The following is a 57671-nucleotide window of genomic DNA, read 5'->3' as shown; positions in this document are numbered from 1 at the left end:
GCCAAGACCAAGGTCTATGGCGACGCTGACCCGAGCCTGACCTATCAGGTCAGCGGCCTGAAGAACGGCGACACCGCCGGTGCCGTGCTCAACGGCGGCAGCCTGAGCCGCGTGGCTGGCGAGAATGTCGGCGTGTACGGCATCAACCAGGGCGACCTGGCATTGAACAGCGGTAACTACGACCTGAGCTACCAGGGCAATAACCTGACCATCACCAAGGCGCTGCTGAATGTGATCGCCGATGCCAGGACCAAGGTCTATGGCGACGCCGATCCGGCACTGACCTACCAGGTTTCCGGGCTGAAGAACGGCGATACCGCCGGTGCCGTGCTCAACGGCGGCAGCCTGAGCCGCGTGGCTGGCGAGAATGTCGGCGTGTACGGCATCAACCAGGGCGGCCTGGCATTGAACAGCGGCAACTACGATCTGAGCTACCAGGGCAACAACCTGACTATCACCAAGGCACTGCTCAATGTGATCGCCGACGGCAAGACCAAGGTCTACGGCGACGCCGACCCGAGCCTGACCTACCAGGTCAGCGGCCTGAAGAACGGCGACACCGCCGGTGCCGTGCTCAACGGCGGCAGCCTGAGCCGCGTGGCTGGCGAGAATGTCGGCGTGTACGGCATCAACCAGGGCGACCTGGCATTGAACAGCGGTAACTACGACCTGAGCTACCAGGGCAATAACCTGACCATCACCAAGGCACTGCTCAATGTGATCGCCGATGCCAAGACCAAGGTCTATGGCGACGCTGACCCGAGCCTGACCTACCAGGTCAGCGGCCTGAAGAACGGTGATACCGCTGGCGCGGTGCTCAACGGTGGCAGCTTGAGCCGCGTGGCTGGTGAGAATGTCGGCGTGTACGGCATCAACCAGGGCGGCCTGGCATTGAACAGCGGCAACTACGATCTGAGCTACCAGGGCAACAACCTGACTATCACCAAGGCACTGCTCAATGTGATCGCCGACGGCAAGACCAAGGTCTATGGCGACGCCGACCCGAGCCTGACCTACCAGGTCAGCGGCCTGAAGAACGGCGACACCGCCGGTGCCGTGCTCAACGGCGGCAGCCTGAGCCGCGTGGCTGGCGAGAATGTCGGCGTGTACGGCATCAACCAGGGCGACCTGGCATTGAACAGCGGTAACTACGACCTGAGCTACCAGGGCAACAACCTGACCATCACCAAGGCACTGCTCAATGTGATCGCCGACGGCAAGACCAAGGTCTATGGCGACGCCGACCCGAACCTGACCTACCAGGTCAGCGGCCTGAAGAACGGTGATACCGCTGGCGCGGTGCTCAACGGTGGCAGCTTGAGCCGCGTGGCTGGTGAGAATGTCGGCGTGTACGGCATCAACCAGGGCGGCCTGGCATTGAACAGCGGCAACTACGATCTGAGCTACCAGGGCAACAACCTGACCATCACCAAGGCACTGCTCAATGTGATCGCCGACGGCAAGACCAAGGTCTATGGCGACGCCGACCCGAGCCTGACCTACCAGGTCAGCGGCCTGAAGAACGGCGACACCGCCGGTGCCGTGCTCAACGGCGGCAGCCTGAGCCGCGTGGCTGGCGAGAATGTCGGCGTGTACGGCATCAACCAGGGCGACCTGGCATTGAACAGCGGTAACTACGACCTGAGCTACCAGGGCAACAACCTGACCATCACCAAGGCACTGCTCAATGTGATCGCCGACGGCAAGACCAAGGTCTATGGCGACGCCGACCCGAGCCTGACCTACCAGGTCAGCGGCCTGAAGAACGGTGACAGCGCCGGCTCGATCCTGACCGGCGGGCTGAACCGCGACGCAGGCGAGAACGTGGGTGTGTATGGCATCAACCAGGGCGGCCTGGTGCTGACCAGTGGCAACTATGACCTGGCCTACCAGGGTAATGACCTGACCATCACCAAGGCGCTGCTCAACGTATTCGCCGATGCCAAGAGCAAGCAGGTCGGCACCGCCGACCCGGCGCTGACCTATCAGGTTTCCGGCCTGAAGAATGGCGATAGCGCCGGTCAGGTGCTCGCCGGCGGGCTCGGTCGGGTGGGCGGCGAAGCCGTAGGCCAGTACGACATCCTCCAGGGTGGGCTTGCCCTCACCAGCGGCAACTACCAGCTCAACTACCAGGGCAACCTGCTGAGCATCCTGCCGCTGCCGGTCACGCCGGGCGACCTGGGGCAACTGGCAGCGCTCTCCGACTTGCGCGAACTGCAGAAGGGGCGCGATCCGGATACCCCCGGGGATGCGGTCTACCGCACCACCACGCTGGAAAACCCGTTCCTCGAAAACCCGTTCCTGCGCGCCTACGCTCTGGGCATGGACGTCAGCGATCCTAACCTGCTGCCGGCTACCGCCGCGGGTCCGGCGGAGGACGCCAGCGCCAAGCGGGTGGGGCAGTTCACCGATCGTCCGCTCAGGGCAGAGGCCGAGAGTGGGGCGGGTTGCTCGAACCAGAGCTACCTGGCCGACTACTGGAGCTGCTTCAACAAGCCTCTGAATTTCTAACCCTTTTCGCAATGCGCACTATCGTCTCCGGGCGGTAGTGCGTCATCTGCCCGAGGTGAATGATGAAACCTTCGCAATGGACGCTTCGCTGGGTGACGCTCTGTGGCTGCGGGATGCTGGCTGCTTCCGCCGCCGCCGTGGAGTTGCCAGGGACTGTACAGCCATCCCAGCTCGATGAACGCTTCAAGCCCCGCAGCGAGCCGCAAGCCAAGCCCGAGGCGCCGCTGGTGGTGCCCAAGCAGGTCGCGCCGCAAGGCAGCGAACAGATCCGCTTCGAACTGCGCGAGATACGCATCGAAGGCAACACCCGCTATGACAAGGCGGTGCTCGAGTCCTATTACCAGCATATGCTCGGCAAGCAGGTGTCCCTGGCCGAACTGGTCGACCTGGCCAACCGCCTCACCGCCAAGTACCGCCAGGACGGGTACCTGTTGACCCAGGTAGTGGTGCCGGAGCAGAGCATCGAGGGCGGCAAGGTACGCCTGCAGGTGATCGAGGGTTACCTCGAACACGTGCAGATCAAGGGATCCGTCGATGGGCCGCGGGTGCGAGTGGAGGAACTGCTCGCGCCGCTGACCGAAAAACGTCCGCTGGATGCCGATACCCTGGAGCGCGGCCTGCTGCTGGTCGGCGACCTGCCGGGGGTCAACGTGCAGAGCGTGCTCAGCCCGGGTCAGGCGCTGGGCTCGTCGAACCTCGACGTGGCCTTGCAACAGCAGCGATACGAAGGCTTCGTCAGCCTCGACAACCGCGGCTCGCACTACACCGACCCGACCACCCTGGCCTTCGGCGCCACCGAGTTCTCCCGCCTGGGCTTCTACGAGCAGATCGACGTGCTCGGCGCGATCTCGCCGTTCAGCGATGCCACCCGCTACATCCAGTTGCGCGGCACGTTGCCGCTGGGTGGCATGTTCGCCGGCGATACCCTGCAGATCATGGGTTCCTATTCGAAGGTCAACCCGGACATTCCGGACTCGGTATTCCCCTTCGACAGCGTCAGCAAGAGCACCGAAGGCAGCATTTCCTACAACCATCCCTTCATCCGCTCGCGCTCGCAGAACCTGAGCGGCGGCCTGGCGTTGCAGTGGAAGGATACCGAGACCCGCCTGCGCGACTTCGCCAGCGACGCCTCGAACCCCGGTCGTGACCATGTGCGGGTGTTCCAGCAACGCCTGACCTATGACTGGGTCGACCGCTGGATGGGCATCAACCTGGCGGAGGTGCGCAACAACATCGGCCTGGACATGTGGGGCGCGACCAAGAAGGACGATGAACGTCGTTCCCGCGAAGTGGCCGACGGACGTTTCGTCTATCTCAACGGCAACATCGGGCGTCTGCAAGGGCTCGGTGGACCCTGGTCGGTGTATGGCGAATTGCAATGGCAGTACAGCTTCGACCCGTTGCTGCCGAGCGAGCGCTTCGGCGTCGGCGGCAGCGGGATCGGTCGCGGCTTCGCCCCGGGCAACATCACCGGTGACCGTGGCTTCGCCCTGAAGCTCGAACCGCGCTATGGCCAGGCGGTGGGCTATAGCTGGCTGCGCAGCTACCAGGCCTACGCTTTCTACGACTGGGGCAAGACCTACAACCTCGACGTGGACGATGACGAGCAGCAGAAGCTCGGCTCGATCGGTGCCGGGGTGCGCTTCAACCTCACCGACCAGTTGTCGTTCAACCCGGAGATTGCCCGCCAGGTCATCGGCGAGCCAGCCGACCAGCGCGATGGGAAGCGCGAGACGCGGGTCCTGTTCAACGTGGTGGCGCGCTTCTGAACCCTGCCGGCCTCCGTTCCGGAGGCTGCTGACGGAGCCCCTCTCCGGTTCTGCGGAGAGGGAGGTCCGTGCTCAATTCCGAGTGTTTTTCTCAAACTTTCGATTTCTTCGATTTTTCATATCGATGCCGTCAATCCGTGCCAAGGCCGGTCGGAGAGGCGTATTCTTGCTGTAACTCCTGTACTAGAGCGGTTCTTCGCACTATTTCAAACGTCGATGAATACTATTGGCGCGCTTCGTTTTCCAATCGAGTTTCCCGAACAGAGAATGGCCCCACGTAACGAATACCTGGAGCCACTGCCATGAAACGCCCGCTGATCCTCGCCATCGCCCTTGCTACCCTGACCGCCAATGCCGCCTTCGCTGCACCGCGGGTCGAATCCATCGCCCTGCGCGGTGCCCAACAACTGATCGCCTCCGACGGTTCCGACCGTACCCTCGAACGCCTGCGCAAGACCCAGGCGCCGCGCGTCCAGGAAGAACGCCGGGTCGCCGAAAGCGGCAGCGAGCAGACCATCGATCGCTTGCACCGCGACATGACCAGCCGCGAGGCGCGCCTGGCCGAGAACGGCAGCGAACAGACCGTCGACCGTCTGCACAAGGACATGGGGCGCGTCGATCTGCGCCTGGCCGACAACGGTAGCGAGCGCACCGTCGACCGCCTGCATCGGGAGATGCGGCGCCCCGCCTGACACCGGGGATAACGCCGCAAGGTGCGAGAAAAGCCCGGCTCGATGCCGGGCTTTCTTATTGCCGAGAAGGTGCGGTGTTCCATGGGGAGGACGGATAACGCCCCAGGCGTTATCGCCGATACGCCGCTGTCGGGGCAGCGGCGCGCGACGGCATTGGCCTCAGTGCAGGCGGTCGCGTTGCGCCAGGCTAGGGAACAGCTTCATCCACGCTCCGGTGACCACCAGGGTGCCGATCCCGCCAAGGACCACTGCCGGTACCGTGCCGAACCAGTGTGCGGTGAGCCCGGACTCGAACTCGCCGAGCTGGTTCGAGGCGCCGATGAACAGGCCGTTCACCGCGCTGACCCGGCCGCGCATCTCGTCGGGGGTTTCGAGCTGCACGAAGGCGCCGCGGATGACCATGCTGACCATATCCGCGGCGCCGAGTACCACCAGCACGCCGAGGGACAGCCAGAACGATTTCGACAGGCCGAAGGCGATGGTTGCCAGGCCGAAGATGCCCACGGAGAGGAACATGATCCGCCCGACGTTGCGTTCGATGCTGAAGTGCGCCAGCCAGAACGACATTGCCAGGGCGCCCACCGCTGGAGCCGAGCGCAGCAGGCCGAGGCCCCAGGGCCCGGTGAGCAGGATGTCCTTGGCGAACACCGGGAGCAGGGCGGTGGCGCCGCCGAGGAGCACGGCGAACAGATCGAGGGAGATCGCCCCGAAGATGTCCGGTCGGCTGCGGATGAAACGGATGCCGGCGAGCAGCGAGTCGAGGGTGGCCTTGCCCTGGGTGAGCGGCTGGTTGCGTACCGGCAGGCTGAGCGTCAGGACGCACGCGAGGACGTAGAGAGTCGCGGTCGGCACGTAGACCCAGGAGGCACCGAACGCATAGAGCAGGCCGCCGAGGGCCGGGGCGGCAATGGTCGCCGCCTGCATCGCCGAAGCCGAAGCGGCCACCGCGCGCGGGAACAGCCCGGCCGGTACCAGGTTCGGCAGCAGCGCCTGGGTGGTCGGCATTTCGAAGGCGCGGGCGGTACCGAGGGCGAAGGCGAGGACGAAGATCATGTTGCGGGTGATCTCTCCCGAAGCCGCGCCGAGCACCAGTGCCACCGCCACCAGGGCCTGGCCGGCCTGGCAGAGGGCGGCGATCCTGCGTCGGTCGTAGCGGTCGGCAACATGCCCGGTGTGGAGCATGAACAGTACCCGCGGGAGGAATTCGACCAGGCCTACCAGGCCCAGGTCGAGGACATTGCCGGTCAGTTCGTAGATGTGCCAGCCGATGGCCACGGTGAGCATCTGGAAGCCGCTGGCGGTGCAGACGCGGGCCAGCCAGAAGGCGAGGAAGGGACGATGGCGGAGCAGGGAGCTGGGTTGGCTGGACATGCTGGGGTCGGGCGTTTCGAGAGGAGGGCGGAGAGTAACATGTGGTTACCTCTTGGCTGTTGCCATTGCCGAAATCGAAGATTCAGAGAAGCGCACGAAAAGGTTGGAGCCGGCCTGGCAGGCGACCAAAGTCGAGTGTCCATGGGGCCTTCCAGCGGTAGACGGGACTTTTCCTCGGGTGCGACTTGTCGCTAAAATTAACTCCTGAGTCAGGTTTTTCCGCCTGCGTGCTCCACCTCGTCCGTCCGGACGAGCTGTTCAAGCCTGAATAACGACATGGGTGGGAACCGTACCACCCAGAGGAACTTGCATGTCCAACCGTGATATATCCCGGCGCGCCTTTCTCCAGGGCGGGTTGATCGCCGGCGTGGGTGTCACCCTGGCGCCGCTCGGCAGCCAGGCGTTCGCTGCCTTGTTCGAGAACCAGGTGACCGTTTCCGCCCAGCGCTGGATGGCGGGCAACGGTCAGGTCCGTTTCCGTAACGACGCCTTGTCCAAGGTCTGCGGCAACAAGGTGTTCGCCCGCGATATCCGCGCCAGGGACATGCCCGGCTGGCCGCAGCAGCAAGGCCACGCCATGTTGCTGAAGACCGTTCGCGCCGACCGCATCTACGAAGGCCACGACCTTTCCTGGCTGGGCGCCGAGTTGCAGCCGGACCGTATCGTCACCGCCGCCGACCTGGAGAAGGACGGCATCGTCTTCCCCGAGGCGCATTCGCCCGATCCGCTCCTGCCGCCGGGCAAGGTGCCGATGTTCATCGGCCATCCGGTGGCGATCCTGATCTGGAACGACTTCGAGCGCTTCCGCCGGGCCAAGCTCAAGCTCAAGTTCAACGACAAGGCGATCCGCTATGGCGCCCAGGCCCCGCTGTACCAGGGCGATCCCTACGGCAGCTATCGCTTCGTCCGGGTCGGCGGCAAGACGCCCTACGAGGACGACGAGTTCTCCAGCCTGAAGGACTCGATGCTGTTCCCCACCATCCTCAACCGCAAACCGGTATGGACCAGCGAGCCGAAGCTGCACGGCGACCTCACCGAGCAGGGGCTGTTCCATGCCAAGCGCATGGCCGAGCAACTGGAAAACCCGCCGCAGGACTGGCTGGTCTTCGACGAGCGCTACAAGACCCCATCGATCGAGCCGGCGGCACTGGAGCCGGACAACGGCAACGGCTGGTACGACGCGGCGAGCAAGACCTTGCACTTCGTGGTCGCCACCCAGTGCCCGTTCGAAGTCGCCTACGAAAGCGTGCACATGATCAAGCCGTCGCGCTTCGCCCTGGAGAAGTTCAACATCCATCCGGGCTATACCGTCGGCTACGGCTCCAAGGACAACAACATCTTCGTCTTCTATGCCGCGCTCGCCGCGCTGTATGGCGAGGGTGTGCCGGTGCGCCTGGCCAACGACCGCTACGAGCAGTTCCAGAGCGGCATCAAGCGCCACCCGTTCGACATCCGCTACCAACTGGCGGTAGACAGGAACGACCTCGGCTTCCGCATCTTCCGCGCCGACATGAGCGCCGACGGCGGCGGGCGCGCCAACTACAGCGCCTCGGTGGCGGCGGTGGGCGCCACCGCCGCGCAGTCGATCTACTACATGCCGCAGAACGACCTGGCGGTCACCGCCTATCATTCGCGCGGCGTGGAGGCCGGCTCGATGCGCGGCTACGGTACCCTGCAGACCATGGCCGCGACCGAGATGATGGTCGACGAGATCGCTGGCCGGCTGGGCGTCGACGCCATCGACCTGCGTCGTCGCAACGCCCTGCGCTCGGGCATGAAGAACACCCAGGGCGCGGTCCCGGCCGGTGCCCTGCGCCTGCACGAGATCCTCGACAAGGCCGCTGCCCACGAGGTCTGGAAGGACCGCGACGCACGCAAGAAGCGCTTCGACGCGGAGGACCCGGACAACTGGTATGGGGTCGGCTTCGCCATTTGCCAGAAGGACTTCGGCACCGGCGCCGAGGCGCCGATGGCGAGCATCGAGTTCAGCGCCGACGGGCGCATCAGCCTGCGCCACATCGGCACCGAGATCGGTACCGGGATGTCCACCTCGCAGGCCTTCGTGGTCGGCGACTTCCTCGGCCGTCCGGCGGACGAGGTGAAGACCGCCGAGACCGAATGGCCCGAGCTGCGGCTCACCACCAAGGGCAATCCCTACCTGATGAGCCAGGCCGAGCAGGACGCCGCGCTACGCGATCCGCGCTGGGTCGGCAAGCTGGCCTCGCCGTCGTCGGCGACCAACTCGGCGTTCTATTTCAGCCACGCCACCCGCGAAGCCGCGCGCGTGCTGTTCAACCACGGCCTGTGGCCGGCGGCCCTGGAGCTGTGGCGCAGCGGTCCGTTCGGCGGCCAGGCCAATCCCTATGTGGTGCGCCGCGAAAACGCGGTATGGGTCGACGGCCAGTTGACCGGCAACGGCCTGGCGCCGATTCCCTTCGCCGAGCTGGCGAAGAAGGCCCACGAGATGGGCCTGGTCACCGGCGTCAGCGTCCACGGCTTCAACCGCTGGAGCTGGGCCGAGGCGGACTTCGTCATCGATGGCGTGCGCGAGCGCCTGCCGCTCGACGCCATGGCGGTGAAGTACGGCGACGGCGCGCCGGGAGTGAAGAAGGCGATGATGAACAGCGCCGGCTTCCACCTGCTCGACCGGCAGAATCCGGCTTATCCGGCGACCCAGCTGAACAACGCGATGGTCACCTACTACAGTCCGGTGGCGACCCTGGTCGAGCTGAAGGTGAACAAGGGCAGCGGCGAGGTGCAGGTGCTCGACCACCATTCCTGGATCGAGTGCGGCCGGGTGCTGGTGCCGGAGCTGGTCAAGGGCCAGCTGGAGGGCGGCATCGCCATGGGTATCGGCCATGCGCTGCTGGAGGAAATGCCGCTCTACGAGGGCGGCCCTGCGGAAGGGGACTGGAACTTCAACCGCTACCGGTTGCCGCGGGCGAAGGACGTGGCGGTTTGGAACCAGACGGCGGAGATCCTCCCGCCGCTGTCGCCGACCGATCCGGCCAAAGGCATCGCCGAGGTGGTGATGATCCCGGTGGTCGGCGCCATCGCCAACGCCGTGGCGCACGCCACCGGCAAGCGCGTCCGCGACCTGCCCATCACTCCCGCCCGCATCAAGGAGGCCCTCCATGGCTAACCGCAAGCTCCAGATGACCCTCAACGGTCAAACCGTCGGTCCGGTGGAGGTCGCCGAAGACCTGCCGATGATCGACTACCTGCACGAATACCAGAACCTCACCGGCTCGCGCCTGGGCTGTGGCCAGGGCATCTGCCATGCCTGCGTGGTGATCGTCGACAATCCGGACGGCACCAGCGAGGAAGTGCGCACCTGCATCACCGGCGCGCACTACTTCGACGGCAAGAAGGTTCGCACCATCGAGGGCCATGCCCAGCGCGACGAGAATGGCGACATCCGCGAGCTGAACCCGATCCAGCAGAAGTTCGTCGACCAGTTCGCCTTCCAGTGCAGCTATTGCGCGCCGGGCTTCGTCAACGCCGCCACCGTGCTGGTGGAAAAAGCCCAGCGCCAGCCGATCAAGCGCAGCGAGCTGGAGCAGGCGATCGAGGACAGCCTCGGCCATCACATCTGCCGTTGCACCGGCTACGTGCGCTACTACAGCGCCACCCGCGACGTGCTCGACGAACTCGGCCTGGTCAAGGAGGCTTGAGGATGAAGCTGACCCTTTCCGGCCTCGCCCTGGCGCTGGCCGCGCTGTCGCCGTTCCTGGCCTCCGCCGCCAGCGCCGACGCGGCGCTGGTCAAGCGCGGCGAATACCTCGCCCGCGCCGCCGACTGCATGGCCTGCCATACCGCCGAGGGCGGCGCGCCGTTCGCCGGCGGGCTGCCGATCCAGTCGCCGTTCGGCACCATCTACGGCACCAACATCACCCCGGACAAGGAACACGGCATCGGCGCCTACAGCGCCGACGAGTTCTTCGCCGCTCTTACCGAGGGCAAGCGCAAGGACGGCGCCTACCTCTATCCGGCGATGCCCTACACCTCCTATCACCTGATCGAGCGCGAGGATGCCGACGCCATCTACGCCTACCTGATGGCCCAGGAGCCGATCGCCCGGCCGGCGCCGCAGACCAGCCTGAGCTTCCCGTTCAACGTGCGCATGGGCCTGGCCGGCTGGAACCTGCTCTACGGCAAGAGCGTGCGCTTGCAGCCGGAGGAAGGGCGCAGCGAGGCCTGGAAGCGCGGGCAGTACATGGTCGAGGTGCTCGGCCACTGCGGCGAGTGCCATACCCCGCGCAACCTGGCCGGCGCCCTGGAGCAGGACAAGCGCCTGAGCGGCGGCCTGCTCAACGGCTACCTGGCGCCCAGCCTGCTGCCCGGCGCCCTTGCCGCGCGCGGTTGGACCCAGCCGGACCTGGCGAGCTTCCTCAAGCACGGCATGAGCGCCCAGGGCAGCATGTTCAACGAGATGTTCCCGGTGGTGCACCACAGCACCCAGCACCTCGACGACAGCGACCTGGCAGCCATGGCCACCTACCTGCTCGGCGACCAGCCGCCGCCGGCCAAGGTGGTCCAGGCGCTGCCCGAGGCGCAGCTGAACGACAGCGGCAAGCGCGGTCGCCAGCAGTACCTCAACGTCTGCGCCGGCTGCCACGGCGGCGAAGGCGAGGGCAAGCCGCATATCGCGGTGGCGATGAACGGCAACACTACCCTGCGCCTGCAAGACCCGCGTAATCTGTTGCGAGTGATCGAAGACGGCATCGTCGAACAGCAGTTCACCGGCTTCGAACGCATGCAACCGATGCCCGGTTTCGCCGGGAAACTCGACGACGAGCAACTCACGGACCTGCTCAACTACCTGCGCCAGACCTGGGGCGGATTGCCCGGTGACCTCGGTCCCCAACAGGTCGCGCAATTGAAGATGGAGAGCGCTTCGGCGCATACCGTCAAGGTGAAGTGAATCGTGCAACACCTCGATCTACAGGTGGTCCGCAAGGCGCTGAAGTGGTCCGTGGGCGGCGAACGGGTGTGGTTCTGTACCGTGCTCACGACCTATGGCTCGGCGCCCCGCGCGCCGGGATCGCTGCTGGCGGTGAACGCCAGCGGTGAATGGATCGGCTCGCTGTCCGGCGGCTGCGTCGAGGATGATTTCCTCGAACGGGTCGCCGCCGGCGGTTTCCCCGATCCCGCGGTGATCGTGCGCTACGGCGAGGGCGACGACCCGAACTCGAACATCCGCCTGCCCTGCGGCGGCATCCTCGACGTACTGGTGGAAAACCTGGCGCCGGACTGCGATGTCCAGGCCCATCTGCGCGAGCTGGAGTCGGCGTTGCTTGGTCAGCGCCGCCTGCTGCGCGAGGTCGAGCTGGGCAGCGGCGCGCGCAGCCTGCGCGACGATTCCAGCCACGGCCCTCGGGCTGAACGCGACGGCGAGTGCGTGCGCTTGCGCGTCGGCGCTGCCCAGCGCCTGCTGCTGGCCGGCTATTCCAGCGTCGCCCATGCCTGCGCCGAGTTCGGCAAGGGCCTGGGCTTCGAGGTGATCCTCTGCGACCCGCGCGAAGAAGCCTTGCGCGGCGTGGTGCTGGAGGGCATCGAGATCCGTCGCGAGCTGCCCTCGCTGTTCATCGCCGACGGCGGTTGCCACGCCGATACGGCGGTGGTGGCGTTGACCCACGATCCGAAGATCGACGACCTGGCGATGCTCGAGGCGGTGCGTACCGAAGCCTTCTATATCGGCGTGATGGGATCGCGGGCGACCTCGGAGAAACGCTTCGAGCGCCTGCGGCGCATCGGCGGCCTGGGCGATGCCGAACTGGCGCGGATCCACGCGCCGATCGGCCTCAACCTCGGCAGCAAGACGCCGGCGGAAATCGCCCTGGCGGTGCTGGCGGACATTCTTCGCATCCGCAACGGCATTCCCCGCGAGCGGCTCTGATGGTCGCCGCCGACGAGGTGCTGTGCCTGGTCCTGGCGGCCGGGCAGGGGCGCCGCTTCGGCAGCGACAAGCGCCTGGCGCGCCTGGCTGATGGCACGACCCTGCTGGCGGCCAGCGTGGCGCGGGCGCGCGAGGCGTTCGCCGAGGTGCGGGTGGTGGTGCGTGCCGGAGACACCCCGGCGAGCCTGGGCCTGCCGGCGCAGCAGCGGCTTGTCCACAGCCTCGATGCATCGTTGGGCATGGGCCACAGCCTGGCCGCCGGCGTCGCGGCGGCGAGGAACAGCACGGCCCGGGCCATCGCCGTCCTGCTCGGCGACATGCCCTGGATCGCCGCCGATACCCTCGAGCGTCTGGCCGCGATGGCCACTCCCGAAGCCATCGTGTTTCCCCTGTACGACGGTCAGCGCGGCCATCCGGTGCTGTTCGGCCGCGCTTTCTGGGACGCGCTTGCGCAACTGGACGGCGACCAGGGCGCGCGCCGTGTGCTGCAGGCCCATCGTCCGGCCTGGTGCGAGGTGCCGTGCGACGATCCGGGCGTACTCCGCGACGTGGACACCCCGGCGGCGCTCGGCTGACTATTTTCCCGCTTTCAGGATCACGAACTTCGGATTCGCCGCGACCTGCTCGACCCCGCGGAACAGCCGCTTGAGCTTGGCGTGGTAGCCCAGGTGGCGGTTGCCGACGATCCACAGTTCGCCGCCCGCCGCCAGGGCATCGCGAGCCTGGAGAAACATGCGCCAGGCGAGGAAGTCGCCGACCACCTGCTGCTGGTGGAACGGCGGGTTGCACAGGACCAGGTCCAGCGAGCCCGCCGCCTGGCCGGCCAGGCCATCGTCGGCGCGGAACGTCGCCGGCCGCTCGCCCAGCGCCGCTCGCCAGTTTTCCCGCGCCGACTGCACGGCCATGTACGACTCATCCACCAGGGTCAGCTCGGCCTGCGGGTTGAGCAGCGCGTAGGCGATGCCGAGCACCCCGTTGCCGCAGCCCAGGTCGGCGGCGCGTAGCGCGCCGAGGCTGCGTGGCAGGTGCGGGAGGAAGGCGCGGGTGCCGATGTCGAGACCCTCCCGGCAGAATACGTTGGCGTGGTTGAGCAGCGTCAGCGGCGGCTGCTCCAGGCGATAGCGGGTCGGATAGGGCGAGCGCGGTTGCGGGCGCTCCGCTGCCTCGGCGATCAGCAGGCGGGCCTTCTTCACCGCCAGCGAAGCGTGCATCGGGCCGATGTAGCGTTCCAGCAGGTCGCCGGCGGCGCGCGGCAAGTGCTTGACCATCCCCGCGGCGACGACCTGCGCGCCCGGTGCCAGTTGGCCGTGCAGGCGGATCAGTTGCTCCTCCAGCAACGCGAGGGTCTTCGGCACCTTGACCAGTACGTGATCGAAGGGCCCCACGGCGGTTTCGCTGGCCGGGACGAAGCGCACCGAGCCCAGGTCGAGGCCGTTGCGCGCGAGGTTCTTGCGCAGGGCGAGGAAGCCCAGGTGCGAATCGCCGCTGCTGGTGACCTGGACGTGCGGCGCCAGGCTCGCGGCGAGGGCGCCGAAGGCGTCGTTGAGGACCAGCACCCGGCATTGCGCCGTCACGCCCCGTTCGTGCAACTGGTTGAGCAGGTATTCGTCGGCGGCGTCGAACGCCTGGAGGGGCTCGCCGTCCTGCTCGGGCTGGCGGACCAGGTCGAGCTGGGCGAAGGGGGGGGCGAATAGAGGCATCGGGTTCCCGGCGGGGCGAATCCCGCTCGTCAATTAACAATCTGTCGAAACTGAGAGCTGGTTGGAGTTCTCCAGCTTGTGCGGCACACGGATATGCCGAAAAATTCTTTACCCGGCTCTGGTTAGTCGTTTCCTTACCGACGAGTCATCCAGCCGGGCACGCCAATAATAACCGGGCTAGGGCTTCGATAGCGCCTGTCATGACCCGGTAGCGCCTGGACGGGCGCCTTCGCCACTTCGAGCGGTGACCGTCACCCAACCCGTTTCCCGAACGAGACCCGTGCGAGCCGTCGCGGGGCTCGTCGTTGCCATCGCACAGGTACATCGATGTTCAAGCCGTTTGTCGGTGTGGCGTTCGCCGCACTGTTCGCCGTTTCCGCCGTCGCCCATGCCGAGGACGCCGGCCCGATCGTGATCAAGTTCTCCCATGTGGTCTCCGACGACACGCCCAAGGGCAAGGGGGCGCTGTTGTTCAAGAAGCTTGCCGAGGAGCGTCTGCCGGGCAAGGTCAAGGTCGAGGTCTACCCCAACTCGACGCTGTTCGGCGACGCCGACGAGATCGAGGCCCTGCGCGCCAACAAGGTGCAGATGCTGGCCACCTCGCTGTCCAAGTTCGAGCCCTATACCAAGCAACTCCAGGTGTTCGACCTGCCGTTCCTGTTCGATGATCTGGAGGCCCTGAAGCGTTTCCAGAAGCGCGACAAGAGCCGCGAACTGCTGCGCTCCATGGCCAAGCACGGTATCTATGGCCTGGCCTACTGGAACAACGGCATGAAGCAACTTTCCGCCACTCGCGAGCTGCACCGGCCGGACGATGCCAAGGGCCTGGTCTTCCGTATCCAGCCGTCGTCGGTGCTGGAAGCGCAGTTCGCCATGCTCGGCGCCACCGCCAAGCAGTTGTCCTACGCCGAGACCCTCAAGGCCATGCAGGCCGGCAGCGTGCAGGGCACCGAGAACACCTGGTCGAACCTCGCCGGACAGAAGATCGACAGCGTGCAGCCGTACATCACCGAGACCAATCACGGCGCGCTCAGCTACATGCTGATCACCAGTTCGGCGTTCTGGACCGGCATTCCCTACCAGACCCGCACCGAACTGGAGAGCATCGTCGACGAGGTCACCCTGGTGGTGAACAAGGAAGCCGAAGCGCTCAACCAGAAGGAGCGCGAGCACCTGCTGGCAGCCGGCAAGAGCCGCCTGGTCAGCCTCAGCGCGGAAGAGCACGAGGCCTGGCGCAACGCCATGAAGCCGCTGTGGAAGAACTACGAGGCGCAGATCGGTAGTGACGTGTTGCGCGCGGCCCAGGTGGTCAACCGCAAGCGCTGATCGGCCGCTGGCTATTCCCGTCAGCGGGGATAGCCACAAGCCTTGCGGGTGTTTCTGCCGGGTGCTTTGCGGGACACTAGGGGAGTATCGGTATCCGGAGCGGACCATGACCGCCAGCGAAGAGAAATTCACCCGCCAGACGCTGCTCGACGTGCAGCCTCTGACTCCCAACCTGTTCACCCTGCGTACCAGCCGCGACGCGGGATTCCGGTTCCGCGCCGGGCAATTCGCCCGGCTCGGCGTGTACAAGCCCAGCGGCAGTATCGTCTGGCGCGCCTACTCGATGGTTTCGGCGCCTCATGACGAATTCCTCGACTTCTTTTCCATCGTCGTCCCGGACGGCGAGTTCACCAGCGAACTCAGCCGCCTGCGCGAGGGCGACCAGTTGCTGGTCGATCGCCAGGCCTTCGGCTTCCTCACCCTCGACCGCTTCGTGGATGGTCGTGACCTTTGGCTGCTGGCCACCGGTACCGGTGTGGCGCCGTTCGTCTCGATCCTGCAGGACTTCGAGGTCTGGGAGCGCTTCGAAAGCATCAAGCTGGTCTACAGCGTGCGTGAGAGCAAGGAGCTGGCCTACCGCGAGCTGATCGCCGGCCTCGCCGAGCGCGAATACCTGGCCGAGCATGCCCACAAGCTGCAGTTCATCCCGGTGGTGACCCGCGAGCAGGTACCCGGTTGCCTGAACGGACGTATCACCACGCTGATCGAGAACGGCGATCTGGAGCGTGCCGCCGACCTGGAACTGACCCCGGAGCATTCGCGGGTGATGCTCTGCGGCAACCCGCAGATGATCGAGGACACCCGCGCCGTGCTGAAGGCTCGCGGCATGAACCTCAGTCTGACCCGGCGCCCGGGGCAGGTGGCGGTGGAGAACTACTGGTAGGTGCGTGCCCGCGCAGTAGCGGCGGATAACGCTGCCGCCCGGCGTGTTGTCCGGCAATGAAAAAGGGCCCGTTCGGGCCCTTTTTCATTGTTCCGCCGACGCGATCACGACTTGTTCTGCTGGGCTTTCAGCAGATCGCGGATCTCGGTCAGCAGGGTTTCCTCGGCACTCGGCACTGGCGGTTCGGACGGCGCGACGGCTTCTTCGCGCTTGAGGCGGTTGATCGCCTTGACCCCCATGAAGATGGCGAAGGCCACGATGACGAAGTCGAGTATGGTCTGAATGAACTTGCCATAGGCCAGCACCACCGCCGGCACGTCGCCTTCGGCGGCCTTCAATGTTATCGCCAGGTCGGAGAAGTCGACTCCGCCGATCAGCAGTCCGATCGGCGGCATGATCACATCGCCCACGAAGGACGAGACGATCTTGCCGAAGGCCGCGCCGATGATGATACCGACAGCCATATCCACGACATTGCCCTTGACGGCAAAGGCTTTGAATTCACTCAGAAGACCCATGGGTTCACTCCCTGTATTTCGCTAATAGGTAAAGGCAGTCTAATGCAGCCTTCGGCAAGTTGCTCAGGCTGGAAGATTGGTGTGTTGGTTCCCCCCGGCAACGCGAAAATTCGCAAGGCATACGTTTGCGTCGGGTCTTGTGGGGAGAAACGAAGTTTAGAGGAAAAACATTACACTCATGTCGATTTTCAGGAATTCGCCAAGAAAGAAGACAAAGCAACTTCGGCAACTTTGAACTGCGCCATGCAGATGCCGGAAGTTGAAGTTGGAGTGGCGAGGTTCTCCGACCTAACTTCGCAGGCAAATAACGAAGGTGAACTCGTTTACCGGCGAGCGGACTGGGAGTGCCTGGTGCACCAGCGCGGGCTTTCTTCGGCTGGCGGTCTTTTTTATTTCTTTTTGCGATTCATGGGCGCATTGATATTCCTAATCGGCGCGGTGAGGTTTTTCAATTTAGCGTCGCCGGCGGCGCTCCTTACCTTGGTCGGGCGCAACAAGACGCCTGACAAGCCATTAGGAGCTCTTCCATGAACCCTTCCCTGAACGCCTTCCGTCCCGGCCGCCTGCTGGTGGCGGCAAGCCTGACCGCCAGCCTCCTGTCGCTGTCCGTGCAGGCCGCGACCCTGACCCGTGACAACGGTGCGCCAGTGGGCGACAACCAGAACTCGCAGACCGCCGGGCCCAACGGTTCGGTGCTGCTGCAGGACGTGCAACTGCTGCAGAAGCTGCAACGTTTCGACCGCGAGCGTATTCCCGAACGCGTGGTGCATGCCCGCGGCACCGGCGCCCATGGCGAGTTCGTCGCCAGTGCCGATATCAGCGACCTGAGCATGGCCAAGGTCTTCCGCAAGGGCGAGAAGACCCCGGTATTCGTGCGCTTCTCCGCGGTGGTGCACGGCAACCACTCCCCGGAAACCCTGCGCGATCCGCGCGGTTTCGCCACCAAGTTCTATACCGCAGACGGCAATTGGGACCTGGTGGGCAACAACTTCCCGACCTTCTTCATCCGCGATGCGATCAAGTTCCCGGACATGGTCCATGCCTTCAAGCCGGACCCGCGCAGCAACCTCGACGACGACTCGCGACGCTTCGATTTCTTCTCCCACGTGCCGGAGGCGACCCGCACCCTGACCCTGCTGTATTCCAACGAGGGCACCCCGGCCAGCTACCGGGAAATGGACGGCAACAGCGTGCATGCCTACAAGCTGGTCAACGCCAGGGGCGAAGTGCACTACGTGAAGTTCCACTGGAAGAGCCTGCAGGGCCAGAAGAACCTCGATCCGAAACAGGTGGCTGAAGTCCAGGGGCGCGACTACAGCCACATGACCAATGACCTGGTGAGCGCGATCCGGAAGGGCGACTTCCCGAAATGGGACCTGTACATCCAGGTGCTCAAGCCCGAGGACCTGGCGAAATTCGACTTCGACCCGCTGGACGCGACCAAGATCTGGCCGGGCATTCCCGAGCGCAAGATCGGCCAGATGGTGCTGAACCGCAACGTCGACAACTTCTTCCAGGAAACCGAACAGGTCGCCATGGCGCCGTCGAACCTGGTGCCGGGCATCGAGCCCTCCGAGGATCGCCTGCTCCAGGGACGGCTGTTCGCCTACGCCGATACCCAGATGTACCGGGTCGGCGCCAACGGCCTGGGCCTGCCGGTCAACCGCCCGCGCAGCGAGGTCAATACCGTCAACCAGGACGGCGCGCTGAACGCCGGACACAGTACCAGCGGGGTGAACTACCAGCCGAGCCGGCTCGATCCGCGCGAGGAGCAGGCCAGCGCCCGATACGTGCGGACCCCGCTGAGCGGCACCACCCAGCAGGCGAAGATCCAGCGCGAGCAGAACTTCAAGCAGACCGGCGAGCTGTTCCGCTCCTACGGCAAGAAGGACCAGGCCGACCTGATCGCCAGTCTCGGCGGGGCGTTGGCGATCACCGACGACGAGAGCAAGTACATCATGCTTTCCTACTTCTACAAGGCTGACAGCGACTACGGCACGGGCCTGGCCAAGGTGGCCGGGGCCGATCTGCAGCGCGTCCGGCAACTGGCGGCGAAGCTCCAGGATTGATCGCAACCGGGGCGGCCATCCAGGCCGCCCTTCCTCTATCGGTTTGGTGGGAGATGACGACGATGCGAGGTTGGATTCTGGCAGGCTTGCTGCTCGCGGCGCTGGCCGCGCAAGCTGGCGAGGTGCATGGGGTCGAGGTCGAAGCGCGGTTGCGCGACTACTTCTTCGATGCCGCCCGACGCGGTGACCAGGCCATGCTGAAGGAGTTCGTCGAGGCCGGCTTCGACCTCGATGTGCAGGATGCCAAGGGCTATACCGCGCTGATCCTGGCCGCCTACCACGGCCATGGCGGAGCGGTGGAACAATTGCTGGAGGCCGGGGCCGACCCCTGCGTCCAGGATGCGCGCGGCAACACCGCCCTGATGGGCGCCATCTTCAAGGGCGAGGTCCGCATCGCCCGGCGCCTGATCGGCGCGCAATGCAGCCCCGACCAGCGCAACGGCGCAGGGCAGACCGCGGCCATGTACGCGGCGCTGTTCGAGCGCGAGGAGCTGCTCCAGGCGCTGTCGGCGCGCGGTGCCGACCTTGGCGCCCGCGATGCGCTGGGCAACAGCGTGGAAAGCCTGCGACGCGGCGAACTGAACGGCACTGCGGCGGCGAGGTGATCGGGGGCAATGTTCGGAGGAGGCCTGCTGGGCTAGTCTGGAGGTGTCGTATACAACGTCAGAGGAGGTCCGTCATGCCGCTCGAGCAACATCCGCTTTCCCGGGAGTTTCCGGATTTTCATGCCGAACTGAAGCAACTTCATGGCAACGACGCCCACTTCACTCGCCTGGCGGCGGACTATGAGAGCCTCGACAAGCGCATCTACGAGGTCGAGGGCGGTCGCGAACCCCTCGACGACCTGGCGCTGCAGGGGTTGAAGCAGCAACGGGTGCAACTCAAGGACGAAATCGCCGAGAGGCTGAGGAAGGCCAACGGAAAAGGCCATTGATTCATTCACGACAACGGCATGAAAAAGGGCGCCTCCGGCGCCCTTTTTCATGTGGGCATGCTCAGAAGGCGCCGCCGAAACGGAAACTCTGTCCGACCGCGACGAAACCCAGGCCCACCAGGGTGATCGCGGCGATGTGCCAGCCCAGCTTCGGCAGGCTCTCGGCGTCCAGGTTCGGGATCAGGCGCAGGCGCGCATGCACGCCCAGGGCGGCGGTCGCCGCCAGGAGCAGCAGCTTGAGCTGCAGGGCACGGGCCACCGGCGTGGCGCCGAACCAGTGGTCGAACGGCAGCCACAGGCTGGCCAGCCACAGGCCGCTGACCACCTGCAGCAGCAGGGCGGGGATGCCGATCCGCTCGTAGACCTGCTCGAAGGCACGGATCGCCTGGGGATCGCGGCGGCGCAGGGCGCCGGGGAGGATGCCGAGGGCCAGGACCAGGTGGCCGCCGACCCAGATCGCGGCACCCAGCAGGTGCAGGAACAGCAGTGTGCGCATGGAAGTCTCCTTGTCCGGCCATCAGTGTTGCGCGAAGCGCGGTCGATCGAGGCTGATCGGAATCAAGCCAGCGGCTATCATCTGCGCTTTGCCCGCGAGAGGAGTTCCCATGGCCAAGGCCAAGCGCATGTACGGCTGCACCGAGTGTGGCGCGACCTTCCCGAAATGGGCCGGCCAGTGCGCGGACTGCGGGGCCTGGAACACCCTGGTGGAGACCGTCGTCGAGGCCGCGCCGAGCGGCTCCGGCCGCGGCGGCTGGGCCGGCCAGCAGGCCAACCTGAAGACCCTGGCGGAGGTCAGCGTCGAGGAAATGCCGCGCTTCACGACCGGCTCCACCGAACTGGACCGGGTTCTCGGCGGCGGCCTGGTGGACGGTTCGGTGGTGCTGATCGGCGGCGATCCCGGCATCGGCAAGTCGACCATTCTCCTGCAGACCCTTTGCAACCTGGCCAGCCGCGTCCCGGCGCTGTACGTCACCGGCGAGGAATCCCAGCAGCAGGTGGCGATGCGCGCGCGGCGCCTGTCGTTGCCGGAAGACAAGCTCAAGGTGATGACCGAGACCAGCATCGAGACCATCATCGCCACCGCGCGCCAGGAGCAGCCGCGGGTGATGGTGATCGACTCGATCCAGACCATCTTCACCGAGCAGTTGCAATCGGCGCCGGGCGGCGTCGCCCAGGTCCGCGAGAGCGCCGCGATGCTGGTGCGCTATGCCAAGCAGAGCGGCACGGCGATCTTCCTGGTCGGCCACGTGACCAAGGAAGGCGCCCTGGCCGGCCCGCGGGTGCTCGAACACATGGTCGACACCGTACTGTATTTCGAGGGCGAATCAGACGGCCGCCTGCGCCTGCTGCGGGCGGTGAAGAACCGCTTCGGCGCGGTCAACGAACTGGGAGTGTTCGGCATGACCGACAAAGGCCTGAAGGAAGTGAGCAACCCTTCGGCGATCTTCCTCACGCGGGCCCAGGAAGCGGTGCCCGGCAGCGTGGTGATGGCCACCTGGGAAGGCTCGCGGCCGATGCTGGTGGAGGTCCAGGCGCTGGTCGACACCAGTCACCTGGCGAATCCGCGGCGGGTGACCCTGGGCCTCGACCAGAACCGCCTGGCGATGCTGCTGGCGGTGCTGCACCGGCACGGCGGTATCCCGACCTACGACCAGGACGTGTTCCTCAACGTGGTGGGTGGGGTCAAGGTGCTGGAAACCGCCTCCGACCTGGCGTTGATGGCGGCGGTGATGTCCAGCCTGCGCAACCGCCCGCTGCCGCACGACCTGCTGGTGTTCGGCGAGGTCGGGCTGTCCGGCGAGGTGCGTCCGGTGCCGAGCGGCCAGGAGCGCCTGAAGGAAGCCGGCAAGCATGGTTTCAAGCGTGCCATCGTACCCCTCGGCAACGCGCCGAAGGAGGCGCCGGCGGGATTGCAGGTGATCGCCGTGACGCGCCTCGAGCAGGCCCTGGACGCCCTCTTCGAGTGACCCGCCTCAGTCGTCGTGGGCGCTGACCAGCAGGGCCAGCTCGCGCTCGAGGAGTTCCTCGTCGCCCAGGTTCAGTTCCACCAGGCGGCGCAGGTGGCTGATGGAGTCGAGGTCGATGTGCTGGCATTCGAAGCCGAGCAGGCCGTCGCGAGCCCAGGCCAGGCTGATCTCCATGCGGATCAGTACATCCAGGCCCAGGTACAGGCGGGCCTCGAAGGGCCGTTGCGGGTCGCCGTTCCAGTCCTGCGGCTGGCCGACCAGGATGCCGTGCAGGGAGACGTCGTGGAGCAAGACCTCCCAGCGCCGTTCGCCCTGGAGGATCTCGCTGTCGGCGTCGAAGGCGATCCGGTGGAAACGTCGACGTTCGTCGTGCTGGTCACTCATGTCGCGATCCCTCGGTGCGCGCTGCTGGATACCACTATAGCCAAGCCATGCCGGCGGGGAAGTGGCGGAATTCGATCGGCGGTGCCGTCCGTCCCCGCCTGTGCGGCTGGATCGGCGGCATGTGTCCGAGTTTGACAGTTCGTCAAGTCTCGCCAAAGCTGCTAAAGCGTTTTTCTCCAAAATACAACTGCGGAGCGCAGACATGGACAAGCGACTTTTGAGCAAGGGGTTGGTTCTGGGGCTGCTGAGCCTGGGCAGCATGACGGCACACGCCGACGCGGCAGGCGGTAATGGCTGTGGTTGGGGCAACATGGTGTTCGAGGGCCAGCGCGGCCTGTTCCCGCACCTGCTGGCCACCACCACCAACGGTACCTCGGGCAACGCCACCTTCGGCATGACCTCCGGGACCAACGGTTGCAACACCAATGCACGCCTGGGCTACGGCGGCCGCTCGATCTTCGCCATGAACGGGATGCTCGACAACATCGCCGAGGACATGGCCAAGGGCCAGGGCGAAGCGCTCGACGCCTATGCCGTGCTGCTCGGCGTGGAAGCCAAGGACCGGGCGCACTTCGCCCAGGTCACCCAGCAGCATTTCGGCGAGATCTTCGCGAGCAAGGATGCGACGGGCGAACAGGTCCTGAGCAACACCCTGGCGGTGATGAGTCGCGACGGCACCCTGGCGCGCTACGCCAAGCAACCGGCCTGAGACCTCAGGCCCAGGAAAGAGCCCGCTACGGCGGGCTTTTTCGTGTGCGCGGCCTGCCCGCCGGAGGTTGCCGCCTTCGTTGCCACGGCAGACGAACGGCTTGGGCATGCGGCGTTTTCCCAGGGCGCTTCCTACGGAGAGGGCAAGGTCGCGCCGAAGCGTTTTCGCCTGGCCGGCCCTTGTCGGCCATGGACTTTTCCGGCGGATTCCTGCGACATTGCGCCTACCGCCATCGCGCGGTAACCGCTCTAGACTAAGGTCGTATGACCCCTGGTCGGTTCGCGGCTAGAATTTTCGCTGCAGAACTGCGCCCTCCATCTGTCGGAAGCCAAACACTATGAACAATAACAATAGCCTGCTACGTCACCTCGCCTGGCTGGTGGTGGCGATCGTGGGCGCCGCGGCCCTGGGCGTCGTCGCCCTGCGTCGTGGCGAAGCGATCAACGCCTTGTGGATCGTGGTGGCGGCGGTGGCCATCTACCTGGTCGCCTACCGTTACTACAGCCTGTTCATCGCCAGCAAGGTGATGCAACTGGACCCCAACCGCGCCACTCCCGCGGTACTCAACAACGATGGCCTGGACTACGTCCCGACCAACAAGCACATCCTCTTCGGCCACCACTTCGCCGCCATCGCCGGCGCCGGTCCGCTGGTCGGTCCGGTCCTTGCCGCGCAGATGGGCTACCTGCCCGGCACCCTCTGGCTGATCGCCGGCGTAGTCCTCGCCGGCGCGGTGCAGGACTTCATGGTCCTGTTCATCTCCAGCCGTCGCAACGGCCGCTCGCTGGGCGAGCTGGTGCGCGAGGAAATGGGCCAGGTGGCCGGGACTATCGCGCTGTTCGGCGCCTTCCTGATCATGATCATCATCCTCGCGGTGCTCGCGCTGATCGTGGTGAAGGCTCTGGCCGACAGCCCCTGGGGCATGTTCACCGTCCTCGCGACCATTCCCATCGCGCTGTTCATGGGCGTCTACATGCGCTTCATCCGCCCCGGCCGGATCGGCGAGATCTCGATCATCGGGGTGTTCCTCCTGCTCGGTTCGATCTGGCTCGGCGGGCAGGTCGCGGCCAGTCCGGAATGGGCGCCGCATTTCACCTTCAGTGGAATCCAGATCACCTGGATGCTGATCGGCTACGGCGCCGTCGCCTCGGTACTGCCGGTGTGGCTGCTGCTGGCGCCGCGCGACTACCTGTCGACCTTCCTCAAGATCGGCACCATCATCGGCCTGGCGATCGGCATCCTGATCGTCATGCCGGAACTGAAGATGCCGGCCCTGACCCAGTTCACCGACGGCACCGGCCCGGTCTGGAAAGGCAGCCTGTTCCCGTTCCTGTTCATCACCATCGCCTGCGGCGCGGTGTCCGGCTTCCACGCGCTGATCTCCTCGGGGACCACGCCGAAGCTGCTCAACCGCGAGCCCGACGCCCGCTACATCGGCTACGGCGGCATGCTGATGGAGTCCTTCGTGGCGATCATGGCGATGGTCGCCGCCTCGGTGATCGAGCCGGGCATCTACTTCGCCATGAACAGCCCGCCGGCGGTGGTCGGCGCCGACGTCAACGCGGTGGCCGCGACCGTCAGCAGCTGGGGCTTCGCCATCACGCCGGAGCAACTCACCCAGACCGCCCAGGACATCGGCGAGACCACCATCCTGGCCCGTGCCGGCGGCGCGCCGACCCTGGCGGTGGGGATCGCGCACATCCTCCACCAGGTGCTGCCGGGCGAGAACACCATGGCCTTCTGGTACCACTTCGCGATCCTCTTCGAGGCCTTGTTCATCCTCACCGCGGTGGACGCCGGCACCCGTGCCGGGCGCTTCATGCTGCAGGACCTGCTGGGCAACTTCGTGCCGGCGCTGAAGAAGACCGAGTCGTGGACCGCCAACATCATCGGCACCGGCGGCTGCGTGGCGCTGTGGGGCTGGCTGCTGTACCAGGGCGTGGTCGACCCGCTGGGCGGGATCAATACCCTGTGGCCGCTGTTCGGCATTTCCAACCAGATGCTCGCCGGCATCGCGCTGATGCTCGCCACCGTGGTCCTGATCAAGATGAAGCGCCAGCAGTATGTCTGGGTCACCATCCTGCCGGCGGCCTGGTTGCTGATCTGCACCACCACCGCGGGCCTGATCAAGATCTTCGACAGCAACCCGGCGGTCGGCTTCGTCGCTCTTGGCGAGAAGTACGCCACCGCGCTGGATGCCGGCCAGGTGCTGGCGCCGGCCAAGGATATCGGCCAGATGCAGCACGTGGTGCTGAACGCCTACATCAACGCCGGTCTGACCGTGCTGTTCCTGCTGGTGGTCTTCAGCGTACTGTTCTACGCCATCAAGGTCGGCATCGCGGCCTGGGGCAAGAGCGAGCGGACCGACAAGGAAACCCCGTTCGAGCCCATCCCCGACGCCTGACCGGCCGCGCTCCCCGGTTCGCCAGGGAGCCTTAACGAGGAACTCGCCATGTTCAACGACCTCAGCCGCATGGGCAAATACCTGGGCCAGGCCGCCCGGATGCTGGTCGGCATGCCCGACTACGACACCTATGTCGAGCACATGCGCAACAAGCACCCGGACAAGCCGGTGATGACCTACGAGGAGTTCTTCCGCGAGCGCCAGGAGGCGCGCTACGGTGGCGGCAAGGGTCGGCCGATCCGCTGCTGCTGAATCCCCATCCTTCCGCGGGCCACGTCTGACGTGGCCCGCGTCTTTTCTGGAAGTTGCGCATGTCCGAAGTAGCCAACGACAACCACGCCCCGATCCCCGTCACCGTGCTCACCGGCTTCCTCGGCGCCGGCAAGACCACCCTGCTCAAGTACCTGCTGCAGGCCGAGCACGGCATGAAGATCGCGGTGATCGAGAACGAGTACAGCGAGACGCCGATCGACGGCCAGTTGCTCGGCGTCGAGCCGGTGCAGGTGATGACGCTGTCCAATGGCTGCGTCTGCTGCTCGATCAACACCGACCTGGAAAAGGCCCTGTTCCTCCTGCTGGAGCGCCGCGACAACGGCGAAATCGACTTCGACCGCCTGGTGATCGAGTGCACCGGCCTGGCCGATCCGGCGCCGGTGGCGCAGACCTTCTTCGCCGACGAGGAACTCTGCCAGCGCTACGTGCTGGACGGCATCATCACCCTGGTGGACGCCGCCAACGCCGAGCGTCACCTGCAGGAAACCATCGCCCAGGCCCAGGTCGGCTTCGCCGACCGCATCCTGGTGAGCAAGACCGACCTGGTCGACGCCGCCACCTTCGAGGCCCTGGGCCAGCGCCTGCAACGGATCAACCGGAGGGCGCTGGTGCATGTGGTCGAGCACGGCCGCATCGACCTGGCGCACCTGCTCGACGTACGTGGCTTCAACCTCAACGCCGACCTCGGTCCTGGCATCGGCCTGCGCCCGCTGCGAGCGGTGGCAGCCAAGGACAGCCGCGATCGCATCGGCACCCTGGTACTGCGCAGCGACACGCCGCTCGATCTCGAAAGGCTGAGCGAGTTCATGGACGACCTGTTGCAGTGGCATGGCAATTCCCTGCTGCGCTACAAGGGCGTGCTGAACATCGCCGACGAGCCGCGTCGCCTGGTGTTCCAGGGCGTGCTGCGACTCTACGGCTTCGACTGGGATAGCGAGTGGCGGGACGACGAGGCGCGCGAGAGCGTGATCGTGTTCATCGGCGACAACCTGCCGGAGGACAGTATCCGCGAGGGCTTCGAACGCATCGTCGAAGGCCGCTGAGGCGCATCGACGCCAAAGGAGCGTGGAAATGGACAGGAACGCATTGATCGGCGCCTGGCGGGACTGCATCCGTGGCGCGGACAAATCCTGGGTGCTGTTCGCCCAGGGCACTTGCGTGATCCTCACGCAGCCGGAGCCGGACCTCGCGGCCCAGGCGCGGGCATTGCTGGCCGAGTGGGGAGCGGTACAGGTCGGCACGCCGGCGGGCGACTTCGGTGTGATCACCCTGGACAACGGCCGCGGCTGGGTGGTGACCGGGCATCACCCGGACATCCTTACCTTCGTCCCTCGCGAGGAACTGGAGGAGGACGCCGGCGAGCTGCTCGTCGGCATGCACGGCCGCTCCCGGCGGGGCGAGGATGCCGAGGCCTTGGCGGTGATCCATGTCGAGGACCGGCGATAACGCTACCCGGCGCCTCCTCCCTCGGAGGAAATGAAAAAGCCCGGCATTTGCCGGGCTCTTTCGTCTTGCCTTGTCGCTTAGTTGCCGTAGACCGGGAACTTGGCGCAGATCGCCTTGACCTTCTCGCGTACGCCGTCGACCACGGACTCGTCGCCCATGTTCTCGAGGATGTCGCAGATCCAGCCGGCCAGCTCGCGGCACTCGGCTTCCTTGAAGCCGCGGGTGGTCACGGCCGGGGTACCGATGCGCAGGCCGGAGGTGACGAACGGCGAGCGCGGGTCGTTCGGGACCGAGTTCTTGTTCACGGTGATGAACGCGCGGCCGAGGGCGGCGTCGGCGTCTTTGCCGGTGATGTCCTGCTTGATCAGGGAGAGCAGGAACAGGTGGTTCTGGGTGCCGCCGGAAACCACGTCGAAACCGCGGTCGAGGAAGACCTGGGCCATGCTCTGGGCGTTCTTCAGGACCTGCTGCTGGTAGGTCTTGAACTCCGGCTGCAGGGCTTCCTTGAAGCACACCGCCTTGGCCGCGATCACGTGCTCCAGCGGACCGCCCTGGGCGCCGGGGAATACCGCGGAGTTGAGCTTCTTCTCGATCTCCTCGTTGGCGCGCGCCAGGATCAGGCCACCGCGCGGACCGCGCAGGGTCTTGTGGGTGGTGGTGGTGACCACGTCGGCGAACGGCACCGGGTTCGGGTAGACGCCAGCGGCGACCAGGCCGGCGACGTGGGCCATGTCGACGAACAGGTAGGCGCCGACCTTGTCGGCGATGGCGCGGAAGCGGGCGAAATCGAGGACCTGGGAATAGGCGGAGAAGCCGGCGACGATCATCTTCGGCTTGTGCTCCACGGCCAGGCGCTCGACTTCGTCGTAGTCGATCAGGCCATTGGCGTCGATGCCGTACTGCACGGCGTTGTACAGCTTGCCGGAGGAGGAGACGCTGGCGCCGTGGGTCAGGTGGCCGCCATGGGCCAGGCTCATGCCGAGGATGGTGTCGCCGGCCGACAGCAGGGCCAGGTAGACCGCGGCGTTGGCCTGGGAGCCGGCGTGCGGCTGGACGTTGGCGTAATCGGCGCCGAACAGTTGCTTGGCGCGGTCGATGGCCAGTTGCTCGACGATATCGACGTACTCGCAGCCGCCGTAGTAGCGCTTGTGCGGATAACCTTCGGCGTACTTGTTGGTCAGCACCGAACCCTGGGCTTCCATCACCGCCGGGCTGGTGTAGTTCTCGGAGGCGATCAGCTCGATGTGCTCTTCCTGGCGCTGGGCTTCCTGCTCCATCGCGGCAAAGAGTTCGGCATCGTAGCGGGCGAGGGTCAAATCACGGCTGAACATGGCGGTCCTCATAAGGATCGGTGCTGGGAAAAGGCGCGCATTCTAACCCATGCGGCGGGTGCTGGCACATGAAAGGCCATCATGTCGCGGATAAGCGGCGCTCAAGCGCGCCGCACGGCGGCTCAGCCCTCGTTGAACATGAACAGCACGTCGCTGGCGTAGAGCATGCCGAACTGCTCGGCGGGCATCGGCCGGCCGAACAGGTAGCCTTGCACCTCGTCGCAGCCGTGCTCGCGAAGGAAGTCCAGCTGGGCCTGGCTCTCCACGCCCTCGGCGATCACCATCAGGTTCAGGCTGTGGGCCATGGCAATGATCGCCCGGGCGATCTGTGCGTCCTGTTCGCCGTGGGGCAGGCCGTCGACGAAGCTGCGGTCGATCTTCAACACGTCGATGGGGAACTGCTTGAGGTAGTTCAGCGAGGAGTAGCCGGTGCCGAAGTCGTCCACCGCGATGGCCAGGCCGAGGCGCTTGAGCCCGGAGAGGATCTGCATGGCCTCGGCGACGTCACTCATCAGGATGCTTTCGGTCAGCTCCAGCTCCAGGCAGGCCGGCGGGATGCCTGTCTCGTAGAGGATCGCGGCGATCCGCTCGCCCAACTGGCCATCGGCGAACTGCCGTGCCGAGAGGTTCACCGAGACCTTCGGCACCCGCACCTTGGCCTTGTGCCAGCTGCGCAACTGCTTGCAGGCTTCCGCCAGCAGCCAGTCGCCGACCTGGGCCACCAGGCCGATCTCCTCCAGCACCGGAATGAACTCGCTCGGCGGAACCAGTCCGCGGCGCGGATGCTGCCAGCGCAGCAGGGCCTCGGCGCCAGTCAGGCGGCGGCCGTCGCCGGTGAACTGCGGCTGGTAGTGGAGGACGAACTCGCCCAGTTCAAGGGCGCGGCGCAGGTCGCTTTCCAGTTCCAGGCGCTCCAGGGCGCGAGCGTTCATCTCGGCCTGGTAGAACTGGAAGTTGTTCTTGCCCATCTCCTTGGCGTGGTACATCGCCGTGTCGGCGTTCTTCATCAGCAGGCTCAGTTCGGCGCCGTCCTGGGGCGACAAGGCCACGCCGATGCTGGCGGTGACGAAGAATTCACGGCCTTCCAGGGTGAACGGCCGGGCCAGACGGCCGAGGATCAGCTCGGCGACCTGGATCGCCCGTTTCAGGGCGATCTCGCGGTCGCCCTGGGAAGGCAGCAGCAGGGTGAATTCGTCGCCGCCCATGCGCGCCACGGTATCGTCCTGGCTGACGCAGGCGCTCAGGCGGGTCGCCACTTCCTGCAGCATGCGGTCGCCGGCGGCGTGGCCGAGGGAGTCGTTGATCGGCTTGAAGCGGTCGAGGTCGAGGAACATCAGCACCACCCACTGGCCGTTGCGCTCGGCCTGCTGCAGGGCGGTATGCAGACGGTCCTGGAACAGCGTGCGGTTGGGCAGGTGGGTGAGGGCGTCGTAGTAGGCCAGGCGGTGGATGCGCCGCTCGCTGGCCTTGCGCTCGCTGATGTCGCTGAAGAAGCAGACGAAGCTGACCAGGTCGCCTTCCTCGTCACGCACCGCGGTGATGCCGACCCAGGACGGATAGAGTTCGCCGGTCTTGCGCTTCTGCAGGATCTCGCCTTCCCAGCTGCCGCTGTGCTGCAGGCTGGCGAGCACGTGCTTGAGCTGGTTGGCTTCCTGGCGGTCGGCGGTGAGCAGGCGCGGCTGCTGGTCGAGCACGTCGGCCGGGCTGTAGCCGGTCAGGCGCGAGAAGGAATCGTTGACCTGGACGATGTAGCCGGCCGGGTCGGTGACCATGATCGCCGCCGTGGAGTGTTCGAATACCGTCGCCGCCATCCGCAGCTCGCGTTCGGCGCGGCGCTGCTGGCTGATGTCGCGGGCGATGCCGAGCAGGCCTTCGAAGCGGTCGTGCTCGTCCCACATCAGGACGATCCGCAGTTCGATGGGAATCTTGCGTCCGTCGGCGCGCAGGCAGTCGAGGGCGAACAGATGCTGGCCAGGGTTTTCCCGCAGCTCGGCGAGCTTCTGGCGGTCGCCGATGGCGTGCCGCACGCGGCGCAGCAGGCCGTTCAGGCGGCCGAGCTGGCGCGGGTTGGTGGCGGTCTGATGGAGGCCGTTGAGCAGCGCCCATTCCGGGCTGTAGCCGAACACGTGCTGTACCGAGGGGCTGACGTAGCTGGCGTTGAGTTCGGCGTCGGTGGAGAAGATCACGTCGCTGATGTTTTCCGCCAGCATGCGGTAGCGTCGGCCGTTCTCGCGCAGCGCGTTGTTCGCCTCGACGGTGAAGGTGATGTCCTTGGCCACGCCGATCAGGCGCGCCACGCGACCGCTGCGGTCGCGGCTGAAGGCCTGCTCGCGGATGTCGAACCAGTGCCAGCGGCCGTCGCGGTGGCGCCAGCGCAACTGGCTGTCGAGCAGCAGGCCGTCGCCGACCACGTGCTGCAGGTTGCGGATGCGCCAGTAGTATTCCTGGTCGTCGGGGTGCAGCAGGGTTTCCCAGAAGTTCTCGCCCATCCGCGCCAGTTCTTCCTGGTTGTAGCCCAGTTGCTGGCCCAGGTGATGGTTGCTGAAGATCACCCGGCGCGCGTGCAGGTCGTGGATGTAGAGGGTATCGGGCACCGCCTGGACCGCGTCCGACCAGAACTTCTCGCGCTCGATCAGCGACAGTTCGACTTCCTTGCGACTGGTGACGTCGGACAGGCTGAGGGTCACCGCATGCCATTCGCCGGGGTTTTCCGGCAGGCGCAGTTGCAACCACAGGTGCCGCGGCGTGCTCTTGCCGCAGCGCAGCGTGGCTTCAAGTTCGAGTACCGGCCGGCGCTCGATGAGCGCCTCGATCACCTGCAGGCGCAGGCTGTCCGGTTGTAGCGGGCCGTGGTCGAGCAAGCGCTGCCAGGCCTGTTCGGTGGAATCGATCTGTAGCAGGCGGCGACTGACATCGTTGATCTCGGTGATGCGGATCCGCTCCAGCAGCGCCTGCTGCCGCCCGGGTTCGCCGGCGAGCCAGGCGCGCAGTGCGGCGCAGCTGTCCAGGCCTTGCTCCACAAGAGCCTGGCGCAGGGCGGAGAGGTCGAGCACGCAGAGGGCCACGCCGACCCCTTCGAAGATGTCCTGGTAGCGCCGCCGGGTTTCCTCCAGGACGCCGAGGGCGTGCTGTTCCTCGGTGACGTCGCGCAACACCCAGACCTGCCCGCCCTGGAGTATCTGCTCGCGGAGGGTCCAGGCCTGGTCGGCGAGCGCCGGATAGCTGGCCAGCGGATGGCGGCTGAGGGTGAACGTCCGCGGCTCGCCGCGCACCCGCAGCGGCAGCAGCTCGCTACGGGTCTCGCCGTCGCCACCGGCGTCCGTCAGCCAGCCTGGCTCGAGGTCTGGCAGCAGGCCCAGCAGATGATGCTGGCGGGCCTGGGCCGAACTGATGCCGAAGAGGCGTTCGGCCTGGGGATTGAGGTAGCTGAGGCGGCCGTCGGCGCGGGTCACCAGCACCCGCTCGTCGATCGCCGCCAGTGCCGTGGCCGCCTGGCGCAGGCTGCGCTGCGAGGCCAGGGTCATGGCGCGCAGGCCTTGCTGCTCGCGGTGCAGGCGCAGCAGCATGTACACGGTGACGCCGACCAGCAGGAGGAAGATCGCCAGCTCGCCGCCGATTCCCGGCAGCAGGCCGAGCCGCACTCGCGTGCTGTCGTAGAGCCCGCGAAGCTGCCAGTCGCTGTTGCGCAGCGGTTCCACGCCGAGGGTCTGCATGTCGTCGAGCAGCGCCGTGCTCCCCGGGGTATGCCAGAGCACCCGCCCGGCGTATTGGTCTTCCAGGCGCCAGAGCAGGTTGCCGGTGGGCAGGTCGGGACTCCACTGGGCGAGGCTGTCGCTGGCCAGGTGCAACAGCCAGAAGCCACTGTCGCGGCGGCTGCCGGGTTCGCGCAGGGTCAGGTAGAGGGATTCGCCGTCGCGCGGGTCGAGGCAATAGTGGTAGAGGCCGGAGCCGGCGTGCTGGCGCAACTGCTCGGGCAGCGTCGTTTCCGGCGACGGGCTGTCCGTCTGCGGGGCGCTGTCCACCCATTGCAACTGGCGCACCTGCGGCAGCGCATCGCTGATGCGCGGCAACAGCCTGCCCTGTATCTCGCCACGCTCGCTGGGGGGCACGCCCGGGAGCAGGGCGAGGGCGGTGCGCGCCTTGAGTTCGAGGGTCAGGGACAGGCGGTCGTTGAGACGATCGAGCTGGGCCGCGGCTCGCTCGTGTTCGAAGCGTTCCTGCTGGCGCAGCTCCTGGCTCATCTGCCAGAGCAGCAGGCCGAGCATCAACAGGACCAGCAACAGCAGGCCAGCCTTGGCTGCCGGTCGGTCGGGTACGGTCAGTGGGTCGCCGGCGGGAGGCGGCGACGGGGTTAGCGAGGGGGTCGACACTGACCGGAATTCCTGGGGGAGGTGTGATTCGGTAGACAGTTAGGATGCCCGGAAGCAAGGCCAAGTGCCAGTATCGCCGACGAGCGTCACGGTCCTTTCCGGCTGTCGAGGCACTTTGTCGCAGGGCCGGTGAGGACTGATCTTCCCGAGTGTCGAGCAGGCCTCCGGGCGGCCGAAGTCGACGGCACGCGGATCGGTCCGTGCCATGCGGCGACGAGAGGGGCGCCGCCGCGGGTGCGAGGGTCAGGAGCGAGCCGGATTGGAGGCGCCATGGAGGAACATCTGCTCCAGGGTATGCGCGGAATTGGAGCTGGCCGCCCGTCCGCGACGTTCCGCATCGACCATGCCGTAGACCAGGGTGATGAACAGTTCGGTGAACACGGCCGCCGTGATGTCGATGCGAAACACGCCTTTCTGCTGTCCGCGCAGGAAGAAGGCGTCCAGCGCTTCCAGGTAGGACTGCCAGCGTGCGCCTTCACCGTGCGGGTCGAGGAAGTCCGGGCGGTACTGGAATACCAGGAATACCAGCAGCTCGCGGTGGGTGAGGTGTTCCTTGATCAGGCGCTGCAACGCCTCCAGAGGCTCGGCATGCTCCAGGTCGCAGGCCTGGATGATCTGGTTCAGTACGGTCTCTCCGTGGTCCTCGAGCATCTGCACCAGGTTGTCCCGCGTGCCGCAGAAGCGGTGCAGGGTGGCCTTGCTTACGCCGGCCGCCTCGGCCAGTTCCTTCAGCGTCGCTCGCGGGCGGTCGACGATAGCGACTGCCAGCGCCTTGATGAGTCGCTCGTCATGGGAAATCAGGGTCATCGATGGGTCCCGGTTGGTTTTTCTGATTGTGCGCATTGTGCAGAAAACTGGCCTCGCGTCCAAAGGAATTAGCTGTCAAAAGATCATTTGAGACAATATTGACTCAATTAGCTCGAAAAAGTACCATTCGATCCGTTTTCAATCAACGGTCGGGTGTGTCATGGCTGATTTGCGTGCAATAGGAAGGATCGGGGCGTTGGCTATGGCCATCGCGTTGGCGGGTTGTGGGCCGGCGGAAGAGCGACAGGAGGCCGCCGAAATGGTGTTGCCGGTGGAGGTCCTGACGGTGCAGGCCGAGCCCCTGGCGCTGAGTTCGGAACTGCCTGGGCGGATCGAACCGGTGCGGGTCGCCGAGGTGCGCGCGCGGGTGGCCGGCATCGTCGTGCGGAAGCGCTTCGAGGAGGGCGCCGACGTCAAGGCTGGCGACCTGCTGTTCCAGATCGATCCGGCACCGCTGAAGGCTGCGGTGTCGCGCGCCGAAGGTGAGCTGGCGCGGAACCGCGCGGTGCTGTTCGAGGCGCAGGCGCGGGTGCGTCGCTACGAGCCGCTGGTGAAGATCCAGGCGGTCAGCCAGCAGGACTTCGATACCGCCACCGCCGACCTGCGCAGCGCCGAGGCGGCGACCCGCTCGGCCCAGGCCGACCTGGAGACCGCGCGCCTGAACCTCGGCTACGCCTCGGTCACTGCGCCGATCTCCGGGCGCATCGGCCGCGCGCTGGTGACCGAGGGCGCGCTGGTCGGGCAGGGCGAGGCGACGCTGATGGCGCGCATCCAGCAGCTCGATCCGATCTATGCGGATTTCACCCAGACCGCGGCCGAGGCCCTGCGCCTGCGCGACGCCCTGAAGAAAGGCACCTTGGCCGCCGGCGACAGCCAGGCGCTGACCCTGCGCGTCGAAGGGACGCCCTACGAGCGCCAGGGCGCGTTGCAGTTCGCCGACGTGGCGGTGGATCGCGGTACCGGCCAGATCGCCCTGCGCGGCAAGTTCGCCAACCCCGACGGGGTCCTGCTGCCGGGCATGTACGTGCGCGTACGTACGCCCCAGGGCATCGACAACCAGGCGATCCTGGTGCCGCAACGGGCCGTGCACCGCTCCAGCGACGGCAGCGCCCAGGTGATGGTGGTGGGCGCCGACGAGCGCGCCGAGTCGCGCAGCGTCGGTACCGGCGTCATGCAGGGTTCGCGCTGGCAGATCACCGAGGGCCTGGAGCCGGGTGACCGGGTCATAGTCGGCGGCCTGGCTGCGGTGCAGCCGGGGGTGAAGATCGTGCCGAAGCCGGATGGTGCCCAGGCGCAAGCCCAGTCACCTGCGCCGCAACAGTAAGGGCGGGTTCGCCCCGAGGATTTTCCGATGTCCGAATTCTTCATCAAGCGGCCGAACTTCGCCTGGGTGGTGGCCCTGTTCATCTCCCTGGCCGGCCTGCTGGTCATTTCCAAATTGCCGGTAGCGCAGTACCCCAATGTCGCGCCGCCACAGATCACCATCACCGCCACCTATCCCGGCGCCTCGGCGAAGGTGCTGGTGGACTCCGTCACCAGTGTGCTCGAGGAGTCGCTGAACGGCGCCAAGGGCCTGCTCTACTTCGAGTCGACCAACAACTCCAACGGCACCGCCGAGATCGTCGTCACCTTCGAGCCGGGCACCGATCCGGACCTGGCCCAGGTGGACGTGCAGAACCGCCTGAAGAAAGCCGAGGCGCGCATGCCGCAGGCGGTGCTGACCCAGGGCCTGCAGGTCGAGCAGACCAGCGCCGGTTTCCTGCTGATCTATGCGCTCAGCTACAAGGAAGGCGCTCAGCGCAGCGACACCACCGCCCTCGGCGACTACGCCGCGCGCAATATCAACAACGAGCTGCGGCGCCTGCCGGGCGTCGGCAAGCTGCAATTCTTCTCTTCCGAGGCGGCCATGCGGGTCTGGATCGATCCGCAGAAGCTGGTGGGCTTCGGCCTCTCCATCGACGACGTGAGCAATGCCATCCGCGGGCAGAACGTGCAGGTGCCGGCCGGCGCCTTCGGCAGCGCACCGGGCAGTTCCGCGCAGGAGCTGACGGCGACCCTGGCGGTGAAGGGCACCCTGGACGATCCGCAGGAGTTCGGCCAGGTAGTGCTGCGCGCCAACCAGGACGGCTCGCTGGTCCGGCTCGCCGATGTCGCGCGCCTGGAACTCGGCAAGGAGAGCTACAACATTTCCTCGCGACTGAACGGCACGCCCACCGTGGGCGGGGCGATCCAGCTGTCGCCCGGGGCCAACGCGATCCAGACCGCTACCCTGGTGAAACAGCGTCTCGCCGAACTGTCGGCGTTCTTCCCCGAGGACATGCAGTACAGCGTGCCCTACGACACCTCGCGCTTCGTCGACGTGGCCATCGAGAAGGTGATCCACACCCTGATCGAAGCGATGGTCCTGGTGTTCCTGGTGATGTTCCTGTTCCTGCAGAACGTCCGCTACACCCTGATCCCGTCCATCGTGGTGCCGGTGTGCCTGCTGGGTACGCTGATGGTGATGTACCTGCTGGGGTTCTCGGTGAACATGATGACCATGTTCGGCATGGTCCTGGCGATCGGCATCCTGGTGGACGACGCCATCGTGGTGGTGGAGAACGTCGAGCGGATCATGGCGGAGGAGGGGATTTCCCCGGCCGAGGCCACGGTCAAGGCGATGAAGCAGGTATCCGGCGCCATCGTCGGCATCACCCTGGTGCTCTCGGCGGTGTTCCTGCCGCTGGCTTTCATGGCCGGTTCGGTGGGGGTGATCTACCAGCAGTTCTCGGTGTCGCTGGCGGTCTCGATCCTGTTCTCCGGCTTCCTCGCCCTGACCTTCACCCCGGCGCTGTGCGCCACGCTGCTCAAGCCCATTCCCGAAGGGCACCACGAGAAGCGCGGCTTCTTCGGCGCCTTCAACCGTGGCTTCGCCCGCGTCACCGAGCGCTATTCGCTGCTCAACTCGAAGCTGGTGGCGCGCGCCGGACGCTTCATGCTGGTGTACGCCGGCCTGGTGGCCATGCTCGGCTACTTCTACCTGCGCCTGCCGGAAGCCTTCGTGCCGGCGGAAGACCTCGGCTACATGGTGGTCGACGTGCAACTGCCGCCTGGTGCTTCGCGCGTGCGCACCGATGCCACCGGCGAGGAGCTCGAGCGCTTCCTCAAGTCCCGCGAGGCGGTGGCTTCGGTGTTCCTGATCTCGGGCTTCAGCTTCTCCGGCCAGGGCGACAATGCCGCGCTGGCCTTCCCGACCTTCAAGGACTGGTCCGAGCGAGGCGCCGAGCAGTCGGCCGCCGCCGAGATCGCCGCGCTGAACGAGCATTTCGCGCTGCCCGACGATGGCACGGTCATGGCCGTGTCGCCGCCACCGATCAACGGTCTGGGTAACTCCGGCGGCTTCGCATTGCGCCTGATGGACCGTAGCGGGGTCGGCCGCGAAGCGCTGCTGCAGGCTCGCGATACTCTTCTTGGCGAGATCCAGACCAACCCGAAATTCCTTTACGCGATGATGGAAGGACTGGCCGAAGCGCCGCAACTGCGCCTGTTGATCGACCGGGAGAAGGCCCGCGCCCTGGGGGTGAGCTTCGAGACCATCAGCGGCACGCTGTCCGCTGCCTTCGGCTCGGAGGTGATCAACGACTTCACCAATGCGGGGCGCCAACAGCGGGTGGTGATCCAGGCCGAACAGGGCAACCGGATGACCCCGGAAAGCGTGCTCGAGCTATACGTGCCTAACGCTGCTGGCAACCTGGTACCGCTCAGCGCCTTCGTCAGCGTGAAATGGGAAGAGGGACCGGTGCAATTGGTGCGCTATAACGGCTACCCGTCGATCCGCATCGTCGGTGACGCCGCGCCCGGCTTCAGCACCGGCGAAGCCATGGCGGAAATGGAGCGCCTGGCCGCGCAGCTGCCGGCCGGCATCGGCTACGAGTGGACCGGCCTGTCCTATCAGGAGAAGGTCTCCGCCGGGCAGGCCACCAGCCTGTTCGCCCTCGCCATCCTGGTGGTGTTCCTGTTGCTGGTGGCGCTCTACGAGAGCTGGTCGATCCCGCTGTCGGTGATGCTGATCGTGCCGATCGGCGCCATCGGCGCGGTGCTCGCGGTGATGGTCAGCGGTATGTCCAACGACGTGTATTTCAAGGTCGGCCTGATCACCATCATCGGTCTTTCGGCGAAGAACGCGATTCTCATCGTCGAGTTCGCCAAGGAACTCTGGGAGCAGGGGCATAGCCTGCGCGACGCCGCCATCGAGGCCGCGCGCCTGCGCTTCCGGCCGATCATCATGACTTCCATGGCGTTCATCCTCGGCGTGATACCCCTGGCCCTGGCCAGCGGTGCCGGCGCGGCGAGCCAGCGTGCCATCGGCACCGGAGTGATCGGCGGGATGCTCAGCGCCACCTTCCTCGGCGTGCTGTTCGTACCTATCTGTTTCGTCTGGCTGCTGTCGCTGCTGCGCAGCAAGCCGGCACCCATCGAACAGGCCGCTTCGGCCGGGGAGTGAACGAGATGCGCAAACCTGCTTTCGGCGTATCGGCGCTGCTGATCGCCCTGACCCTCGGTGCCTGCTCCATGGCGCCGACCTACGAACGTCCCGCCGCGCCGGTGGCCGACAGCTGGAGCGGCGCCGCCGCCCAGCGCCAGGGCGCGGCGATCGACACGCTGGATTGGAAGAGTTTCATCGTCGATGCCGAACTACGCCGCCTGGTGGGCGTGGCCCTGGATAACAACCGCTCGCTGCGTCAGACCCTCCTGGATATCGAGGCGGCCCGCGCGCAGTACCGAATCCAGCGCGCCGACCGGGTTCCGGGCCTGAATGCCGCTGCCACCGGCAACCGCCAGCGGCAGCCGGCCGACCTGTCCGCCGGCAATCGCTCGGAAGTGGCCAGCAGCTACCAGGTCGGGCTGGCCCTGCCGGAGTACGAACTGGACCTCTTCGGTCGGGTCAAGAGCCTGACCGACGCAGCCCTGCAACAGTACCTGGCCAGCGAGGAGGCAGCGCGCGCGGCACGGATCGCCCTGGTCGCCGAGGTCAGCCAGGCCTACCTGAGCTATGACGGCGCCCTGCGGCGCCTGGCGCTGACCCGTCAGACCCTGGTCAGCCGCGAGTATTCCTTCGCCCTGATCGACCAGCGCCGCGCGGCCGGCGCCGCCACCGCGCTGGACTACCAGGAAGCCCTTGGCCTGGTGGAGCAGGCGCGCGCCGAGCAGGAGCGCAACCTGCGGCAGAAACAGCAGGCATTCAACGCGCTGGTGTTGCTGCTGGGTAGCGACGATGCCGCGCAGGCGATTCCGCGGAGTCCGGGGCAGCGGCCGAAGCTGCTGCAGGACATCGCTCCCGGCACGCCGTCCGAGCTGATCGAGCGACGCCCGGACATCCTTGCCGCCGAACATCGTTTGCGGGCGCGCAACGCGGATATCGGCGCGGCGCGCGCGGCGTTCTTCCCGCGCATCAGCCTGACCGGCAGCTTCGGCACCTCCAGCGCGGAAATGTCCGGCCTGTTCGATGGCGGCTCGCGCTCCTGGAGCTTCCTGCCGACGCTGACGCTGCCGATCTTCGATGGCGGGCGCAACCGTGCCAACCTGAGCCTGGCCGAGGCGCGCAAGGATTCGGCGGTGGCCGCCTACGAGGGGACCATCCAGACCGCTTTCCGCGAGGTCGCCGACGCCCTGGCGGCCAGCGATACCCTGCGTCGCGAAGAGAAGGCCCTGCGCGCCCTGGCGAACAGCAGCAACGAAGCCCTGAAGCTGGCCAAGGCACGCTACGAGAGTGGCGTCGACAACCACCTGCGCTACCTCGATGCGCAGCGCAGCAGCTTCCTCAACGAGATCGCCTTCATCGACGGCAGCACCCAGCGGCAGATCGCCCTGGTCGACCTGTTCCGCGCGCTCGGCGGAGGCTGGGACGAGGGACGGAGCCTGGTGGTACATCGAGGCGGCAGGAGTTGAGCGGGTAAACGTGTGGGAAACGGTGCTAGCGGGTGGCAACTGCCGCCCGCTCAAGGGCTGGCAGGTTGTGCGGGGTTCGACGCGCCACGCAGGAACAGCTCCTCCAGCGTGGCGGACAACCCGGCACTGGCCGCGCGACCGCGGCGCTCGGCATCGACCATGCCGTAGATCAGGACGATGAAGAGTTCGCTGAAGGTCGCCGCGCTGATATCGATACGGAACACACGCTTCTGCTGGCCGCGCAGGAAGAAGGCGTCCAGGGCTTCGACATAGGACTGCCAACTGGCGTCCCCATGCCCGGCCTGGCGTCCCGGGTTCTGCTCGAACATCAGCAGCGCCAGCAGGTCGCGCTGGGCGAGGTGTTCCCGGATCAGCTCGCGTAGCGCTTCCCGCGGCTCCAGCCGCTGCAGGGCGGCGCTGTGGGTGAGGCGTTCGAGGGTACTCCTGGCATGGCTTTCCAGGCGCCGCTTGAGACCTTCGCGGGTACCGCAATGACGGTTCAGGGTTGCCCTGCTCACTCCTGCCAGTTCCGCCAGTTCTCCCATGGTGGCGCGCGGATGATTGACCATCGCGGTGGCCAAGGCCTTGAGCAGGCGCTGGTCCTGAGACGACGGGGTTGGCGCTGGGTCGAGACTGTCCCTGTGCGGGGAGTCGGGTAGCTGGGCGGATCTGGGAGCGAGTGTCATTTTTGAGGTTTTTTTTGTTCTTTTGAGACTGATTTGGATCAATTGTAGCAGGCTGGATCTCCCCACGCCTTGCTTCGCGTCAGGTCTTGAGCGGCAGCACCATGGCCGCGAGCAGTGCCAGGCCCACCCAGACCTCGCACGGGGCGATGGTCGCCGCCTCGCTCAGGCAGAACGCCTTTGACAGGACGAGGGTAGCGGAGACAGTAAGGGCGGCCAGTACGCTGCTCAGCGTCACCGTAGCGGCCTGGAATCGGACGGCGAACATCCGCCGGCAAAGCGCCCCGCCCCACGAAAACCGGGGTGGCTGGCCAGCTTTCTCTCGGTCTGTCATATACTTGGCCGAGTTTTTTTCCTTTTCTTCATGAGGTGCTCGTTTTGGCTCAGTACGTCTACACCATGCATCGGGTCGGCAAGATCGTTCCGCCCAAGCGTGAAATCCTCAAGGACATCTCCCTGTCGTTCTTCCCCGGCGCCAAGATCGGCGTGCTCGGCCTGAACGGCGCGGGCAAGTCCACCCTGCTGCGGATCATGGCCGGCGTCGACACCGAGATCGAAGGCGAGGCCCGGCCGATGCCGGGGATCAACGTCGGCTACCTGCCGCAGGAGCCCAAGCTGGACCCGCAGGCCACCGTGCGCGACATCGTCGAAGAGGCCGTCGGCCAGATCAAGCAGGCCCAGGCGCGGCTGGACGAGGTCTATGCCGCCTATGCCGAGCCGGATGCCGACTTCGACGCCCTGGCCGCCGAGCAGGCCAAGCTGGAGGCGATCCTGCAGGCATCCGACGGACACAACCTGGAACGCCAGCTGGAAGTCGCCGCCGACGCCCTGCGCCTGCCGCCGTGGGATGCCAAGGTCGAGCACCTGTCCGGCGGCGAAAAGCGCCGCGTAGCGCTGTGCCGTCTGCTGCTGTCGGCTCCCGACATGCTGCTGCTGGACGAACCGACCAACCACCTGGACGCCGACTCGGTGGCCTGGCTGGAGCATTTCCTGCACGACTTCCCCGGCACTGTGGTGGCGATCACCCACGACCGCTACTTCCTCGACAACGTCGCCGGCTGGATCCTCGAACTCGACCGTGGCCATGGCATCCCGTTCGAAGGCAACTACTCCGGCTGGCTGGAATCCAAGGCCGCCCGCCTGGCCCAGGAAGCCAAGCAGGAAGCCTCCCACGCCAAGGCCATGAAGGCCGAGCTGGAGTGGGTACGCCAGGGCGCCAAGGGCCGCCAGGCCAAGTCCAAGGCGCGCCTGCAGCGCTTCGAGGAACTGCAGTCGCAGGAATTCCAGAAGCGCAGCGAGACCAACGAGATCTACATCCCGGCCGGTCCGCGCCTGGGCGACAAGGTCATCGAACTGCACAATGTGACCAAGGGCTACGGCGACCGCGTGCTGATCGACAACCTGTCCCTGAGCATTCCCAAGGGCGCCATCGTCGGTGTGATCGGCGGCAACGGCGCGGGCAAGTCGACCCTGTTCCGCATGCTTACCGGCAAGGAGCAGCCGGACTCCGGCACCATCGAGATCGGCGAGACCGTGCAGATCGCCAGCGTCGACCAGAGCCGTGACAGCCTGGAAGGCAACAAGACCGTGTGGGAGCAGGTTTCCGACGGTTTCGAGCAGATCAAGATCGGCAACTACGAAGTCCCGTCGCGCAGCTATGTCGGTCGCTTCAACTTCAAGGGCGCCGACCAGCAGAAGTTCGTCAAGGACCTCTCCGGCGGTGAGCGTGGCCGTCTGCACCTGGCCCTGACCCTGAAGCAGGGCGGCAACGTGCTGCTGCTCGACGAACCGTCCAACGACCTCGACGTGGAAACCCTGCGTGCGCTGGAAGAGGCGCTGCTGGACTTCCCCGGCTCCGCCATCGTGATCTCCCACGACCGCTGGTTCCTCGACCGGATCGCCACCCACATCCTCTCCTACGAGGACGATGGCAAGGTGACCTTCTTCGAAGGCAACTACACCGAGTTCGAGGCGGACCGCAAGAAGCGCCTGGGCGACGCCGCGGCCCAGCCGCACCGCGTGCGCTACAAGAAACTGGCGTAAGCGCACCCTCGAGAAACCGCCCGCCGGCGTTGCCGGCCGGCGGTTTTTTCATGCCTGGAATTCAACGAGCCATGCGCTGGGGAACATGGGAACTGCGCAGGGACACCTCCATCGGCGGTACCCGGGGGAGGCTCCCACGCAGCATGCCTGAGCCTTCACCTAACTAAAGATGGGGGTGCATCGACGGCTGCGATGGTGTCAGCTCTGCTAGTGGTCTGCGCAGCCGATCCGTGCGCTCAATACCGCCTGCCCGGAGAGGCCGCGCCATATGGCGAAGCCCGGCGGAATCGAGTACCGGCATTGGCCGGGCGGACCAGCCGCTACCTTCGCTCGGCGCTGGCGCCTCGGGGTAGCGTTGCCGGTGGTGGCGGCTTGTGCGCTGTCTCCATCATCAGCAGTATGGCCGTTCGGCCTGTATCGCCGGCCTTGCGGCGGTACGACCGGGCGGGCCTTGAAGGGATGCGAGCGGTCGGGTGCGAATGCCAACAACAAACAAGCACGAATCATTGATCTCCCTGCGGGGGATCGGCAAGGGCTACCTCCTGGGGGGGCAGCCGCTGCAGATACTGAAAGACGTCTGCCTGGACATCTTTCCCGGAGAAAGCTGCGCGATCGTCGGCGCGTCGGGCTCGGGCAAGAGCACCCTGCTGAATATCCTCGGCCTGCTCGACCGCCCGGACAGCGGTGCCTACCGCTTCGCCGAGCACGACATCTTCAGCGTCGACGGGGACCGACTGGCGGCGATCCGCAACCGCCTGATCGGCTTCGTCTTCCAGAGCTTCAACCTGTTGCCGCGGCTGAACGCGCTGGACAACGTCGCGCTGCCCCTGAGCTATCGAGGGATGCCGCGCCGCGAGGCACTGGAGCGGGCCGAGGCGATGCTCGCCCGGGTCGGCCTGGCCGAGCGCGCCGGCCATCGTCCGGCGGACCTTTCCGGCGGCCAGCGGCAGCGCGTCGCCATCGCTCGCGCGCTGGTCGGCGAGCCGGCGCTGATCCTCGCCGACGAACCAACCGGCAACCTCGACGCGAGCACCGCGAAAGAAGTGCTGGAGCTGCTCCTCACCCTCAACCGCGAGCGCCAGGTGACCCTGGTGGTGGTCACCCATGATCCCAGCCTGGCCGCCCGTCTCGGGCGCCAACTGACAGTGCGGCATGGCGAGGTGCACGAGGACCTGGCGGAGGCCTGCCGGTGAGCTCCAGCCCGTCGCCCCGGCAATTGCTTCACGAGGCCCTCGCCAGTCTTCGCGGGCTGGGGCGCCGCTCGCTGCTGGCGTTGCTGGGTATCGTCATGGGCTGTTCATCGGTGATCGCGATGCTGAACATCGGCAGCAACGCGACCGACGAAGCGATGAGCATCTTCAAGGACATGGGCACCGACACCCTGGTGGTGCAGTTCCCGTTCGCCCCGCAGGCGCCGATGCCGATGCCGGCGTCGCTCGACACCGAACCGCTGCTCCGCGACGTGGCCGGTCTGGAGCACCTGGCGGCGCTGGGCCTGTACTCGGCGCCGGTGACCTTTCACGGACGCACCAGCAACGCCAGTATCGTCGGCGCCAGCGCCGGGCTCGCGGCTGCCGCCAGGCTGCGGCTGCGCGAAGGACGTTTCCTCTCGCGCTTCGACGATCACGACACCTACGTGGTGGTGGGCGCGACAATCGCCGAGGCCCTGGGGGCGCCCGGCGATCCGCTGCGCCTCGGCGAGCAACTGACGGTCAACGACTATCTGTTTCGCGTGATCGGCATTCTCCAGCCGCAGGCCAGCGCCGCTCTCTTGCCGTTCGCCGCCAACGACTCGCTGTTCGTGCCGGCGCCGGGCATGCCGCGCCTGCAGCCGGCCGCCGAGGTCAGCCATGTGGTGGCGCGGGTCTCGCCGGGAGCGGACGTCTATAGCGTCGGCGCGGCCCTGGGCGCGGCCCTGACGGCGCGGTTGCCCGGCCACGAGGCGCAGGTCCAGGTCTCGCAGCAGGTGCTCGATGGACTCAAGCGGCAGACCCGGACCTTCACCTACCTGCTGGCCGGACTGGGGATCATCTCCCTGCTCGGCGGCGGCGTCGGAGTGATGAACGTGATGCTGATGAGTGTCGCCGAACGCCGCCGGGAAATCGGCGTGCGCATGGCGCTGGGCGCGCGCCAGCGGGACATCCGCAACCTGTTCCTGATCGAGGCGGTGACCCTGACCGCCGCGGGCGCGCTGTCGGGCGCGGTGCTCGGCGTGGCGGCTGCGTATCTCTACGCCAGGTTCTCCGGCTGGACCTTCTCCCTGGCCTACGCGGCCCTGCCGCTGGGGATGGGCAGTACCCTGCTGGTGGGGCTGTTCTTCGGGCTCTATCCGGCGGTCTCGGCGGCTCGCCTGCAACCGGTCGAGGCGCTGCGCGATGAATAGGTGGGGCCTGGGCGTGCTGTGGCTGGTCGCCGCTCTTCCGGTGGCGGCCAGCGTCAACCCGGCGCTGAGTCCGGACGTACCGAGCATGGCCCGCGAGCAGGGCAGGTCGGTGCTGCTCAGCGAGCAGGTGATCGACCTCAGCCTGAGCGACGCGGTCTATCTTGGCCTGCGCAACAACCGTGGAATCCGTAGCGCCTACCTGCAACGGATCGCGCAGAAGTTCGACCTGCGCGTCGCCGCCGACGCCTTCAACCCGAAGCTGGTGGTGCGCGGCGACTATCGCGCCAACCGCGCCACCGAAGACCGCACGAGGACCAGCAATGTCTCGCCCACCGCGACCCTGCTTGGCGAATATGGCACTCGCTTCAGCCTGGCCTGGGTCAAGCAGTTCCGCACCGCCGACGAGGCCGGGCGCTACCGCAGCGATGGCCTCGACCTGACCGTCGTCCAGCCGTTGCTGCGCGATGCGGGCTGGGACGTCACCACCGCGCCGCTGCGCCTGGCACGTCTCTCCGAAGACGCCAATCGCCTGCAACTCAAGGCCAGCGTGTCGCAGACCATCAGCCAGGTCATCGGCGCCTACCGGGAGCTGCTGCGCGCCCAGGAGCAGGCGCGCATCGCTCGCGAAGCCCTGGCGCGGACCCAGGAGCTGCTCGAGGTCAACCGGGCGATGATCCGCGCCGGGCGAATGGCCGAATTCGAGATCGTGCAGACCGAGGCCGACGTCGCCAGCCAGGAGCTCAATGTCGAGGAGTCCACCAACCAGGTCGACAGCGCACGCCTGGCCCTGCTGCAACTGCTGGCGCTGGACCTGTCGACGCAAATCCGCGCCAGCGATGCGCTGGCCGCCACGCCGATCGAGGTCGACCGCCAGCAGGCGATCAGGACCGCCCTGCAGCAGCAACCGGAATACCTGCAACGCCTGATCGGCAGTCGCCAGGCCGACCTCAACCTGGTGCTGGCGAAGAACCAGCGCCTGTGGGATGTCTCGCTGGTGGGCGGCGCCAGCCAGATCCGCGACCGCTACAGCGAGGGCGGTGGCGACAATTCACGCAGCTGGGACAGCTACGCCGGGGTACAGGTGGAAATTCCCATCGGCGACCTCAGCCGCCGGCAGGCCGAGGTGCGCGCCCAGGTCGACGTAGAGAACCAGAAGATCCTGATCGAGGATGCCCGGCAGACCCTGGAGCAGAACGTCATCGATGCGGTGCGCGACCTCGGCACGCGCTGGCGCCAGTACCAGATCGCCCAGCGCGCCACCGCGTTGTCGCGGCGCAAGCTGGAGATCGAACGGGAAAAGCTGCGCGTCGGGCGTTCGAGCAACTTCCAGGTGCTGAGCTTCGAGACCGACCTGCGCAACGTCGAGAACACCCAATTGAATGCCCTGATCTCGTTTCTCAATGCGCAGACGCAGCTCGACCTGATCGTCGGCATGACCCTGGATAGCTGGGAGATTTCGCTCAATGACCACTGACCGGTTTTCCTTCCTGCGCCGGCCGGCATTGTCGCTCGCCGCCGGCCTGGCGGTTGTCGCGGCGCTGGCCTGGCTGGTCCTCGCCGGCGGCACCGCGAAACGCACGGAAGGGGAGCGCTGGGTCGCCGTACGGGCGGCCCCGCTGGTGCATCAGATCGGCCTGGTCGGACGCCTGGAACCGGGGCGCGTGGTGACCCTGGCGGCGCCCTTCGCCGGCAATGTCGAGGCGCTGCTGGTGGAGCCGGGACAGCGGGTCGCGGAAGGACAGGAGCTGCTGCGCATGGACACCCGCGAGATCGCCGTGCAGGTGCGCGAGGCACAGTCGGCGTTGCTCAAGGCCCGTCGCACCCTGCAGGACCTGCGCGACTGGGAGCGTGGCGAGGACATGGCGCGGGTCCGTCGTGCCCTGCGCAGCGCGCAGCTGGCGCAGAGCAGCACCGAGCGCAAGTTGCGCGAGACCCGCGAGCTGTTCCAGCGCGGGATCGTCCCGCGCAACGAACTCGACGATCTCGAACAACAGGCCAGCCAGCAGCGCATGGACCTGGAGGCGGCCCGGCGGGAAGTGGAGTCGACCCGCGCCAAGGGGCAGGGCGAGAATCGCCAGATCGCCGAAATGGACCTGGCCAACGCCAGCGTGAAATACGAGACGCTGCAGGCCCAGCTGGATGGCCGTACGGTGCGCGCGCCCTTTGCCGGTATCGTCGTCGCGGCGCCCGGCCTGGCTGGCGAGCAGGGCAGCCGCGAACCGGTGCAGGCCGGTAGCAAGCTGGGGCAGGGCCAGGCGTTGTTCGGCCTGGCCAGCGTCGAGCGGCTGAAGGTATCTGCGAAGGTTTCCGAACTGGATATCAACCAGTTGCGCGAAGGGCAGGCGGTGGAAATCAGTGGCGACGGCTTCGAGGGCACCACGCTGGCGGGCGTCATCGCCGCCCTCGGTGGTCAGGCTCTGCCCGGCATGGCCCAGGGAGGCAGCCCGCAGTTCGAGGTGACAGTGTCGGTAGCGCCGCTTGATCCCCGCCAGTTGCAGAAGATTCGTCTGGGAATGAGCGCCAAGCTGACGGTCACCACCTATCGCAACGAACAGGCCATCGTCGTGCCGCCGGAGGCGATACGCCACGAGGGTGACCGGCTGTTCGTGGACTTTCGCCAGGCTCCCGGCGCCAGCGTGATGGCGCAACAGGTCAAGATCGGACGCTCCACGCCGGAGGGCGTGGAGGTGTTCGAGTTGCAGCCGGGTCTCGTTCGCGTGCCGTCCTCGTCCGACCGATAGTTGGCAACCTAACTTTGGGTTGGCTGGGTGGCTTCGCGAGCTGCCAATTCTGGTAGGTACGCCCCGTCATGGTGCGTTTCTTCCCGACGCGGATGTTGACAGAGGTATCAGGATTCCTTCGCGACGACGCTTCGTCCGCCCTCCACGGCATTCACCGACCTTCCTTCGGAGGGGCAACCCCCTTCTTTCGCTAGGCTTTTCCAGAGCCGCGCTGACCGTACTCTGGCTCCCGTCGTTGACTGGTCCACTGCCCCTTCGTGGTGATTGCCAGCCCTGTCAGGCCTGCGTTCGCGGAGGTCGGCCAGGTGGGCATCTCGAGGCGCGGCGGGTTGGCAAACCCTATCGGATCTTTCCGATATCCGGTCTGTCCCGGCTCGTCGTGGGGACCGTCAGCGTCGGCACCGGATAGGACTCATGAGGTAAAGCCTCTCCCGATCCCGGTACGCACGGCCAAGGCGGGTGGTGTGGTTCGCCTGGCAGGTGGATCGGACGGGAAGGCACAAGGTGGTCGTGGGGGCGGGTCGGCGACGATCCTGCCGCATGATCAAGGCTCGGCAACCGCGAGCGTTGCCAACTCACTGGAAGGATACAAAACAATGAAATCCATCAAGTCCCTGCCGTCCTTTGCTGCTCTTGCTCTCTGCCTGAGCGTTTCGTCCATGGCCAGCGCGGCCACCATCACCCCGGTCAACTCGGCCTTCACCGCACCTGGCACCATCAGCGTGAGCTCGCCGGCGTCGCTCAATCTGCCAGTGACCTGCAACATCACCTTCAAGGGCAAGACCGCCGCCGATGGTTCCTATGCCTCGATCGACAGCGTCACCGTCAGCGGCAGCAACACCCTGTGCAGCGTGCCGCAGATGACCGGCCTGCCGTGGAAGCTGACCGTTTCCAGCACCACCGCCGGCAAGGTCGATGGCGTCGGCTTCAAGATTCTCTCCTCTACCTGTGGCCCGAGCACCGTCAACGGTTCCTGGAGCAACGCCACCAATACCCTCAGCGCCAGCAATCAGTCGCTGGCAGGCAACTGCAAGATCAACAGCCTGAGCGTGAAGCCGACCCCGGCCTTCGTAGTCAACCCGTAATCCGGGCTGCCGCTGGCGCCCTCGGCGCCAGCGGTTTCGCGCTCCCGCTGCCAGGCGTCCTTCGCGGGCCGGCAGGTCCGAGGGAGTTTCCGCCGGAAGCGGCGCAGAATCTCGTTCGCACATGGAAAACGGTCTGGGGGAGGGTGTCCGCCAGGACGCTCAAGCAGGCCGACCATCGTGCCCCGTGCACTAGCAGTCCACCAGGGGTGAAACCTTGAACAACAAAAACGATATTTCCTGCCTGTTTGCCAGAAAACCATTGCCATTGCTCTGCGCCCTGATCGTCGGCGGACTGTTCGGCACGTCCCAGGCGCAAGCCGGCGGCTTCATGGTGCCGACCACCAACACGGCGGGCTGGGGCCGTGCGATGGCAGGCGGCTCGCTGTTTCCCAACGATCCGAGCGCCGCGTTCAACAACCCGGCGGCCATGGCGTTCATCGACAAGCGGATCGCCCAGTTGACGGTCAACTACGCCGATATCGACATCAAGTACAACGGCGATGCCTACGACTACCAGGGTAATCCCATGACCGGCGGCTACCAGGACGGGCCGGGCACCCCCGAGCTGGGTACCAACGATGGCGGCCAGGCCGGATTCGGCGCGTGGCTGCCGACCGGCTTCCTGGTCGTACCGATCAACGACCGCTTCGCCTTCGGTCTGAGCCAGGTCGTTCCGATGGGAATGCGCAGCACCTGGGACCCGAACTGGAAAGGCCGCGATTTCGCGGTGGACACCAAGATCGAGACGATCGGCCTGACCGGCTCCCTGTCGTTCAAGGTCAACGACAACTTCTCCCTGGGCGCCGGGGTGATCATCCAGCGCACCTCCGGCTTCGTCAGCCAGAACCTCGATCTCTATGCCTCGGCCGCCAACTCCCCGGGCATGGGCGGGATTCCGTTCCCGGCCTCGAACTCGTCCGCGCTGATGCGGGTCAAGGTGGACAACACCTCGCCCGGCTTCTTCGCCGGCGCGGTTTGGAAGCCGACCGACCGCGACACCCTGGGCTTCGCCTACCACGCGAAGATCCGCAACAAGCTGAAGGGGCACTACAACCTCTACGACCACGACGGTGGACTGACCGAGGGCGCCATCGAGGGCGGCACCCCGGGCCTGGCCTATCCGGGCCTGGACCTGCGCATGGGCGCTTCCGCCTCGGCGCGCCTGGATATCCCCGCCTACGCCTCGCTGGATTGGGTACACCAGTTCAACGACCGTCTGAGCCTGGGCGCCAGCGCCACCTGGACCGAGTGGTCGTCGTTCCAGGACCTGACCCTCAAGTCCCACGGCAACACGATCGTCTCCATCCCCTACACCTACCGGAACACCTGGACCCTGGCGGTGGGCGGCGACTACAAGGTGACCGAACAGTGGACCATGCGCGCCGGGGTCGCCTACGACCAGACGCCGACCCACAATGCCACCCGCGACCCGCGGATTCCCGACGGCGATCGCTACTTCGCCTCCCTGGGCGCCGGCTATCGCTTTCAGTCGATGCCGGAGTTGTCGATCGACGCGGCCTACTCGCGGCAATTCGTCAAGGAGGTGCCGTTGAAGACGGTCAACCAGGATCGCCTGGGCGGCGGGCGGCTGGATGGCAGGGCAACCAGCAAGGGACAGGTGTTCAGCCTGTCCGCGACCTACGACTTCTAGACCCGGCCGTAGGTAGAGGAAGGGCCTCCCCCTGGCGGGGGAGGCCCTTTCGCATCTGGCGCCGGGATGCACGCGAACGGTGCTTTCGTCGCCCTTCAACAGTGCGTGGCCCGCCCGGGAGGCAGCCTGGTTCCGGGCGCGTGCTCTGGCCCGAGCCGTTCTGGCGGACCCGGAAAGTTTCAGTTTTGCACCATAAAGATTCATCAATGCGTCATTTCGCACTTTCTAGGTGCCGCCTGGCTTGTTAGAGTCACGCGCAAAAAATTGTTCACAAAACTAGAAACCGGTGAGAAAAATGACGCAATCCGTCGACGCTTTCCTCGAGCGCCTGAAGCGGCGCGATCCCGATCAGCCCGAATTCCACCAGGCGGTGGAAGAGGTGCTGCGTTCCCTCTGGCCGTTCCTCGAGGCCAACCCGCACTACCTGGAAGCCGGCATCATCGAACGCATCGTCGAACCCGAGCGGGCGATCCTGTTCCGCGTACCCTGGGTCGACGACCAGGGCCGGGTACGGGTCAACCGTGGCTACCGGGTGCAGATGAGCAGCGCCATCGGCCCCTACAAGGGCGGCCTGCGCTTCCATCCCTCGGTCAACCTCGGGGTGCTGAAGTTCCTCGCCTTCGAGCAGGTCTTCAAGAACTCCCTGACCACTCTGCCCATGGGCGGCGGCAAGGGCGGCTCCGACTTCGATCCGAAGGGCAAGAGCGACGCCGAGGTGATGCGTTTCTGCCAGTCGTTCATGAGCGAGCTGTACCGCCACGTCGGCGCCGACCTGGACGTGCCGGCCGGCGACATCGGCGTCGGCGCGCGTGAGATCGGCTACCTGTTCGGCCAGTACAAGCGCCTGTCCAACCAGTTCACCTCGGTGCTGACCGGCAAGGGCCTGAGCTATGGCGGCAGCCTGATCCGCCCGGAGGCGACCGGCTTCGGCTGCGTCTACTTCGCCCAGGAAATGCTCAAGGATCGTGGCCGCGGCTTCGACGGCCAGCGGGTGGCGATCTCCGGCTCGGGCAACGTCGCCCAGTACGCGGCGCGCAAGGTCATGGAAATGGGCGGCAAGGTGATCTCGCTGTCCGATTCCGAAGGCACCCTGTATGCCGAGGCGGGGCTCTCCGACGAGCAGTGGGAATACCTGATGGAGCTGAAGAACGTGCGCCGCGGGCGCATCCGCGAGATGGCGGAGCAGTTTTCCCTGCAGTTTCTCGAAGGGAGCCGGCCCTGGGGCCTGGCCTGCGATATCGCGCTGCCCTGCGCGACCCAGAACGAACTGGATGCCGAGGATGCGCGGCGCCTGCTGGCCAACGGCTGCGTCTGTGTCGCCGAAGGCGCCAACATGCCCTCGACCCTGGAAGCCGTCGACCTGTTCCTCGAGGCCGGCATCCTCTACGCGCCGGGCAAGGCGTCGAACGCCGGCGGGGTGGCGGTGAGCGGCCTGGAGATGTCGCAGAACGCCATGCGCCTGCGTTGGAGCGAGGGCGAGGTGGATACCAAGCTGCACGGCATCATGCAGTCGATCCACCATGCCTGCCTGCTGTACGGCGAGGAGCAGGGGCGGGTCAACTACGTGAAGGGGGCGAACATCGCCGGCTTCGTCAAGGTCGCCGATGCGATGCTGGCGCAGGGCGTGGTCTGAGGTCGTCCCATAGAGGAAAAACGGGGCTCCAGGGGAGCCCCGTTTTTCCTTGTGGCGGTTATTCCGCGGGACGCGGCGTGGTCTCCGTGCTGGCCGGCAGCAGCGGATATTCGACGCGCGGCTGCTTGCCGCTCAGGCTGTGCAGGAAGGCGACGATGTTCTCCACGTCGTCCGGCGCCAACTGCTTGCCGAGCTGGGCGTTGCCCATGATCGCCACCGCGTCCTTGAGTTCCCAGACCTGGCCGCTGTGGAAGTACGGCGCGGTGAGGGCGACGTTGCGCAGGGGCGCGGCGCGGAATACGTACTCGTCGCTCTGGGTCTTGGTCACGGCGAAGCGGCCCTTGTCGCCGCTGGGCAGCACGCTGGCGTCGGGCTTCTTCACCAGGCCGAACGGGAAGTAGGCCTGGCCGCCCAGGTTGATGCCGTTGTGGCAGGCGCTGCAGCCACTGTCCATGAATGCCTTGAGGCCTTTCTTCTGCTGTGCGTCGAGGGCCTTGTCGTCGCCCTTGAGATACAGGTCGAAGGGCGAGTCCGGAGTCACCAGGGTCGCCTCGTAGGCCTCGATGGCCAGCGCCATGTTGTCGAAGCTGACCGGCTTGCCGGCCTTGGGGAAGGCCTTGCGGAAGGCGTCCACGTATTCCGGGATGCTGCCCAGGGTCTGTTCGACCAACTGCGGGGTACTGTGCATCTCGACGCTGTTCTGGATCGGACCCTTGGCCTGCTCCCCCAGGTCCTTGGCACGGCCATCCCAGAACTGCGCGGCATTGAACACGGCGTTGAAGACCGTCGGTGAATTGCGTGGCCCCTTCTGCCAGCCGTGACCGACCGACGTCGGTACGTTGTCGGCGCCGCCGGTGCCGACGTTGTGGCAGGTGTTGCAGCTGAGCACATGGCTGCGTGACAGGCGCGGGTCGAAGAACAGTTTCTTGCCGAGTTCGCGCTGTTGCTCGCTGATGGGCTGGCCGCGTAGCTCGGTGACCTGCTCGGGGATGGGTTTGAACAGCGCGCTGGCCTGGTCGTGCAGGGCATCGGCCTGGGCGAGGGGCGTGGCGAACGACAGCAACAGGCTGCCAAGCGGGAGCAGTTGCGAGGACTGCATCTTTTTTTCTCCTTATCAGGCGTTACAACCGGTCCTGTGAGGAGAGGCCAGCGGCGCGCTGCCCGGCTTGACGTGGATCAAGCGCACCGGGATCGGTGCTGCGGATGGTTGTCGCAGCGTGCTTCAGCGCTCGCGCAAGGCCCGGGCCAACGCGCGGTCGCGGTCGCGCTGCCAATCGTCGTCGCGGTCGTCCCACTGGCGCTCCTCGAAACGCCGCCGCTCTTCGCTCCGCGCCATCGACCGGCATTGCTCGAAGCCGTCGCCCCAGCCGCTGGCGTAGATCGCCTCGCGCAGGTAGCGGGGGACGTCCTTGCGGAATTCGCCGCTGATCGAGCCGGCCGCCTGGCGGCCGCTACCGCAGCCATCGTCGAAACCGTCGGCATAGGCGGGCGGGTAGCCCTTGGCGAGCAGGTATTGGTGGGTGCTTTCGCAGCCGCCGAGCAGGGTGGCGGTGAGCAGGATCAGGGCGAGGACAAGCACGCCGAGACGCGAAGAAGACATGGCCGGGACTCCTCGACCGCCGGGATGGGGCTCCCGGAGATTCGCGCCGGGCCCGCTGGCAGGTCCGGCGCGAGTCTAGGTCGGCATTGGTGAGGAATTCGTCAAGCCGATGTGATGACGATGCGATGACCGCCGCCGTCCAGCGCCTGGTCGCCGATCCTCACCGGCAGGAAGCGTTCGATAACCCGGCGGTTGCTTTGCAGATGGGCGCTCAGCCGCGGCGTGGTGAAGCTGCCGGCGCCGGCCAGGGCCATGGGCAGCAGCAATTGGTTGGCGAGGTGCTCGTCCGCCGCGCAGCCGCTTTCCATCCAGCCGATGGCTTGCGTCGCGACCTGTTCCGCCACCCGTTCGGCGCTGACGCCGGCCTGGCCGAAGGCGCAGAAGGTCGCGCAGATGTGCTCGCAGTCGATCCGCAGCAGCAGGGCGTTGCCCGGCCCCTGGTCCTCCGCGAGGAACTCCAGCTGGCGTTCTTCGTCGCTCCAACCGAGGCGCTGGCGGACCCTCTCCAGCTCACGCTCGCCGACGTGCCCGGGAATCCCGGCGAGCAGCGCCCGCGCCTGGCGCCGCAGCGCCGCGCCGGGATGCTCCAGTTGCAGCGGCCGCCAGCGTGCCGGGCGTACCCGCGCCAGCAGCTCGCCACCGCCGGCGGGTACGAAGCCGTGGCGCAGCAGTTCCAGGTCGACTTCCGCGCCCATCCGCTGCAACAGCGGCAGCCAGCTGTCGCGGAGAAAGTCCGCCGGCGGCGCCAGTGGATTGTGGGTGCCGCCGCTGATCCTCACCCGGCTTTCGCCGTTGGCCGCGAGCAGCGCCGGCAGCAGGGTTTGCAGTACCAGCGAGCAACTGCCGGCGGAGCCGATGGCGAAGGCGTAGTCGCCGGCGCGGATCGCACCGGGCCGGAACGCCAGCTCGCGTGAGCCGAGCTCGGCACCCTCGACCTCGGCCGCGCAGATTTCCGCCGCCGCGCGCACCGCGGTGAGGTGCTGCCGCAGCAGCCCCGGACGGCTGCGCCGGCCACGGATGTTGCGGATGCGCAGCGGCTGGCCGCTGGTCATCGACAGGCTCAGGGCGCTACGCAGGATCTGCCCGCCGCCTTCGCTGCCGTCGAGTTCGATGAGGTCCTTTCTCATGAGGTTTCCCTTGTGTATTGCCATATCTTGTCGTGGAGGTAGCGATCCAGCAGTCGGCTGTCCTGGCGCGCGCCGGTTGGTTGGGTGGCCCCTCGTTCGGCCTGGAGCAACTCCGCTTCGATGAAGCGTTGCAGCGCCAGGCGCGGAGGGCCGTAGGCCGATTCGTCGCGCTGACGCTTGAGGCTCAGCAGGGCATCCAGTTCTTCGCGCAGCGACGGATCGTCCAGCGTGGCTTCCACTAGCCTCTCGAACGCCACCGGCGGCAAGCCCAGGCCTGCATCCAGCCAACGCACCGCGAACAACGGACGCAGGACGTAGAGGTATTTCTTCAGCCGGACGCTGTCGCCCTTCAGGTAGCCCCGGTAGTTCTTGCGTGCCATCGACAGGTAGTGATGGCGACTGCCTGGTACGGAGTGAAAGGCGCTGCCCAGCCAGAGCAGTTCCTCGCGCACGCCAGGCTCTTCCCGATACACCAGCGGCGAGCCGAGCCACTCCAGCAGGGCCGGGTTGGATTTGCGCATCAGGCGCAACGCCTTGCGCAGTTCCCAGCCGCTGATGTCCAGCTCGTCGCTCAGCGGACGTTCTATCACGTCGCGAGGTTCCTCGACGCGCTGATACCACTCGGGCTGATGCACATAGACGAAGCGTACGTCGTAGTCGCTGTCCGGCGAAGCGAAGCCCCAGGCCCGGCTGCCCGACTCGCAGGCGTAGAGCACGACTACGTCGTGCTCGCGTTCGATCCGTTCCAGCTCATCCAGTACCCGCTCGCGCATGGCGGCGGGGAGCGGATGGCGTTCTTCCCTGTTCATTTCGATTCTTCCCCAGCGGGCGCCACAGGGCGCCCGTCATCCTTTCACGCACACCACCTGACGCAGGGTGTGCAGCACTTCCACCAGCTCGCGCTGGGCTTCCATGACCCGGTCGATGTCCTTGTAGGCCATCGGGATCTCGTCGATCACGTCGGCGTCCTTGCGGCATTCGACGTGGGCGGTGGCGCGCGCCTGGTCGGCGACGCTGAAGACCTTCTTCGCCTTGGTCCGGCTCATGGTCCGCCCGGCGCCGTGGCTGCACGAGCAGAACGCTTCCTGGTTGCCGAGGCCGCGGACGATGAAGCTCTTCGCCCCCATCGAGCCGGGAATGATGCCGAGCTGGCCCTTCTGCGCGGACACCGCGCCTTTGCGGGTGACCAGTACCTCCTGGCCGAAGTGGCGCTCCTTCTGCACGTAGTTGTGGTGGCAATCGACCGCCTCCAGGTTGGCTTCGAACGGCTTGCGGATCACCTGGCGCGCCGCCTCGATCGCCGCGTGCATCATCAGCGCGCGGTTCTGCCGGGCGAAATCCTGGGCCCAGCCGACCGCTTCCACGTAGTCGTCGAAGTGCCGGCTGCCTTCCTCGAAGTAGGCCAGGTCCTTGTCCGGCAGGTTGGCGATGTGCTGGCGCATGTCCGCCTTGGCCAGTTCGATGAACAGGTTGCCGATGGCGTTGCCGACCCCGCGCGAACCGCTGTGCAGCATGAACCAGACGCGGTCGGCCTCGTCCAGGCAGACCTCGATGAAGTGGTTGCCGGTGCCGAGGGTTCCCAGGTGCTGGCGGTTGTTGGTCTTCTCCAGCCTCGGGTGCTTGTCGGTGATCGCCTTGAAGCGACCGGCGAGCGCCTTCCAGGCCTGGTCGGCGGCCTCCGGTACCTCGTGCCAGGCGCCGCGGTCGCGGCGGCCGAAGGTCTTGCCGTGGGGTACCGCCTGCTCGATGGCGCTGCGCAGGCCGTGCAGGTTGTCCGGCAGGTCGGCAGCGACCAGCGAGGTGCGCGCGGCGATCATTCCGCAGCCGATATCCACGCCCACCGCGGCCGGGATGATCGCGCCGAGGGTAGGGATCACGCTACCGATGGTCGAGCCCTTGCCCAGGTGTACGTCAGGCATCACCGCCAGGTGCTTGAAGATGAAGGGCATCTTCGCCGTGTTCAGCAACTGCTGGCGCGCTTCCTCCTCCACCGGGACGCCCTGGGTCCAGAGCTTGATCGGCTTGCCGCCGGCCACTTCGAGGATATTCATGTCTTTCATCGTGCTTTCCTTGTGCTCCGCGCCGTCTTGTCGACGGCGCGGCTATCGTTCGTGATCAGGCCTGCTTCAGCGTGACCAGTCCGTTCAATACCTGGTCCAGGCCACCGAATACCGAAATCCGGTCGATGCGCTCGGCCACCCGCTCCAGGGTTTCCAGTTCCTTCAGACGCAGCGCGGTCGGGTTTTCCTCCATGACCTTCGCGGTATTCAGCAGCGAGCGGGTCGCCGAGGTTTCCTCGCGGCGGCGGATCACATTGGCCTGGGCCGCCTTCTCCGCCTCCACCACCTGCGCCAGCAGGGTCTTCATTTCGCCCGGGAGGATGATGTCGCGCACGCCCAGGCCGCTCACTTCCAGGCCGCTGTCTTCCAGCTTGGCGGCCAGGTGGGCGCTGACCGCTTCGTCGATCGACTGCTTGTTCTCCAGCAGTTCGTCGAGGGTACGGGTGCCCACTGCCGCCCGCAGGCCGAACTGCAGCTCGCGGTACAGATACTCCAGCGGTTTGCTCAGCCGCGAGAAGGCGGTGAGCACGTCGCTGTAGCGCCAGTTGGCGGCGAGGTTCAGGCGCAGGCTGACCTTGTCGCGGGTGAGGATCTCCTGGCCGCTGACCTCCAGCGCCTGGATACGGGTGTCGACCAGTTCCACGCTGACTTGCCGGTTGTAGCGCCAGAAACCGTATTGTCCAGCTTGCAGCAGGCCGGCAAGGGCGCCGTCGACCTTGAGCACGCCGACCTGGAACGCCGGCACCTGGACCAGCAACACTGCGTCCAGGCCCGCCAGGGCGCGGTCGCGCAGGTTCGGCTGGTGCAACTGGGCGACCAGCGCGGCGGACAATCGATAGTCCTGGGTCAGGTCGATGCGCTCCAGGCGCTGCTCGGTCTGGCCTTTCCAGTACAGTCGGCGGCTGCCCGGTGCGAGCAACTCCACCAGCACGCCGTCCTCGTAGCGCAGGCCGGCCTCGTTGTCGCCCAGGTCCATCCGGGTGAAGTAGCGCTCCACCAGTTGCGGTTCGCTCTGCCGCAGGTAGCCGGCCAGGCGGTGTTCAAACTGCGGGGTGTTCAGGCTGAAGCTTTCCAGGCTCAGGCGGTCGTACGGATCGAAGCGGCGGTAGGTGCCCGGTTCGAGCACGGCGAGGAAGTCGCCTTCGGAATACAGCAGGCCGCGTTCGTTCTTCTTCACGATAAAGCGCTTCAGCATTTTCATCTCTTCATTCCTTTCATTCTTCCGTGGTGCCGGTGTTGCCGGCCCGTCGAGCGTCGTGGGTGGAGCGCGGAGGAGGTTGGCCTGGCGGACGTCCTGTCCATACGATCGATTCCCTCGATCCCCGGCCTGCCTTGCCCCGTGCCCGAACCGCGGGCCGGACGGGCCGGCGGCGG

At 66.4% G+C, this 57671-nt stretch carries 47 protein-coding genes (1 of these 47 running past the window's edge); 31 read left to right on the top strand and 16 right to left on the bottom strand.

What is annotated here, in order from left to right:
• The 3 genes from cdrA to ACI766_RS24975 form a co-directional block, all read left to right on the top strand.
• On the top strand, positions 1 to 2511 hold the 3' end of the coding sequence (gene cdrA / locus ACI766_RS24985; RefSeq protein WP_412828474.1) for a two-partner secretion system adhesin CdrA. 3717 nt of this gene lie to the left of the window's left edge; the window shows 2511 of its 6228 coding nt (coding positions 3718-6228); the start codon falls outside the window, past its left edge; the stop codon is at positions 2509 to 2511.
• A gap of 62 nt (positions 2512 to 2573) precedes the next feature.
• Positions 2574 to 4280: a two-partner secretion system transporter CdrB gene (cdrB, locus tag ACI766_RS24980; RefSeq protein ID WP_023087812.1), complete on the top strand. Its 1707-nt coding sequence runs from the start codon at positions 2574 to 2576 to the stop codon at positions 4278 to 4280.
• Positions 4281 to 4582: 302 nt separating this feature from the next.
• A complete protein-coding gene (locus ACI766_RS24975; RefSeq protein ID WP_003106768.1) occupies positions 4583 to 4972 on the top strand; it encodes a hypothetical protein in 390 nt (129 codons plus the stop codon).
• Between the two features lie 159 nt (positions 4973 to 5131).
• On the opposite strand, the gene ACI766_RS24970 is transcribed toward ACI766_RS24975, so the two are convergent.
• Positions 5132 to 6343, bottom strand: coding sequence for an MFS transporter (locus ACI766_RS24970; protein ID WP_003094912.1), 1212 nt, complete (start codon positions 6341 to 6343; stop codon positions 5132 to 5134).
• 310 nt (positions 6344 to 6653) lie between these two features.
• Between ACI766_RS24970 and ACI766_RS24965 the strand changes: the two genes are divergently transcribed.
• From ACI766_RS24965 to ACI766_RS24945, 5 genes are read left to right on the top strand one after another with little or no spacing between them, the layout of a single operon-like run.
• Complete coding sequence (locus tag ACI766_RS24965; RefSeq protein WP_003106770.1) at positions 6654 to 9485, top strand: xanthine dehydrogenase family protein molybdopterin-binding subunit; 2832 nt, start codon at positions 6654 to 6656, stop codon at positions 9483 to 9485.
• Positions 9478 to 10017 carry a (2Fe-2S)-binding protein gene (locus ACI766_RS24960; protein WP_003104869.1) on the top strand — a complete coding sequence of 180 codons (540 nt, stop codon included), beginning with the start codon at positions 9478 to 9480 and terminating at the stop codon, positions 10015 to 10017. The genes ACI766_RS24965 and ACI766_RS24960 overlap by 8 nt, the downstream gene beginning before the upstream one ends.
• 2 nt (positions 10018 to 10019) lie before the next feature.
• Positions 10020 to 11267 carry a cytochrome c gene (locus ACI766_RS24955; RefSeq protein WP_023087811.1) on the top strand — a complete coding sequence of 416 codons (1248 nt, stop codon included), beginning with the start codon at positions 10020 to 10022 and terminating at the stop codon, positions 11265 to 11267.
• A gap of 3 nt (positions 11268 to 11270) precedes the next feature.
• Complete coding sequence (locus ACI766_RS24950; RefSeq protein ID WP_003104873.1) at positions 11271 to 12242, top strand: XdhC family protein; 972 nt, start codon at positions 11271 to 11273, stop codon at positions 12240 to 12242.
• Positions 12242 to 12817 (top strand): NTP transferase domain-containing protein, encoded by a 576-nt coding sequence (locus ACI766_RS24945; protein WP_003104875.1) that lies wholly within the window; start codon positions 12242 to 12244, stop codon positions 12815 to 12817. The genes ACI766_RS24950 and ACI766_RS24945 overlap by 1 nt, the downstream gene beginning before the upstream one ends.
• Here the strand turns inward: ACI766_RS24945 and ACI766_RS24940 are convergent, their stop codons facing one another.
• Positions 12818 to 13942: a methyltransferase gene (locus ACI766_RS24940; RefSeq protein WP_023087810.1), complete on the bottom strand. Its 1125-nt coding sequence runs from the start codon at positions 13940 to 13942 to the stop codon at positions 12818 to 12820.
• Between the two features lie 327 nt (positions 13943 to 14269).
• Here ACI766_RS24940 and ACI766_RS24935 point away from each other — a divergent pair, with 327 nt between their 5' ends.
• Together ACI766_RS24935 and ACI766_RS24930 are read left to right on the top strand one after the other, a co-directional pair.
• Complete coding sequence (locus ACI766_RS24935) at positions 14270 to 15268, top strand: DctP family TRAP transporter solute-binding subunit (RefSeq protein ID WP_003104879.1); 999 nt, start codon at positions 14270 to 14272, stop codon at positions 15266 to 15268.
• Between the two features lie 106 nt (positions 15269 to 15374).
• The gene (locus ACI766_RS24930) at positions 15375 to 16151 is read left to right on the top strand and encodes a ferredoxin--NADP reductase (RefSeq protein WP_003110878.1); all 777 of its coding nucleotides are present in this window, start codon (positions 15375 to 15377) and stop codon (positions 16149 to 16151) included.
• A gap of 104 nt (positions 16152 to 16255) precedes the next feature.
• On the opposite strand, the gene mscL is transcribed toward ACI766_RS24930, so the two are convergent.
• Positions 16256 to 16669 carry a large-conductance mechanosensitive channel protein MscL gene (mscL, locus tag ACI766_RS24925; protein WP_003094890.1) on the bottom strand — a complete coding sequence of 138 codons (414 nt, stop codon included), beginning with the start codon at positions 16667 to 16669 and terminating at the stop codon, positions 16256 to 16258.
• An 81-nt stretch (positions 16670 to 16750) separates the two neighbouring features.
• Here mscL and ACI766_RS24920 point away from each other — a divergent pair, with 81 nt between their 5' ends.
• The 4 genes from ACI766_RS24920 to ACI766_RS24905 all read left to right on the top strand — a co-directional run bounded on the left by ACI766_RS24920 (position 16751) and on the right by ACI766_RS24905 (position 19672).
• Positions 16751 to 17200, top strand: a complete 450-nt coding sequence (locus ACI766_RS24920; protein ID WP_170869550.1) for a hypothetical protein — start codon at positions 16751 to 16753, stop codon at positions 17198 to 17200.
• The gene (katB, locus tag ACI766_RS24915; protein ID WP_003094881.1) at positions 17197 to 18738 is read left to right on the top strand and encodes a catalase KatB; all 1542 of its coding nucleotides are present in this window, start codon (positions 17197 to 17199) and stop codon (positions 18736 to 18738) included. The genes ACI766_RS24920 and katB overlap by 4 nt, the downstream gene beginning before the upstream one ends.
• 53 nt (positions 18739 to 18791) lie before the next feature.
• Positions 18792 to 19343 carry an ankyrin repeat domain-containing protein gene (locus ACI766_RS24910; protein WP_025271364.1) on the top strand — a complete coding sequence of 184 codons (552 nt, stop codon included), beginning with the start codon at positions 18792 to 18794 and terminating at the stop codon, positions 19341 to 19343.
• A gap of 74 nt (positions 19344 to 19417) precedes the next feature.
• The gene (locus tag ACI766_RS24905; RefSeq protein ID WP_003104887.1) at positions 19418 to 19672 is read left to right on the top strand and encodes a YdcH family protein; all 255 of its coding nucleotides are present in this window, start codon (positions 19418 to 19420) and stop codon (positions 19670 to 19672) included.
• Positions 19673 to 19733: 61 nt separating this feature from the next.
• Here ACI766_RS24905 and ACI766_RS24900 read toward each other — a convergent pair whose 3' ends face one another.
• Positions 19734 to 20168, bottom strand: coding sequence for a CopD family protein (locus tag ACI766_RS24900; protein WP_003112796.1), 435 nt, complete (start codon positions 20166 to 20168; stop codon positions 19734 to 19736).
• Between the two features lie 109 nt (positions 20169 to 20277).
• Here ACI766_RS24900 and radA point away from each other — a divergent pair, with 109 nt between their 5' ends.
• A complete protein-coding gene (radA, locus tag ACI766_RS24895; RefSeq protein WP_003094867.1) occupies positions 20278 to 21639 on the top strand; it encodes a DNA repair protein RadA in 1362 nt (453 codons plus the stop codon).
• Positions 21640 to 21645: 6 nt separating this feature from the next.
• Here the strand turns inward: radA and mapZ are convergent, their stop codons facing one another.
• Entirely contained in the window at positions 21646 to 22023 is a 378-nt protein-coding gene (gene mapZ / locus ACI766_RS24890) for a cyclic di-GMP-binding protein MapZ (protein WP_003094864.1), read from the bottom strand.
• 202 nt (positions 22024 to 22225) lie between these two features.
• Here mapZ and ACI766_RS24885 point away from each other — a divergent pair, with 202 nt between their 5' ends.
• The 5 genes from ACI766_RS24885 to ACI766_RS24865 all read left to right on the top strand — a co-directional run bounded on the left by ACI766_RS24885 (position 22226) and on the right by ACI766_RS24865 (position 26855).
• On the top strand, positions 22226 to 22732 hold the full coding sequence (locus ACI766_RS24885) for a DUF3015 domain-containing protein (protein WP_003094862.1): 507 nt from the start codon (positions 22226 to 22228) through the stop codon (positions 22730 to 22732).
• Positions 22733 to 23069: 337 nt separating this feature from the next.
• Positions 23070 to 25136 (top strand): carbon starvation CstA family protein, encoded by a 2067-nt coding sequence (locus ACI766_RS24880; protein WP_003094859.1) that lies wholly within the window; start codon positions 23070 to 23072, stop codon positions 25134 to 25136.
• Positions 25137 to 25184: 48 nt separating this feature from the next.
• On the top strand, positions 25185 to 25388 hold the full coding sequence (locus tag ACI766_RS24875) for a YbdD/YjiX family protein (RefSeq protein WP_003094856.1): 204 nt from the start codon (positions 25185 to 25187) through the stop codon (positions 25386 to 25388).
• 59 nt (positions 25389 to 25447) lie between these two features.
• Complete coding sequence (yjiA, locus tag ACI766_RS24870) at positions 25448 to 26452, top strand: GTPase (protein WP_003094852.1); 1005 nt, start codon at positions 25448 to 25450, stop codon at positions 26450 to 26452.
• Positions 26453 to 26474: 22 nt separating this feature from the next.
• Positions 26475 to 26855, top strand: coding sequence for a hypothetical protein (locus ACI766_RS24865; RefSeq protein WP_003121337.1), 381 nt, complete (start codon positions 26475 to 26477; stop codon positions 26853 to 26855).
• A 77-nt stretch (positions 26856 to 26932) separates the two neighbouring features.
• Here ACI766_RS24865 and glyA read toward each other — a convergent pair whose 3' ends face one another.
• The 3 genes from glyA to nfxB all read right to left on the bottom strand — a co-directional run bounded on the left by glyA (position 26933) and on the right by nfxB (position 33363).
• Entirely contained in the window at positions 26933 to 28186 is a 1254-nt protein-coding gene (glyA, locus tag ACI766_RS24860) for a serine hydroxymethyltransferase (protein ID WP_003094846.1), read from the bottom strand.
• A 122-nt stretch (positions 28187 to 28308) separates the two neighbouring features.
• The gene (gene morA / locus ACI766_RS24855; RefSeq protein WP_003112799.1) at positions 28309 to 32556 is read right to left on the bottom strand and encodes a cyclic di-GMP receptor MorA; all 4248 of its coding nucleotides are present in this window, start codon (positions 32554 to 32556) and stop codon (positions 28309 to 28311) included.
• A 243-nt stretch (positions 32557 to 32799) separates the two neighbouring features.
• Positions 32800 to 33363: an efflux pump transcriptional repressor NfxB gene (gene nfxB, locus ACI766_RS24850; RefSeq protein WP_003094842.1), complete on the bottom strand. Its 564-nt coding sequence runs from the start codon at positions 33361 to 33363 to the stop codon at positions 32800 to 32802.
• Between the two features lie 160 nt (positions 33364 to 33523).
• On the opposite strand from nfxB, the gene mexC reads away from it, so the two are divergent.
• The 3 genes from mexC to oprJ are packed head-to-tail and all read left to right on the top strand — an operon-like array spanning position 33524 to position 39291.
• Positions 33524 to 34687 carry a multidrug efflux RND transporter periplasmic adaptor subunit MexC gene (gene mexC, locus ACI766_RS24845; protein ID WP_003116286.1) on the top strand — a complete coding sequence of 388 codons (1164 nt, stop codon included), beginning with the start codon at positions 33524 to 33526 and terminating at the stop codon, positions 34685 to 34687.
• A 27-nt stretch (positions 34688 to 34714) separates the two neighbouring features.
• Positions 34715 to 37846, top strand: a complete 3132-nt coding sequence (gene mexD / locus ACI766_RS24840; RefSeq protein WP_003103150.1) for a multidrug efflux RND transporter permease subunit MexD — start codon at positions 34715 to 34717, stop codon at positions 37844 to 37846.
• Between the two features lie 5 nt (positions 37847 to 37851).
• Positions 37852 to 39291, top strand: coding sequence for a multidrug efflux transporter outer membrane subunit OprJ (gene oprJ, locus ACI766_RS24835; protein WP_003116284.1), 1440 nt, complete (start codon positions 37852 to 37854; stop codon positions 39289 to 39291).
• A 50-nt stretch (positions 39292 to 39341) separates the two neighbouring features.
• Here oprJ and escR read toward each other — a convergent pair whose 3' ends face one another.
• On the bottom strand, positions 39342 to 39860 hold the full coding sequence (escR, locus tag ACI766_RS24830) for a TetR/AcrR family transcriptional regulator EscR (RefSeq protein ID WP_003094834.1): 519 nt from the start codon (positions 39858 to 39860) through the stop codon (positions 39342 to 39344).
• A 196-nt stretch (positions 39861 to 40056) separates the two neighbouring features.
• Positions 40057 to 40242, bottom strand: coding sequence for a hypothetical protein (locus tag ACI766_RS24825; RefSeq protein ID WP_003161789.1), 186 nt, complete (start codon positions 40240 to 40242; stop codon positions 40057 to 40059).
• Positions 40243 to 40352: 110 nt separating this feature from the next.
• On the opposite strand from ACI766_RS24825, the gene ettA reads away from it, so the two are divergent.
• The 8 genes from ettA to gdhA all read left to right on the top strand — a co-directional run bounded on the left by ettA (position 40353) and on the right by gdhA (position 51510).
• Entirely contained in the window at positions 40353 to 42017 is a 1665-nt protein-coding gene (gene ettA, locus ACI766_RS24820; RefSeq protein ID WP_003094829.1) for an energy-dependent translational throttle protein EttA, read from the top strand.
• A gap of 506 nt (positions 42018 to 42523) precedes the next feature.
• A complete protein-coding gene (locus ACI766_RS24815; RefSeq protein WP_003103142.1) occupies positions 42524 to 43210 on the top strand; it encodes an ABC transporter ATP-binding protein in 687 nt (228 codons plus the stop codon).
• On the top strand, positions 43207 to 44400 hold the full coding sequence (locus ACI766_RS24810; RefSeq protein WP_016852126.1) for an ABC transporter permease: 1194 nt from the start codon (positions 43207 to 43209) through the stop codon (positions 44398 to 44400). The genes ACI766_RS24815 and ACI766_RS24810 overlap by 4 nt, the downstream gene beginning before the upstream one ends.
• On the top strand, positions 44393 to 45874 hold the full coding sequence (locus ACI766_RS24805; protein WP_003456774.1) for a TolC family protein: 1482 nt from the start codon (positions 44393 to 44395) through the stop codon (positions 45872 to 45874). Before ACI766_RS24810 ends, ACI766_RS24805 begins: the two co-directional genes overlap by 8 nt.
• Positions 45864 to 47141: an efflux RND transporter periplasmic adaptor subunit gene (locus ACI766_RS24800; protein WP_003116277.1), complete on the top strand. Its 1278-nt coding sequence runs from the start codon at positions 45864 to 45866 to the stop codon at positions 47139 to 47141. The genes ACI766_RS24805 and ACI766_RS24800 overlap by 11 nt, the downstream gene beginning before the upstream one ends.
• A gap of 596 nt (positions 47142 to 47737) precedes the next feature.
• Positions 47738 to 48226 carry an alkane oxidation protein activator PraA gene (gene praA / locus ACI766_RS24795; RefSeq protein ID WP_003119407.1) on the top strand — a complete coding sequence of 163 codons (489 nt, stop codon included), beginning with the start codon at positions 47738 to 47740 and terminating at the stop codon, positions 48224 to 48226.
• Between the two features lie 259 nt (positions 48227 to 48485).
• Complete coding sequence (locus tag ACI766_RS24790) at positions 48486 to 49877, top strand: outer membrane protein transport protein (RefSeq protein WP_003141567.1); 1392 nt, start codon at positions 48486 to 48488, stop codon at positions 49875 to 49877.
• 295 nt (positions 49878 to 50172) lie between these two features.
• Positions 50173 to 51510: an NADP-specific glutamate dehydrogenase gene (gene gdhA, locus ACI766_RS24785; RefSeq protein ID WP_003116276.1), complete on the top strand. Its 1338-nt coding sequence runs from the start codon at positions 50173 to 50175 to the stop codon at positions 51508 to 51510.
• Positions 51511 to 51568: 58 nt separating this feature from the next.
• On the opposite strand, the gene ccpA is transcribed toward gdhA, so the two are convergent.
• The 6 genes from ccpA to ACI766_RS24755 all read right to left on the bottom strand — a co-directional run bounded on the left by ccpA (position 51569) and on the right by ACI766_RS24755 (position 57498).
• Complete coding sequence (ccpA, locus tag ACI766_RS24780; protein WP_003094815.1) at positions 51569 to 52609, bottom strand: cytochrome-c peroxidase CcpA; 1041 nt, start codon at positions 52607 to 52609, stop codon at positions 51569 to 51571.
• Between the two features lie 123 nt (positions 52610 to 52732).
• Positions 52733 to 53110, bottom strand: a complete 378-nt coding sequence (locus ACI766_RS24775; protein ID WP_003107850.1) for a hypothetical protein — start codon at positions 53108 to 53110, stop codon at positions 52733 to 52735.
• Between the two features lie 101 nt (positions 53111 to 53211).
• Complete coding sequence (gene rtcA / locus ACI766_RS24770) at positions 53212 to 54237, bottom strand: RNA 3'-terminal phosphate cyclase (protein ID WP_023087808.1); 1026 nt, start codon at positions 54235 to 54237, stop codon at positions 53212 to 53214.
• Positions 54234 to 55046 (bottom strand): nucleotidyltransferase domain-containing protein, encoded by an 813-nt coding sequence (locus tag ACI766_RS24765; protein WP_003105094.1) that lies wholly within the window; start codon positions 55044 to 55046, stop codon positions 54234 to 54236. The genes rtcA and ACI766_RS24765 overlap by 4 nt, the downstream gene beginning before the upstream one ends.
• Before the next feature lie 36 nt (positions 55047 to 55082).
• Positions 55083 to 56297: an RtcB family protein gene (locus tag ACI766_RS24760; protein ID WP_003161782.1), complete on the bottom strand. Its 1215-nt coding sequence runs from the start codon at positions 56295 to 56297 to the stop codon at positions 55083 to 55085.
• A gap of 55 nt (positions 56298 to 56352) precedes the next feature.
• Positions 56353 to 57498, bottom strand: a complete 1146-nt coding sequence (locus ACI766_RS24755) for a slipin family protein (RefSeq protein ID WP_003119411.1) — start codon at positions 57496 to 57498, stop codon at positions 56353 to 56355.
• Between the last annotated feature and the right edge of the window lie 173 nt (positions 57499 to 57671).

Origin of the sequence: Pseudomonas sp. DL (assembly GCF_047199225.1) — a bacterium.
Taxonomy (GTDB): Bacteria; Pseudomonadota; Gammaproteobacteria; order Pseudomonadales; family Pseudomonadaceae; genus Pseudomonas; species Pseudomonas aeruginosa.
This window is presented reverse-complemented; position numbering and strand designations above follow the sequence as displayed.

What these genes read in the sequence shown, in the direction of transcription:
- cdrB (WP_023087812.1), top strand. Translation starts at nt 2,574, where the DNA reads ATGAAACCTTCGCAATGGACGCTTCGCTGGGTGACGCTCTGTGGCTGC.
- ACI766_RS24975 (WP_003106768.1), top strand. Translation starts at nt 4,583, where the DNA reads ATGAAACGCCCGCTGATCCTCGCCATCGCCCTTGCTACCCTGACCGCC.
- ACI766_RS24970 (WP_003094912.1), bottom strand. Translation starts at nt 6,343, where the DNA reads ATGTCCAGCCAACCCAGCTCCCTGCTCCGCCATCGTCCCTTCCTCGCC.
- ACI766_RS24965 (WP_003106770.1), top strand. Translation starts at nt 6,654, where the DNA reads ATGTCCAACCGTGATATATCCCGGCGCGCCTTTCTCCAGGGCGGGTTG.
- ACI766_RS24960 (WP_003104869.1), top strand. Translation starts at nt 9,478, where the DNA reads ATGGCTAACCGCAAGCTCCAGATGACCCTCAACGGTCAAACCGTCGGT.
- ACI766_RS24955 (WP_023087811.1), top strand. Translation starts at nt 10,020, where the DNA reads ATGAAGCTGACCCTTTCCGGCCTCGCCCTGGCGCTGGCCGCGCTGTCG.
- ACI766_RS24945 (WP_003104875.1), top strand. Translation starts at nt 12,242, where the DNA reads ATGGTCGCCGCCGACGAGGTGCTGTGCCTGGTCCTGGCGGCCGGGCAG.
- ACI766_RS24940 (WP_023087810.1), bottom strand. Translation starts at nt 13,942, where the DNA reads ATGCCTCTATTCGCCCCCCCCTTCGCCCAGCTCGACCTGGTCCGCCAG.
- ACI766_RS24935 (WP_003104879.1), top strand. Translation starts at nt 14,270, where the DNA reads ATGTTCAAGCCGTTTGTCGGTGTGGCGTTCGCCGCACTGTTCGCCGTT.
- ACI766_RS24930 (WP_003110878.1), top strand. Translation starts at nt 15,375, where the DNA reads ATGACCGCCAGCGAAGAGAAATTCACCCGCCAGACGCTGCTCGACGTG.
- mscL (WP_003094890.1), bottom strand. Translation starts at nt 16,669, where the DNA reads ATGGGTCTTCTGAGTGAATTCAAAGCCTTTGCCGTCAAGGGCAATGTC.
- katB (WP_003094881.1), top strand. Translation starts at nt 17,197, where the DNA reads ATGAACCCTTCCCTGAACGCCTTCCGTCCCGGCCGCCTGCTGGTGGCG.
- ACI766_RS24910 (WP_025271364.1), top strand. Translation starts at nt 18,792, where the DNA reads ATGACGACGATGCGAGGTTGGATTCTGGCAGGCTTGCTGCTCGCGGCG.
- ACI766_RS24905 (WP_003104887.1), top strand. Translation starts at nt 19,418, where the DNA reads ATGCCGCTCGAGCAACATCCGCTTTCCCGGGAGTTTCCGGATTTTCAT.
- ACI766_RS24900 (WP_003112796.1), bottom strand. Translation starts at nt 20,168, where the DNA reads ATGCGCACACTGCTGTTCCTGCACCTGCTGGGTGCCGCGATCTGGGTC.
- radA (WP_003094867.1), top strand. Translation starts at nt 20,278, where the DNA reads ATGGCCAAGGCCAAGCGCATGTACGGCTGCACCGAGTGTGGCGCGACC.
- mapZ (WP_003094864.1), bottom strand. Translation starts at nt 22,023, where the DNA reads ATGAGTGACCAGCACGACGAACGTCGACGTTTCCACCGGATCGCCTTC.
- ACI766_RS24885 (WP_003094862.1), top strand. Translation starts at nt 22,226, where the DNA reads ATGGACAAGCGACTTTTGAGCAAGGGGTTGGTTCTGGGGCTGCTGAGC.
- ACI766_RS24880 (WP_003094859.1), top strand. Translation starts at nt 23,070, where the DNA reads ATGAACAATAACAATAGCCTGCTACGTCACCTCGCCTGGCTGGTGGTG.
- ACI766_RS24875 (WP_003094856.1), top strand. Translation starts at nt 25,185, where the DNA reads ATGTTCAACGACCTCAGCCGCATGGGCAAATACCTGGGCCAGGCCGCC.
- yjiA (WP_003094852.1), top strand. Translation starts at nt 25,448, where the DNA reads ATGTCCGAAGTAGCCAACGACAACCACGCCCCGATCCCCGTCACCGTG.
- glyA (WP_003094846.1), bottom strand. Translation starts at nt 28,186, where the DNA reads ATGTTCAGCCGTGATTTGACCCTCGCCCGCTACGATGCCGAACTCTTT.
- nfxB (WP_003094842.1), bottom strand. Translation starts at nt 33,363, where the DNA reads ATGACCCTGATTTCCCATGACGAGCGACTCATCAAGGCGCTGGCAGTC.
- mexC (WP_003116286.1), top strand. Translation starts at nt 33,524, where the DNA reads ATGGCTGATTTGCGTGCAATAGGAAGGATCGGGGCGTTGGCTATGGCC.
- mexD (WP_003103150.1), top strand. Translation starts at nt 34,715, where the DNA reads ATGTCCGAATTCTTCATCAAGCGGCCGAACTTCGCCTGGGTGGTGGCC.
- oprJ (WP_003116284.1), top strand. Translation starts at nt 37,852, where the DNA reads ATGCGCAAACCTGCTTTCGGCGTATCGGCGCTGCTGATCGCCCTGACC.
- escR (WP_003094834.1), bottom strand. Translation starts at nt 39,860, where the DNA reads ATGGTCAATCATCCGCGCGCCACCATGGGAGAACTGGCGGAACTGGCA.
- ACI766_RS24825 (WP_003161789.1), bottom strand. Translation starts at nt 40,242, where the DNA reads ATGTTCGCCGTCCGATTCCAGGCCGCTACGGTGACGCTGAGCAGCGTA.
- ACI766_RS24805 (WP_003456774.1), top strand. Translation starts at nt 44,393, where the DNA reads ATGAATAGGTGGGGCCTGGGCGTGCTGTGGCTGGTCGCCGCTCTTCCG.
- ACI766_RS24800 (WP_003116277.1), top strand. Translation starts at nt 45,864, where the DNA reads ATGACCACTGACCGGTTTTCCTTCCTGCGCCGGCCGGCATTGTCGCTC.
- praA (WP_003119407.1), top strand. Translation starts at nt 47,738, where the DNA reads ATGAAATCCATCAAGTCCCTGCCGTCCTTTGCTGCTCTTGCTCTCTGC.
- gdhA (WP_003116276.1), top strand. Translation starts at nt 50,173, where the DNA reads ATGACGCAATCCGTCGACGCTTTCCTCGAGCGCCTGAAGCGGCGCGAT.
- ccpA (WP_003094815.1), bottom strand. Translation starts at nt 52,609, where the DNA reads ATGCAGTCCTCGCAACTGCTCCCGCTTGGCAGCCTGTTGCTGTCGTTC.
- ACI766_RS24775 (WP_003107850.1), bottom strand. Translation starts at nt 53,110, where the DNA reads ATGTCTTCTTCGCGTCTCGGCGTGCTTGTCCTCGCCCTGATCCTGCTC.
- rtcA (WP_023087808.1), bottom strand. Translation starts at nt 54,237, where the DNA reads ATGAGAAAGGACCTCATCGAACTCGACGGCAGCGAAGGCGGCGGGCAG.
- ACI766_RS24765 (WP_003105094.1), bottom strand. Translation starts at nt 55,046, where the DNA reads ATGAACAGGGAAGAACGCCATCCGCTCCCCGCCGCCATGCGCGAGCGG.
- ACI766_RS24760 (WP_003161782.1), bottom strand. Translation starts at nt 56,297, where the DNA reads ATGAAAGACATGAATATCCTCGAAGTGGCCGGCGGCAAGCCGATCAAG.
- ACI766_RS24755 (WP_003119411.1), bottom strand. Translation starts at nt 57,498, where the DNA reads ATGAAAATGCTGAAGCGCTTTATCGTGAAGAAGAACGAACGCGGCCTG.